Here is a 46327-nt window from a genome sequence, read left to right as displayed (position 1 = left end):
TACGGATATGGGTTGATTTACATTCTGGGCATTGCATAAATTATTCCTCCTATTCATACTCTAACTCAGCAACGCCGTAAATTGTTAGTTGAATGACGATCCGTCAGAACCAGGAAAAATTAGAGGAGCCAGGATTAGGGGATGCGTAAGTCCTGTATCATTTACACTTCAGTGTATTCTTTGCCTTTTTGAGACTCTAACCAACGTTGATAAGCTTCCTTGTCGCCTCCAAAGGAATCGACAGAAACTTGACGTTCTGGCATGGGTTTGAGGGGAGCATCAATAGGGGAATATTGGCAATAGCAGATTACTACCATATCAAATTCACCGATCGGAATATCGGGAGTATAAGTCTCAACCCGCGCCACTTCCCACTCACCTGTGCGGTAATGAGTGCTGTAACCGTGCCGAGTTGGATCGTGTTCTGCTTCCACACGAACAAATTCTGGGGGGCGATAGCCAACTTCAGGAATTGGGCCATCAGAAGAGTCAAAGTGTTCTGCCAAAATGCGAGTCAATGATTGAGTGTGTTGAAACTTGCGTTTTTCCCAACCAGGTTGGCGCTTGTCTGCTCTAAAGACAATCCATTTACGCATCTTCATCCTCCTTGCTTTCTAGTTCTTTGTACCAGTCGGGAAACTCTGTTTTTCCTTGAAAAACACAATCAACTTTTAGAATAGGGCCGTCAATTTTCTCAATCTCAATCAGCTTCCAACCATACTTTTCTTCCATCTCTTCACAACAATCTGGATCTGCCGCTCCATGTCGAGACTTGTCTTCGTCTGGATCGTAACGCAACCAGTTTGGATTATTTGGCATAATTGTATTGCTCCCTGTGTTGGGTTGACAACATTGGAGAAGTCGTCTGGACTCGGTATTTGCGGTACTGCGTCCGGGCGCGTCTTTGTCAAATTATAGAATAATTCAGGGCTTACGCACTCCGACGCCTAGAAACCGGGTTTTTTACCGAATCTGCCGATCGCAGTGAAGTATTCTCGTAAAAAAACCCGGTTTCTGACCACCCGTGCGTCCTGGACTGAACCCGACAATTGATTGAATTTGCTTGACAAATATCATTTAATATGGTTTCTAGGTTTCAGCGAAAATTTTAAATGGCGAAGGGCGATCGTTTTGCGATCGAACTTGGGCATTCTAGAGATTAGGTGCTTTGTGAGTGCCTGGAAAACAGCGACGCCAAGAGTTAGCAATGGAAAGTACACAGAAAAAATCTAGTGATAGTCGGGTTCGTAAGGGCGATCGAATTAAGCAGATTTTTGCGTTAGTATCAATGGTTTCGTTTGGTGGTTCTGCGATTTTTGGTATTTTTAGTCTGTTCAGCAGCGGTTTGAGTAGCCAGCATCAACAAAAACCGACGCCTGTGGCTGTTTCTCAGGAATCTTTGCTGGCGGCGCAGGAACGGGGGTATGAGACGGTTTTGCAGCGGGAACCGCAGAATCAGACTGCTCTGGAGGGGTTGGCAAATGTGCGGTTGCAGATGAATAATAAGGTGGGGGCGATCGAGCCTTTGGAGAAGTTGGTGAAGTTGAATCCAGATCGGGCTGATTATAAGGTATTGTTGGGGCAGGCGAAGGGGAAGAAGTAGCGGAAAGGGCGATTCCCACAAAAAGTTAACACTTAGAAAATTCTGAGTAAAAGAGAAATAAATGGTTATAAGTCAACATATACTTTTGTATTCAGATGATCCAGGAATAGGGGGAAGTGCACGATACGATCACTCAATTCTATGTGGTTTAGCAACGTCAGGATACCAAGTCTCTTATGTAAACTCCGAGACATCCAGCCCAATGATAACTTGCCAAAAAAAGCTGGGGATTCAACATTGGTGGCTGGATTTCAATACAGTTAATGAGTTTGGACGTACCTTGACCAATCCATCCGATGCTCAAAGAATTATATCTAGTGCTAAACCAGATCTAATTGTCTTTAGTGATGCCTGTCCCCTCTCTAATTTTGCAGCTAAGCAGGTAGCTATTCAACTTAGAATTCCCTACATTACTGTTGTAGGTTTTGCAGCTCCCTATCTAGCCGAGCGATTTACTGACTACTTAGAAGAATTGGCACATCATTATGAGCAAGCTAAATTTGTTTTGGCAATCGCCCGCGAAACTTTGAATTTACTGCATGAACTATTTAGGCTTCCTAAAGATAAGGGAGAAGTTATTTACTGGGGACGACCTAGTGAGTATTTTGAAACTCCCAAGGCAGCAACTCGACAACGCCTACGCCAAGAATTTGATATTCCTTTAAATGCTGTGGTTTGTTTTACGGCTGCTCGCTTAGATCCCAGGAAAGGATTTGAATATCAGATAGAAGCCATTAAACAGCTTCATCAAAGCTCAGTATGGTCTAACCTTTACTTTGTTTGGGCTGGTTTTGGAGATTTAGAAACTCCATTCAGGGAGACAGTAAAGCAACTAGGAGTAGACACGCAAGTTAAAATATTAGGACAGCGATGGGATATTTCAGACTGGATGGATGCGGCTGATATTTTTATTTTGCCTTCCGTATTAGAATCATTAGGGCTAGCTATTATAGAGGCGATGGCAAAAGGGCTGCCCGTAATAGCTTCAGCAGTTGGTGGAATTCCCGAAGTTTTGGGCGATACTGGCAAACTACTTCCCGATCCAAAAATAGATTCGCAGGGCACAGTTAGAGATTTAGTTAAAACAGTTAGTGCTTGGTGCGCGAATTCAAAATTACGTCGGTCAATAGGTCAGTCGTGCAAAAAGCGAGCAGAAAAGATGTTTAGGGAAGAACAAATGGTCACAAATACTATTGAAGTAATAGAACGTGCTTTATTACCATTCAGAGATTATGTTTCACCAGGTCTATCAATAATTCTGCCGGATAAATGCTTTCCAAACATGATCGTAGCAGACCCAAAAACTTGTCCTTGGCCCTACCAGCGTCAGGGTATTCCTCACAACTGGTATGTGGACAGGCGCTTTCCAGATGTAGGATTTCAGAATAGAGATGAAGCCCATATTCTTTACAATACAGCTTTGAAATTTAAGGGAAAAAGAGCTCTAGAAATAGGGTGCTTTATGGGTTGGTCAACTTGTCATTTAGCACTGGGAGGAGTTGAGCTAGATGTTATCGATCCTTTGTTGGGAAGAGCAGATTTTTATGAAAGTGTAAGCAATTCGCTTCAATGCGCTGGCGTACTGAACTCAGTTAATCTAATAGCTGGCTTTAGTCCACAGAAAGTAGAAGAATTAACAACTCAATTACAACGTCGTTGGTCATTAATTTTTATTGATGGAGAACACGCTGCTCCCGGTCCCCTCCAAGATGCTATTGTTGCTAATAAAGTTGCAGAAGCAGACGCTATAGTTTTATTTCACGATTTACCATCTCCTGATGTCGCCCAAGGCTTAGATTACCTAAGACAAAATGGATGGAATACAAGGGTTTATCAAACAATGCAAATCATGGGTGTGGCTTGGCGAGGGAATGTAGAGCCTGTTAAACATCTGCCAGATCCCAAAGTTAAATGGCTCTTGCCAGAGCACATAAAACATTATTCTGTCAGCGGTATATCGCCTCAGTTTCTTACTGATCTATCTAGCTATGTTGAGCAATACCAGAAAGATTCCTCCGAACAATCTGTATTAACGGCTCTGTGTCAAACCAGAAAAAATATCGCTGAACTGTGGCTTAATACAGCAGATGTTCTGCTTGAAAGTGTCTACTTGAGCGACATCGGTAAAGGTCATCAACTAATACTAGGTAGTGGAATTTGCAATCAACCTCTAACCACAAGTGAACAGACTTATGTGGGCGAGCTAGTAAGCATAATTTCTTCTAAAGGATTTGACAATCCAAAAGCTATCCAGTGTGTACTAGCTGGAATGCTTTATGTCAATGCTTATCATTTATCCCTCCCACAGGATCTCCCTCGCATCCCTCATTGGCTCCTCAACGACTATCTGAAATTTATACTTAACTGTCAACCCTATTTTCAAGAAATTGGCGAGGCAGATAGTTACTGCAAATATATGCAGGAAATAGTAAATTACTTACACCGATCTATTTTTACGAATCCAAATTCGGATTTTTGGCGTAATGTATGTAGTCAATTTTTACAAATCACATCCTTCATACCTCTTTATTTTAATGAAGTTAATCTTAAAGACCTTTATATTAAACGTTCGGAAATTACAGCATTTGCTCTCAAAGAAGAAGGACAGGAAGTGGACTGGGAATTTGCTGAGCGCTCTTTAACCAGAAAAAAAATTCGGCTGGGTATCCTGGCTTCACATTTCACGCCAGCAGCAGAAACCTTTGCCTCACTGCCTGTGTATGAGTATATCAGTCGAGATTTTGAAGTTATTTTGTATTCCTTAATGAGCAATGGGCATCCCCTAGAGGAATATTGTCAAAGCTGCGCTAATTCGTTTAAGCTGCTGCCGAAAAATTTAAATGAACAGGTCAAATTAATTCGGGAAGACGACCTAGACATATTGTTTATTGCCACAAATGTGACAGCAGTCACTAACCAAATATATTTACTAGCGCTGCACCGAATGGCAAGAATTCAAGTAACCAGTGTTGCCTCAGTAGTAACCACAGGAATACGGAATATAGATTATTATATTTCTGGTAAATTGACCGAATCGTTTGAAGATGCAGAACAGCACTACCAGGAGGAATTATTAAAACTTGATGGTTCTGCACATTGCTTTAGTTATGGAAATGAGCAAAATCTAGCTAGTACAAAAGTAAATCGGGAAAGCCTCGGTATAGCAGAAGACGCAGTAGTTTTTATCTCAGGAGCTAACCTGTTTAAAATTATTCCAGAGTTGCGTAATACTTGGGCCAAAATAGTAGCTGCTGTCCCGAACTCAGTGTTAGTTCTTTATCCGTTTGGGCCAAACTGGTCCAATTATTATCCCAAGCAAGTCTTTATAGAGAGTCTAAATGCAGCCTTTTTACAGCACGGTGCAGATCCAGATAGTTTGCTGATATTAGACCCTACACCTGTACCAAACCGATATGATATCAAAGAATACCTGAAGCTGGCAGATATATATCTTGATTCCCATCCCTTTTCAGGAACAACATCTCTGATTGACCCCTTGGAAGTTGGTCTACCTATAGTAGCAAGACAAGGAGCTTGCTTCCGCTCTGTAATGGGTGCAGCACTTCTACAACAACTAGGCATACCAGATTTAGTTGCCGAAAGTGAAGAGTCTTACCTCCAATTAGCTATCGGCCTCGGAACTCACCCTGAATTTCGGCACCAAAAGAGTGCTCAGGTTAAGCAAAAAATGCAGGGAAATCCGGGATTTCTAGACAGCCGCTCTTACTCCGCTGAAATCGGCAGGCTGTTCCAAGAAATTTTCAGAAAATACCAGTCAAATGCTCTGGCGAAAAGACTCAATTTGAGAGAGATAAATCTGATTATTTTTCCAGATTGGAGTCAGCCAGAAGAATTACTCTTGCCAGGTTTAGCGAGTGCGATCGCAGCGGTCGCAGTTCATCCAGATAAGAGCAAGATAACTCTACTTGTAGACAACAGCAATATTTCTGATGAAGATGCTAATCTAGCTTTATCTAGTGTTGCCATGAATCTTCTTATGGAAGAAGATTTAGACGTTTCTGAGGGTCCTGAAATTGCACTCAGTGGAGAGTTTAGCAAAATCCAGTGGGAAGCTCTAATGCCTCGCCTTCACGCTAGAATCGTCTTGGAAAATGAGAACACAGAGGCGATCGCTCAAGCTAAGGCAGAAAATCTTGCCCTATGGCAAATAGACAGTTTGTAGGCAATGACCATCTGAGAAACTTAGAGAACGAACTCAATACCTACGTTTTTGAAAAATATGGATTATCAAAGATTTTTCGAGCAACTCCCTAGCTTGTATGAAAACTGGGAACAAGGTTTAGCCTTTCCCAAGTCTGATCGGTTTCAGAAAATCCTGAACCAAGTTACAGGTATGACAACAGCAAATGTTATGCAGTTGGTCAATTTTGCTGTGGAATGCCTGGAACCTAATGAGGTTTACTGTGAAGTAGGATGCTTCCAAGGCGCAAGTTTAATTGCAGCCCTTCTGGATCATCCAGAACAGATGGCTTATGCAGTGGATAACTTCTCGGAATTTGATACTTTCGGGGATAGTTTTGAAAAATTGACTGAAAATTTATCAAGTTTCAATTTGTCAGAGCAAGTTTTTCTATGTCCGCAAGAGTTTGAAGAGTTTTTCTCCGAACTGGGTGGACTTGAGACTGAAGATAAAATTGGTTTTTATTTTTATGATGGAGCGCACGATTACCGATCGCATTTAATGGGATTACTTTTGGTAAGACCCTTCTTGGCTGAGCGAGCGCTCATTCTTGTCAGCAATAGCAATTGGTCAGCCCCGCAACAAGCTAACTGGGATTTCTTAGCTGCTCATCCTGAATGCCAGTTACTTTTAGATAAGGCGGACGGCTCTGATAACTATAAAATTTGGAAGGGCGTGCAACTTTTTGTTTGGGATAAGACTAGAAAGCATCAAGAGGAGGGAGAAACTTTCGGAGCGAGACGAAATCAAGCAGTCATTGCATCCTTAGATAAGCTGCAAGAAGAAGAGCGTCAAAAAATTATAGCTACTCTACATAACGAAGCCGTAGAATTGCACTGCTCTGGTGCAATAACACCGGCAAATAAGGGTAAAATTGTCAATCCACAGGATGAAGAATTATTTTTATCTTGGTCGAGCGACAATCTAGAAAAAGCTGAAAAAAAATATCAAGAAGTTTTGCGATGGGAACCAGACAATGCAGATGCTTGGCTCCATTTGGGTACCCTCTATTACATGAAAGAGCAATATCAAGATGCAATATTGTTGCTGCTCAAGTCTATAGAAATTGACCCGCTCAAAGCTATCAGGCATTATAATTTAGGTGTGGTGCTAGAAGCTGTTGGCGATCGCGTGCAAGCTATTCGAGCTTATCAAGAGGCGATCCAGCTACATCCTGAGAATATCCAAGCTTATAACAATTTAGGTAATATCCTTGCGGAAGCGGGTGAAATCGAGCAAGCTGAATCAGTTTATCGTCAGGCGATCAGAGCTAATCCAGAACATTTTGGTGGCTATCTGAATTTGGGTAACATTCTGATGTTGCGACAGCAAATTGATGAGGCGATCGCAGCCTATGAAACAGCCCTTAGACTCAAACCACGCTATCCGGACATTCTCAATAATCTAGGTCTAGCATTTGAAGCTAAAAATGATAAAGCTCAAGCCTATTCCTACTTAGGGTATGCTTCTTATCGACAGAATAAACCTGAAATAGCGATTAGTTACTTTAACAAATTTCTCGAAATTCAAACTGGAGATATAGATTGTTATATTGCCTTGGCTGACTGTTATAAATTAACGAATCAATATGATAAAGCTTTGAAAGTTTATGAAGATAGCACCAGTTTATACCCAAAGGAAGAGAACCTTTACTTTTCATGGATATTAACCTTGCAAAAGGCTGGGCGGACACAGGAAGCGATTGCAGTGGCTAGGAATGCTTCAAAACTTCTGCCAAATGCTTTACAACTAAATCGAGAAGCAGAACTCCTACTGCCGGTTATTTATGATTCCCCAGAAGAAATTAAGTTTTATCGGCAGCGATTCGTTCAGGGGTTGCATAATTTTAGTCAGCAAATCTCCTTGGAAAATGCTGAAAAGAAAAAGAATTCTTTAAAGGGGATCAGTTGCTATCAAAACTTTCTACTTCAATACCAAGGTAGTAACGACTTAGAGTTACAAAAACAGTATGGACAGTTAGTTTATAGAATCATGGCTGCTAACTATCCCCGCTGGGTCTTGCCTCGCCCAATGCCTATTCTCAACCCAAAAGAGAAAATTCGCATTGGTTATGTTTCTCATGGTATGCGGGGCAATGGGGTAGGCAAACTTTTGCTTGGCTGGCTTCGCAACTGCGATCGCCAGCAATTTGAGGTGTATTGCTACCATATCAACCCTGAAGAGGATGCCCTAACTGAAAAATTTCGAGTTTATAGCGATGTTTTTCATGAGATTACAGGCGATCTAGAAGGCGTTTGTAAACAAATTGTCTCAGACCAATTGCACATCCTGGTTTTTGTAGAAATTGGGATGCACCCGCAGATGATACAAATGGCAGGATTGCGACTTGCCCCCATCCAATGTACGAGCTGGTTACATCCTGTTACGTCGGGTATGCCAACGATAGATTACTTCCTATCTAGTGAGGCAATGGAACCAGAGAATGCTGCGGAGCATTACTCTGAACAACTAATCCGCTTGCCTAAGTTAGGAATGTCTTGTACTAAACCAATCATTCCTACACTGACAAAAAAAAGAGCGGATTTTCTACTGCGCGATGACGGAGTAGTGTATCTATCCTGTCAATCTCTGTCTAAGTATCTCCCGCAGTATGATTATATCTACCCAGAAATTGCTCAAAAAGTACCTCAATCTCAGTTCGTCTTCGTAGCTCACGAAAGCCCCCTGATTACTGAGAAATTACAGCAACGTCTTAAACAAGCTTTTGCTAAGTATGGCTTGAAAAATGAAGACTACTGCATCATTTTACCCAGGCAAATTATCATTAATTACTGGCAACTTAATCTGCTTGCGGATATTTTCCTAGACACCTTTAATTGGTCGGGAGGCATTACTACCCTAGAAGCGATCGCTTGTAATTTGCCCATCGTCACCTGTCCAGGCGAATTGATGCGCGGCCGTCAATCCTATGGGATGCTAAAAATACTAGGTCTAACAGATACGATTGCCCAAGATGAGGCAGAGTATATTGACATCGCTATAAAATTGGGATTAGATGCGGAATGGCGACATACTCTCTCCCAGCAGATGAGCGATCGCCATGCTAATCTCTACGAAGACGTAACCTGTGTCAAAGCGCTTGAGCAGTTCTACCGACAGGTTGTGGCAGACAAGCTAACCACTGATGCAAAAACACCGCCACTATTGTCAACAGCTAAGAAAAAAGTTCTCCATGTTGGCTGCGGGCCTTATTCCATATCAGGCTTGCATGACACTTTCCAAACTGATGAATGGCAGGAAGTGCGGCTTGATATTGACCCAAATGTAAAGCCAGATATTATTAGCTCTATTACAGATATGAGTCCGGTGTCCAGCCAGTCGGTTGATGCAATCTGGTCATCCCATAATATTGAGCATATCTATCCACACGAAGTGCCGATCGCCTTAGCTGAATTTTACCGCGTACTGAAGCCCGGTGGATTTGTTTTAATCACCTTGCCAGATATCCAGACAGTAGCAGAGTATGTAGCCCAAGGGAACTTAGAGGAGCCTATCTACCTTTCTCCTGCTGGCCCAATTGCTGCAATTGATATTCTCTATGGTTTGGGTACAGATCTCGCCAAAGGTAAATACTACATGGCACATCGCACGGGTTTCACACAGGAAAGTCTCGCTCAGAAAATGCGGCAAGTTGGTTTCCATCCCGTTGAAGTCCACAGTGAAAACCTCAATCTTTGGGCAACAGCTTATAAGCCTATTGAATGACAAAATATCATTCTGTACTGTTCTTTGATTAAAAAAGATAAGTGGCTTTCTGCTAATAATTTGCTTTAGCAGATCGCTTCCAAGTGTGTTCGTATAATTCTCGCGCGGCTGGGTGCAACAAATCGCAATCTAAAACCCCTTTCAACACTTGCATCAACAGCTCAGAATCTACCTCAGCCGATTCCTTTGACTTCAAAATCTCGATGACACCGAGAGAATATAGCTCTTCTCCTTCATACCTTCCAAGCAAGATAGACAGCTCAATCAAGCGCAATAGGTTGTTAATATTTGTAGGACAAATCTCCCGCAGATGCTGCCGGATTATCCATGTCACTGGATAGTCGCCCAGAGCCTGTCGCCGCTTCGCTTCCACTTCTAGTACCTGCACCAGCTCTGCTGTCCACAAATCAACTTGCTCCCCATCCCCTTCCGTCATCCCTAACAGCCAAGTCGTCTGAGCTTCTGCCTCTTGTCCCTGCAACAGCAATGTCAACCCCAAATGCCAGTGCAGGGACTTATTCTCCGGCTGCGCGTGAATCGCCTGCTCATAGAAGTTTGCAGCCTGACTGTAATCTCCTTGAATCAAACATTCATACGCTTGCTGCTGCAAAGTGGTAGGTTCACTCAAAGCAGTCTTTTGTAAAAACTTGAGTTCTGTTAAATTTTCTATATGTGTAATTAATTCTTTTCGATAACGTTTGAGGGATATTTTCAGTTCTTCTTCTTGCTCTTGGTTGGCACAGTAGCGATTACTGGTTCTCCACCAACCCGATTCCTTGACAAAAGCTATATCTACTTGCCATAATGCTCCATCTAATGGGCGATAGCTAAGGTCAACAATATCATAGATTACAAATCCATGTGATTTCATAAAACTAACGATCTCATGAATTTTTCCAAACAGAGCTGCTTCTACAATCAAATAATCTGTAGCCTCAAGAGTTTGAATAGCCCCTTCTAGCACGTCGAGTTCCCTGCCATCAACATCTATTTTGATTAAGTAAGGGTATTCTAATCGGTGTTCTCTACAGATTTCATCTAGGGTAATAGCTTGTACAGTCCTTAATTCTAATTCTTCAGAATCACTCCCCTCAGAAGAGTCAGAAATTGAAGAGTGTACTAAGTTGAGATTAATTTCGAGCCTAACAAGCCCAGATTTTTTGCTGGCAGCAGCCATGATGTACTCTGCACGCTCAAGAGTTTTACATAGTTGTGCGAGATAAGGTTCGTTCTCTTGGATGGGTTCAATCAGAAAATGGCTTGATTTAGGAAAAACTTCATAAAGTGCAAATGTTCCTAATGCAGCACCCACATCAATAACTGTTTTAGGTTCAAAGCCCAGTTGCTTTACATTGAATAATGACCAAGTCATTGAATCTCTCGGAATAATTATATCGTCGGTCATACCTACTTGAAGCCTCACTATTATTAGAAGTAAAGAATTGAACGGTTAATTACAAGAATCTAAGTATTTTTGCCACATTTGCTCATAAGCTTTCTCCATTTCCCGCGCAAACAGATTCCCATTCCACAGAGGTGCTGTTTGCCGTGACTGTCGTAATTTCCAAGCTATTTGCTGTCGCAGAGAAGAGTCTTTTCCTAAACGAATTCCCCATTCCACATATTCTTCATCTGTCCAAGCAATTCCCTCACTCACACCTGCATTCACCATCATCGTGTAGCTATTGCGACTAGAGAACTGTTGTCCTACGCGGGTTACTATAGGAATGCCCATCCACAGGGTTTCCATTGTGGTTGTAGCTCCGTTATAAGGATAAGTATCGAGTACCACATCAGCAATAGCTAGGTTGGCTCGGTGAATTTCCTCTGAAGATACCAAGGGAAGAAATCGCAAACGCTCCCCAGCCACACCCTCAGATTCTGCAATCTTAATAAAAAAGTTTTGGAGGGCTTCTTGATCCGCTAATCCTTTAACAATGAAGTAGCTATTGGGTACTGCTTGCATAATTTGCATTTGCAGCCGTACCGTATTCGGATTGTATTTATATCCTCTCTGAGCGCTCAGATATATAATAGCATCACTAGGAATATTCAAATTATCCCGACGCAGCGTTGGCACACCTACCTCAAAACCATCTACTGCTATGTAAGTTTGAGGTAAACGCCAGATCTTTTCCGTGTAGTAATCCTGAGCGGATTCTGGTAAAACGTAAGGATCGGCAATGTAGTAATCAATTGCTGGTACTCCTGACGCATCCCAACCAAGCCAGGTGACTTGTACGGGTGCTGGTTTCATTGCCATAATCTCAGAAACATTATTCAGAGTCAGACTATCGAGATCGATCAAAATATCAATCTCATCTTTGTTAATCAGTTCTGCTGTCCCACTACTATCTAAGGGCAATTTATACGCCTTGTCAGATTGACTAATATACCATTCTTGCAAAGGGTCATTTGTCTGTTCCGAACTTAATAAATAAGTATTGATTTCAAAAAACTCGCGGTTATGATACTGAAATAACCACCGGGCTAAATGTCCGACAGAATGCTTGCGGAGACAATAGGAAATATATCCAATCTTTAAGCGTTTCGTAGAACTTTTATTATATTTCGGATTAGAAAAACGTTTTTGGCGATATCGCTCTACTTGATCTTTCGCATAGTTTTCTATATTTTTTTGACAAATTTGACCAATTTGGCTCCTAATTATTCCATTCTCTTCAGGCCGATCCTGAAAGTACGGAAAGAAAAAACAAGAACTAAATAAGCGGATTGTCGCAGTTGAAGTGAGGGAGGAAGGTTGTTCTTCGTGTAAAGCAGCAAGTAGAGATTTATGAGTCTCCATGACCGAACAAAACTCATCCCAATAACCACCCGCGCTCATTAAACCACGCATAATCAGATGATTAGCATAAACTTTATCCGCTAACTTATCTATGACTGAATAACATAACTTGGCAGTTTCAATCCCTTTAGAATATTCACAAATATCTTGATAAAGACAAGAGAGAGTTCGTAATAATTCTGGATTCTTTGGTTCTAAACATAATCCTAGTTCAGTAAAACGTGTCGCTAGAACAAATTGCTTGGCTGAGTAAGCCGTATTGTAGACAAACTCGATCAAATTATCTAAAAAAGGAATGATTTCTTTAATATAAGGGAGACAGGCTTCTGTTAAATTAAAAGAGGATGGGTGAAGAGGAGCCTGTTCTAAAACATTTTTCCAAACTTGCAGTAATAACTCAGAATCGGTGGTGGTTCCAGCTTCTGATTTGAGCAGCTCAATTACACCTAGCTCATTCAATTCATCTCCTGTATATCTGCCCAGTAAGGTGGATAACCCAATTAAATGCAACAGATTGTTAATATAATTAGGGTTAACTTCCCTGATATGCTGCCGGATTACCCAAGCTGATGAATAATCTGCTAGCTCTAATCGCCGTCGCTCAGCTTCAGCTTGTAGCACCTGTACCAAATCCTCTGTCCATTGTTCGATTTCTTCCGAACTACCCTCAGCCATTGCTAACAGCCAAGTTGTTTGAGCTTCTGTTTCTTGTCCCTGCAACAGCAATATCAATCCTAAGTGCCAGTAGTAGGACTTGACACTAGGTTCTACATTAATCCCTGCTTCATAGAGTTTTGCAGCTTGAAGATAATCACCATATCGGAAATATTCAGCAGCTTGCTCCTGCCAATCTGATGCCATAACCGACAAATTCTGATCAACCATAGGGTAAGCCTACATAAAAAAAATCTCTGAGAAATCAACCAGAGTATTACTAAATAAACCAAAGCGGATAGTACGCACGCGACTACCCGCTTCTTGCTTTTTCCTAAGAACTCAGTCGTAACATTTGCACTCAGGAATTATTTGGTAACTAGTGTCATGGCAGTATTACAGTTGACCGTGGCGCCATCAGCAACACCTACTGAAGCCGTACCCGCTGAGACACTTTCGCAAAGAACAGATTGAGTACCTTTTGCTTCTCCCGACGGAACTAAACCTACAGTTCCAGAATATCCCTTAAGAGCAGCAAGTGGGGTTGCAAGAACATGAGCTCCCTCAGCTACGGTAGAGAGTGTGTATGTGTAGTTAGTGGTGGAAGTTTTCAGACCAAGACCCAACGAAGTCATTTTATCGGTAAAAGTGCTAGTTTCTGCATAGACTGCTTGTTGAGCTTTGTTAATTGAACTAGCGTACTGCTTGGCTTCTGACTGCTTCGCTTTGTTTGCTTGGCTGAGGAAGGAAGGCAAAGCGATCGCCGACAAAATACCGATAATGATGATAACAACCAGCAGTTCAATCAGGGTGAAACCTTGATCCTGTCTTCTTTTGTTGAGCTGTTGCAGGAACTTGGCTTTAAATTCAGTCTTCATAAGTCTTTTCTCCGTGAGGGGTGGGATGCTTGATTTCTAACTCTTATATGTAACTTACCCAGTTATCCGCACTTTAATATCACCCCAAACTATTTTTTTTTTCAACTACTGGCTCTAATGCTCCAAAAGCACATACAGAAAGACTTCCAGCCTAATCAACAGTTCCTTGACTTCCTCAAAGGCAGTCTCATCACTAACAGACTCTAGGTTAACACCGATCGGCGAGCGGATTTGGAGCCACTGTTCTACTAGGGACACCACAGACTGTGGCCCATCCCAAAGAGGTAGCAAACAAGCAGCCATTGTACTCTCGATCGCCACCGGCGCTAGAGTTGGCACAATAATATAACGGCTAATCTCAAACGGCGTCTGGCTGTCAATGCAATTACTCAAGTCTTCCCTAATCTGGGAAGTCCTCAGTTGAGGGTGCAGGTGTACCCGTGCTTCCCGCCATTGAGCTTCCGTCCATTCCGCAACTGGCACAAAAGCCTGAGTTCTCGCGGGATTGCCGCACCAGAAATCAAACAAACGGTGCAGGGGATGTAACAAGTCAAATAAATGCAGCCGCTCTTCCAGAGAAGCTTCTGGCAGACTCATCGCCAAAAACGGAGGCAAATCATCTGGATCTTTGAACAAATCCATCAACTCCCAGCGGCGCCAGGCCACCATACTGATAAACTCTAAATCAGCACCTCTCAACATAGCAAACACTTCAGGAATGGTACAACCTTTATCACCCACGAATAAATAGTTAACCATAATCCATCCCTCATCCTGTGCGAAATCGGCATTCCACCCTGCCGCCTTGATCCCTATTTCATCTCTCAAGGCTTCCATTGTTTCCCGGACTATTTCTATCTCCAATTCTCCTGGACATCCATTCATTAATCCCATTGCTTTAAAAGCAGCTTGAGCGCGAAATACTTCGGCTCTACCATTTGAGCTGTGAAGGTTTGTGCGGATGATGCCATCGGTCGCCATAACTGATTTCATCGCTTGCAATCCAGCAACAGGGTCGGGCAAGAGATACAGAACGTCGTCAGCATTGATATAGTCAAACTGTAACCCTAAACTTGGTAACTCTTCTATCTTCAAAGCATAAAACTCTGCATTAGCAACCCCATGATACTGTAAACGTTGCTCAGCTAGTTTCACCGATTGTTCTGATAAATCGATGCCTACTATTTTCGCTCCCGGATTGGCTATAGCTAAAACCAAGGATTTATAACCGGTGCCGCATCCCGCATCTAGGATAACTTTACCTTCGGTATTGATAATTTTTCTATTTCTGAAGTAGTAAGCAGTTACAAGATTATGAAGGTAGAGCAATTCACTCTTGTCTTTTGGAGATTCTTCCAGCGGGGTTCTGGGATAAGGAGTATTGTCAAATTGCTGGCGAATGTTTTCTATTAACTCTAAATTTTGGTGATCCATGTTCAATTACACTCAACGCTGGCAAATTACCTTAGTATCTCAGAAAATCGCCGATCGCCCGCCGGGCCGCAACACATACTTGCCATAATAGTCTGAAACCCCCGCCCTAACCAGAAATTCCCCTCCTAAACTCCCTCATCGCTTCCACACTCGAAGCCATCAGCAAGCAGCGACACAGCAAGTTAATATCTAGATCTGGCAAAACCACACTTGAATAAATTTTTTCATAACCCTCAGAACCCAAGCGATACATAGCCAATACACCATCCTCCCAAAACCAGACTTCAGCAACTCCCAATACTCGATAGCGCTGCAATTTTTTGACATTACCGCTAGTGAAGATAACTTCGATACATAAATCTGGGGGAGAATTTGGGGTTATGCGTCGGACAATAAAGTAAGATTCATCAGCTTGTGCAGACACTACCCCTTCCTTTTCTTGGGTAAAACTTCCCGTAGGTGAAAACTCAATTTCATTTTCGGCGCAGTAGATAGACAGCAGCGTACAAATTGTCCGACTAAAAAATTCGTGTTCTGGGGAAACTGCCAATATTTCTACCTCTCCTTTGTAATAAAACAACCTCGTCCCTGGGGAGTCAGAAAACCCCTGTTCAATTAGCTTGAACTGTTCCCAGCTAATCCCGGACTGAATGAACCGTTGGTCTACTGGCTGTAAGAGTGTCTGTGTCATCATGCGAACCTCAATCAAGTTCTGGGTTTCAAACAACATTCATAAAGCATTAAATACTGTTAACGTTATTTCTGTGATAAGTTTAGATTGCCTTTTTTGCCCAAGGTGCGATCGCTCGATAAGCTGTTCTGCATTTAAATTATTATATGTCAAAAAACAATCCCACTCTTGTTGGGTGGCTTTGAGCAACGCCCGAATATACAATTTAAGTTCGCGACGACAGCTTACCAGACTTTCAAGTCGGCATAATGTCGTCGAGTCTCAGTTGTAAATTGGGAAACAGGTAAGAAGAAATAGTATCTCCCAAGCGATATTGTTGCTGCTGGTATGCACCATTAACTAACTGGCAGACTGTGAAAGTCGGTTGCTTTGGGTTGCCGATAAATTGCCAACCACCTAAGCCCCGAAAGTCCACAATCCAATATTCTGGGATATTCAAGAAAGCGTATTCTTCCACTTTTCTGGCATAATCATCTTGCCAATTAGTGCTGACCACTTCAGCAACAAGCTTCATTGTACTACCGTTACAAATAACTGGTTCTTTTTGCCAAAGGGGTTCTTGACCGAGTTCTGATTTATCTAAAACAACTACGTCAGGACGCAGCGCTGTAGCTTCAGCATAGAGTGGTTTGATTAGACAATTTTTAGGCACCAACCAGTTGAAGTTATCCCGAAAGATTTCGACATAAATTTTACCCGCAATACTCCCGGCAACAGCTTCGTGAGGGCCCGTAGGTGACCTGTCTCTGAGTTCTCCGTCAATTAGTTCATAGCGTGTATTATCCCCATATTGGGCGATAAACTCCTCAAAGCTAAGTAATTTGGCTGTGGTGTAGGTCATAGATCGTGTTTTAACGGGATGTAATTTAATTGTAAGTTTAGTTAAAACTGAGATATTGCACCATTCTCAATTAGCCGTAGGGGCGGGTTCGCCAACAGCCTTAAATCTTGCAAATAGGTTCTATAAACCCGCCCGACCCCACGAAAAATCCTCTTATTGATATTGCTGCAAGATGTCAGTTAAAATCGACTATCTGGCAAAAAAACAAAGGTTTGGTACTTTGCTCTCAATCCTGCCCCTCTGCTAATCTTCTATTACTTCCGGGCTTAGCACAAACTTGCGATAATAGTCTCAATGCCTAATTATACAACCAACTACCACCTCCATGAACACCAACATCAGCCCCATCCTCAAAGTATTCACCCTATCCGCCGCCCTTTCCCTCGCCATCAAGTATGCAGGGCCTAGCTTATCCATACCCTCTACGGACATCAACGCCCTAATCGCCGTCTTTACCCCCAGTATCATCTTAGCTGCTATCCTCGGCTGGCGATCGCGCCAACACACTTAAATCCAGTTAAGCATAGGAAAATAACTGCGATCGCCCTAACCAGAAATTCCCCTCCTAAACTCCCTCATCGCTTCCACACTCGAAGCCATCAGCAAGCAGCGACACAGTAAATTAATATCTAAATCTGGCAAAACAACACTTGAAGAAATTTTTTCATAACCCTCAGAACCCAAGCGATACATAGCCAATACACCATCCTCCCAAAACCAGACTTCAGCAACTCCCAATACTCGATAGCGCTGCAATTTTTTGACAGTACCGCTAGTGAAGATAACCTCTACAGATAAGTCGGGAGGAGTTCCAGTTGACCTACCAATAAGATATGATTCGTCAGCTTGTGCTGAAGCTTCGCCTTCTATTTCTAGAGTCCGGCTTCCTGTAGGTTTAAATTCAATATTTTTGATGTCAAAGTAAAGAGCCAAAAGAATAGTGAGGGTGCGACTAATCGCTTCGTGGTCTTCCGAAACTGCCAAGATTTCTACCTCTCCTCTGTAATAAAACAACCTGATGCCAGGGGACTCAGAAAACCCCTGTTCAATTAGCTTGAACTGTTGCCAGCTAATCCCGGAGTGAATGAACCGTTGGTCTAGTGGCTGTAAAAGTGTCTGTGTCATCATGCGAACCTCAATCAAGTTCTGGGTTTAAAACAACATTCATCGCCTCTTTCCTGTTAAAAACTCTAAGGCGCGATCGCAGCCGCAACACAATACTTGCGATAATAATCTCAATGCCTAATTATACAACCAACTACCACGTCCATGAACACCAACATCAGCCCCATCCTCAAAGTATTCACCCTATCCGCCGCCCTTTCCCTGGCCATCAAGTACGCAGGGCCTAGCTTATCCATCCCTTCTACCGACCTCAACGCCCTAATCGCCGTCTTTACGCCCAGTATCATCCTAGCTGCTATCCTCGGCTGGCGATCGCGCCAACAGCAGCAGTAGAGACGCCATCAAAAAGTGCGCTCTACACTAGGTCTAAAGACTGTGTTTTTACCAAAATCTTAATTCCCCGTACAGCTATCAAACACAACCCAACTTAAGGCACTCACCATGATTCAAATTATACCTGAATTAGTAACATTCGATGAATTCATTGACTGGTATCCTGAAAATTCAGAACACCACTACGAACTACACAATGGAGAAATTGTTGAAATGCCAAAACCAACAGGTAAACATTCTAAAGTGGCAGGTTTTACCGCACTGAAAGTCGGAATTGAAATTGAGCGTCTCAATTTGCCCTACTTCATCCCCAAAGAATCCGTCATCAAACCGATGCGCGAGGAATCGGGATATGAACCAGATATCATTGTACTTAACGAACAAACCATTGCAAACGAGCCGCGATGGGAAAAATCATCAATTATCACAATGGGTTCATCAGTCCCCCTAATCGTCGAGGTAACTAGCACTAATTGGGGTGATGATTATGCCCTAAAGCTTGAGGCATATGAGTCAATGGGTATTCAGGAATATTGGATTATAGACTATCTAGGATTGGGCGGCAGACGGTTTATTGGCAACCCCAAACAACCCACTTTTTCGGTTTACCAACTAATTGACGGGGAATACCAAGTCAAACTGTTCAGAGGATGCGAGGGTATTGAGTCCCCAACTTTCCCAGAATTGAAGCTGACAGCGCAGCAGGTGTTCGCCAAAGGGAATTGAGGAGGCTGCTTATGCTAATGTCCGAGTAGGGGTATCTGATTAAAGATGCGATCGCGCGCATCTGCTGTATCTTGATATAAAGGCGATTCATCGCTTCAGGGGTGCAGAGCAATTAGCAACCAGTAATGCCCCATACCCTATTCCTCAATCTAAAATCTAAAATCTAATATCTAAAATCTAATGAAGCTAGGACAGTGGATGGGCTTATTAGCCCTCATCACATCTTGTTACATCCTGTGGCAAATCAGGCAGGCCCTACTGCTGCTGTTTGCCGCCGTCGTCTTAGCCACCGCCTTAAACAGGCTAGCACGGTATTTACAAAAATTCGGACTCAAAAGATCGATCGCCGTACTCTTATCAGTTAGCTTCCTAATCCTCGTATTCGTAGGCTTATTCCTGATAATTGTACCGCCCTTTACCCAACAGTTTCAACAACTTACCCAAAGAGCACCTCAAGGAATAGAAAGATTAAATCAGTGGATAGATCAATTTGAGGCTCGCTTTTCAGGACAAATAGGTCAGCGACTGCCGAATCTTGATATTAACGATATTATCCAACAACTGCAACCCCTATTTAACCAACTCGTCGGCGGTGCAGGAGCCTTTGTCGGTAACACATTAGGCGTTATTCTCAGCTTTTTGCTCGTCATAGTTTTGACATTGATGACATTAGCAGAACCTCTCTCTTACCGCAAAGCATTCATCCAACTATTTCCCTCTTTCTATCGGCGACGAGTCGATGGCATCTTAGATGAATGCGAAATAGCTCTCGGTCGATGGGTAATCGGTGCTTTAATTAGCATGAGTGTTATCACTTTTCTGAGTTTAATTGGTTTGTCAATATTGCAGGTTCCCCTAGCTCTAGCTCACGCTGTATTAGCCGGCTTGCTGAACCTAATACCCAATATCGGGCCTGGTTTGAGCGTCATTGCCCCAATGACGATCGCACTTTTAGACTCTCCCTTAAAATCCGGTTTTGTGCTGATTCTTTACTTTCTAATTCAACAATTTGAAAGCAACCTCCTCACCCCCTACGTCATGGCACAGCAAGTATCACTGCTGCCAGCAGTAACATTAATAGCTCAAGTATTCTTCGCCACATTCTTTGGATTTTTAGGCTTATTGCTAGCTCTCCCCCTCACCGTTGTAGCTCAAGTTTGGATTAGGGAAGCCCTAATTAAAGATATTCTAAACCAGTGGAGTGCCAGCCCTAAAACCTTAGCAGCAATCGATTCTGCTATCCATGAAGAATATGAATCTATAGAAGTCGCCGAAAGCCGATCCGAAAAGTCGCCAGAACACAAACCCGACATCCCAGATCGTGTAGAAAAGGACGCTCCTGAAAATCAATAGTTAAGGTTTGTAAGGACTTCAGTTCTTATTCATTCCCAGTTATAGGCCAGAAGTATTCACTACAAGTTTAGGAAAATTATGGTATGAATGCCCTTAAATAACTATCTTCAAGCCTCGCATTTTATACCGCATCTCTGCCGGCGCTAAAAATCTGTTTAACCGTCAAATTAAACTGCCCCAATGTGGGTGACACAACCCTATCACTCCCCCGAAACAGACCAAGAATTTCTTGAGGGTACAAGCCCCCGGATTTATCCGTGGAATCAATCCAAAATCTAAAATCGAAAATCCTCAAACCCCCGCATTTATCCGTGGGGTCGCCTCTAAAATCTAAAATCTAAAATCTAAAATCGATTGACTGACTTGATACTCACCGTCAACCAACTGGTAAACTGAAAAAGTAGGTTGTTTAGGATTGCCAATATAGCGTCGCCCGCCAAGTCCCAAATAGTCCGCAATCCAGTATTCAGAAATGCCCAAAGCTTCGTAATTCACCAATTTGTAGCCATAATCATCCCGCCAATTGGTACTGACAACTTCGACAATTAGCCGGACAGAACTACCCATTGTAATGATAGATTCCTTTTTCCATCTCGGTTCGCTGTCCGTCCCTTGCCTGTCTAAAACGATCGCATCCGGTTCGTAACCAGATAGCTCATTATCAGCCTGGACAACGCATTCTTTGGGAACGAAGTAGGGCAACCCTAGCCTCTCGATTTCAATCCCTAGCTTCAGGCACAGGAAGCCGGCTACTTCTGAAGGTTCTCCGGTTGCTTTAGGCATCTCAACAATAGTTCCATTGTGCAGTTCGTAACGGTTTACCTAATTTTCAGGATACCAGTCAATAAATTCATCGAAGGTGACAGGTTTTAATATCGCTTGAGTCATGGCGATCGCCCTTTATTTGATTTATGATATTGTTATTGTATCCGTTAGAATTTACATCTTGCCTCATTATCAAGAACAGGCAAGATGCCTGTTCCACAAAGAGTGAATTTTCTTGTGGAACAGGCATCTTGCCTGTTCATAAAAGGCTTATTGAGAATGGTGCAACATCTCAGTTATAATATATTGCTTTTATCTCAAACAACCAGCTCGATCGACAATCCATCAATCTAAAATCCATCCAAAATCAAAACCACTCCAAAATCAATCAATTCAAAATCTAAAATCCAAAATCTAAAATCTAAAATATATGAGATCGATCGACGAAATCAACGATAAAATCAGCCAGGGCAAAGCCACAGTCTGGACGATCGAAGAACTCAAAACAAGAGTTCAAGAAACCAGCATTACCCAAGCAGCCAAAGAAGTCGATGTGATTACCACCGGCACCTTCGAGCCGATGGAATCCTCCGGTGCAATCATCAACCTCGGCCATACCGACCCCCCGATAAAAATCCGCCAGTGCTGGCTAGACGGCGTTTTAGCCTACTCCGGCTTCGGGGCAGTAGACCTGTACCTGGGAGCCACCCAAGTAGCCGAAGACGGCGAAGAATCCCGCGAACGGGGCGGCGGCCACGTCATCGAAGACTTAATAGCCGGCAAACCCGTGCAGTTGCGGGCTCTGGGGCAAGTAACAGACTGCTACCCCCGCGCCTCCTTTGAAACCACGATTACCCGCGATACAATCAACCAGTTTTATTTATTCAATCCCCGCAACGCATATCAAAACTTTATTGTTGGCGTCAACGGGGGCGATCGCCCGCTGTTCACCTACCTCGGCCCCCTGCAACCAAACCTCGGCAACGCCGTCTACTCGAACCTTGGAGCCATGTCTCCCCTGCTCAACGACCCCGACCTCGAAATCATCGGCATCGGCACCCGCATCTTCCTAGGAGGCGCTCAGGGTTACATCACATGGGAAGGAACCCAGCACTTCCCGCTGCAAAAACGCCAGCCCAACCGCACCCCCATCGGCCCCGCTGCCACCCTCGCACTCATCGGCGACGCCAAACAGATGAACTCGAAATGGGTACGCGGCTGCTACTTCAAAAACTACGGCCCATCCCTGATGCTGGGAGTCGGCATCCCCTTTCCCGTCTTAAACGAAACAGTCGTCGCCCACTGTGCAGTATCAGACAAAAAAATAGTAGCGCCGGTGGTAGATTTCTCTATCCCCCGGCGCGTTCGTCCAACCTTCGGTTTAGTTAGTTACGCTCAATTAAAGACTGGCCGCATCCTGATAGAGGGCAAACCTGTGCGGGCCGCCCCCCTTGCGAGTATGTTTCTGTCCCGGCAAGTAGCATTGGAATTGAAGCAGCAAATTGAAGCGGGTCAATTTACCCTCACGGCCCCAGTTGCTCCCCTACCCACCGACAGAGTATTTCTCCCCCAAGATTTGTGGGGCGCTCAAGTGAGGCTTGAATAGACAGTTCCTAGACTAAAGTCACGGATTATAAATTGAATGAACCACGAGAGGATATTCAAAGATGATCGACGAAAACCAGTCTAAGTTCACTGATGAGGAAGTTGCGGCTGCTGAGAAACAGATTTTTGAACACACAAAGAGAATTGAGTTCTATCTGACGGAATATTCCATTGAGCTTCTGGCCCAAAAGATGCAGAAAGGAGATTTTGAGATTCCGGCCTACCAGCGCGAGTTCACATGGGAACCAGAGCGCAAATCCCGGTTCATTGAGTCAGTATTGATGGGACTTCCGATCCCTTTCCTCTTCTTTTGGGAAAGCCCGTCAACAGGTAAGCTTGAAATTGTTGATGGTTCACAGCGCCTTAGAACAATTCAGGAGTTCGTTCTTGGTGACTTTCCCCTAGGTGACTTGGAAGAACTATCGCTACTGACCGGATTTCGATTCAAAGATCTCCCCGAATCTCGGCAACTAAAAATCAAGAACCGTTCCATTAGGGGGATCGTGCTCAATGAACACGCCGATGAGCAAGCACGATTTGATCTTTTTGATCGAATTAACACAGGAAGCAAGGTCGCGAACAAGGCTGAGGTGCGTCGAGGTGCGTTAGGAGGTGCTTTCCTGGATCTTGTGATTTCACTCGCCAAAGAGCCCACCTTTGTCAAACTTGCGCCGCTATCCAAGAAACTGTTATTGGAGCGCGAGAGAGAAGAGCTCGTTACACGATTCTTCGCCTACGGTGATGGGCTAGAAGCATATAAAGACAGAGTGTCGCCATTTCTTTTCACCTACACGAAGAAGATGAACGATCGCTTTAAACAGAACCCAGCAGAAATTGAGTCCTACCGGCAACGCTTCATGGACATGATAGACTTTGTATCGCGCAACTTCCCGTCGGGCTTCAGCAAAACACCTAAAGGTAAGGCGACACCCCGATCGCGTTTTGAAGCTATAGCCATTGGAAGCTATCTAGCACTTCAGCAACGGCCTGAGATAGCTAACCAATCGCTCAAAGTTGAAGAATGGTTGAACAGCAAGGACTTTACAAAAGTGACTGGCGCCGACGGTGCGAACGCAATAGGCAGACTCAGGGCTCGTATACATTTCGTTCGCGATCGTTTACTTGGAGATTGAGGATGGAGGATTTGAGCCAAGCTTTTGAAGAGCGTTTACAGGAAATTGAAACTTACCTTGACCTGCTTGAGTCTATACAGGAACAAGTGCAGGGAGGACCTCCACAAATCGGGGAAGCTACGATCACTCCGCAACAGCAGAAAATCCTCTATTCGAGTGTTTACTTACAGCTCTACAATCTTGTCGAGTCAACTATTACTCGGTGCGTAGATGCCGTATCTAAGGCAGTGGTTAATAACAGATCGCTGCCCAATGAGTTGTCCATTGAGTTGCGCCGCGAGTGGGTGCGATGCACCGCACGTACCCATAATGATCTCAACTACGAGAATCGCCTGGAATCTGCATTGAACCTCTGCGAACACCTAGTGCAAGCACTTCCCATATCAACTTTTGAAGTTGAAAAAGGTGGAGGTGGAAATTGGGATGATGAGGAGATTTACAAACTTAGTAAACGTCTAGGATTGTCCTTAAATATAAGTCGTCAGGCTAATCGTGCTGTCAAACAACCATTTCGGGATGACCAAGGCGCACTTTCCCTGATCAAAAGTTTTCGGAACAAACTAGCACACGGTAATCTATCATTTGCAGAGAGTGGCAATAATATTACTGTTAGCCAGCTTCGTGACCTCACTGAACGAACAGCATTGTATCTGAGAGAGGTTGTAAATTGCTTCAAGTTATCGATCGATGCACATGAGTTCCTAATGCCGGAGAACCGACCTACATGAGCCAAGGCATGAATCCAGATGAGACTATGGTCGGCGCTCACAATGGCAAAGAGCCTCAGATCGATCGCAGAAGTACAGCCATTAGCTGCATCGATCTGTTTTGCGGTTTGGGCGGTCTTACGCATGGACTGATCCGAGGAGGTATTCAGGTTGTTGCGGGCATCGACATCGATCCACAATGTCGCTTCCCATACCAGAGCAACAACGACGCCCTTTTCGTCCAGCAGGATGTCAGCTCGCTATCTGGTTCCCAACTTGCAGATATTTTTGGCAATAGGACATTGCGTTTGCTGGCAGGCTGCGCGCCCTGCCAACCATTCTCGACTTACAGCCGTAAGGGGCGCCAGGAACGCCAGGACACTAAGTGGGTTCTCGTATCCGACTTCGGTCGGTTGGTACGGGAGACTCAACCCGACTTCGTAACGATGGAGAATGTGCCACAGCTTTTAGAGCATGAAGTTTTCAAGGATTTTTTGAAGAACCTCGAAGGCTATGCGACCAGTTGCAGTATTGTAGATTGTGTTCAATATGGAGTTCCACAGACTCGTAAACGGCTTGTGCTGCTAGCGTCCCGATTCGGGCCAGTAGAATTAGTACCTCCAATCTTTTCTAGACGATCGTGCACAACTGTGCGTGAGGCGATTTCCCATCTACCCGCCTTAGCAGCCGGATGCTCCGATCCAAATGACGCACTTCATACCGCATCCTCACTAAGTGACCTGAACCTCCGCCGAATCAGAGCCTCAAAACCCGGAGGCACATGGCATGACTGGGATGATTCACTGCTGGCACCATGTCATCGTAAGAAATCCGGACAAACTTATGCTAGCGTGTATGGTCGTATGAAGTGGGACGCCCCGGCTCCAACGATCACAACTCAATGCTTCGGCTACGGAAATGGTCGGTTCGGACATCCGGAACAGGATCGTGCAATTTCTCTGAGAGAGGCCGCTATCCTTCAGACTTTTCCCGAAAACTACCGCTTCCTAGCTCCTGGCGAGCGTGTCTGTTTCAGCAAACTGGGTCGTTTAATCGGAAACGCTGTTCCTGTTCAAATTGGCGAGGTGGTAGCGCAGAGCCTACTCGCTCATGTACAGAAGTACAATAAGCAGCTCAACTAAAAATGCAAGATTAAAAGTTTTTTAACCTTTAATCTTGCATTTTTACTTTCACTATTTTTTATTGCTCGATCGGCTTAGGCTTCTTAACCGGCTTAGGAAGAGGTTCCTTGGGGACAGGCGGTGGTGCTGCTGCTGCGGATTTGATGGTAGGACGCCCTACAGGAGCACCGTCACCGCTGGGTCTAGGAGTAAACGGACGCTTCCCTCCTTTTTTGAAGCCACCGGGTGGCTTGCTGCCAGGGGGGAATTTCCGCTTTTTAATCGGCAGGGCACCAATATTATTAGCCTGCTCAATCATCAGACTCTCAGCTTTCAATTTGACGTGGAAATCCCAAAAAAACCCGATCGCCTTTGTAGCTAAATCTCCCTTGAGTTTCAACTTAAAAAACTTCATCTTGTCGTCATTCTTGCGGGGAGCTTGCTTGATTTTGACGATGACATACTTTTCTTCGTCTTGGGATTGATAAATCACCTCACCTCTAATCGAAAAATAGCCATCTTCAACATCAGGTTCCGAGGGAGGCAAAGATGCGGTCGATGCTTCGCCGCTAGCCTCAATCTCCGCTGCTTCCTGACTTTCCTCATCAGAGGAAGGTTCGGGAGGTTTCTTGAGCGTTTCCGGCTCCCAAACCCCCATAATCTGGGCGTGCAAGTTGCCGTCTTCTTGCCTGGTGCGGGGATAGACCACCCACAGGTGTTCTTGTTCCAGCTCCAGGTGATTTTTGACTAAACTCATAACTCTACCCAGCAAAACTGCGTCGATGGCAGTTCCGTCGGCAGCTATCAGCATACCCCGGGTGAATTGCTCTTCTGATGGCGTGTAGCGGCCCCGCACCAAACCAACAGCTCGGTACTGTCTGGGTTCGCTGGGGGGGGGAATGGGATGTTGGCGCATGACTGAGGGTATGTCCTCAGCGGCCTGACTTTCATTAGCGGCAGGCTCGGCGTTTGTGGGCGGTGCGACTGCTAGGGCTGGAGTATCGCTGACAGGTGTCGAAGACGCTGCTGGCGCCGGGGGGGCAGGAGCATTGCTGGGCTGGTCTTGTGGCTTTGTTTTGTCCTTGTCGAGGGCAGAACTGTAGCGTGGTCGTTGCAGCTTATCCTTGGACGCTGGGGCGTCGGTTGGCGTTGCCGGTTGATTTTGGTCAACAGGTGCAGCCAACGCCGAAGGCACCGAACTTTCGTCTGGTGTCTCAGGAATGGAATCTGGATCATTAGGCGGATTGACGGCCTGTTCGCTCGGCTGAGCCTTGCGATTTGAAGTAGATTTGGACGATTTGGAAGACCGGTTGGGAGAGGGGTTCATAAAAACTCCTTGCAGCGGAGACACATCCCTTAAGGGAAATTAGGAATAAACTGAAGAAACTGCTTTAAAAACTACTAGCACCTGACAGGCGGGCTTGCGCCCGGAGGTCAGGTTGTGACCCGTCAACGCCAACTTTCAACGCTACGAGTGCCGATCGGTTCGCTGGCTGCTAAAATCCTTGCGAGCAAGGACTTTGGGAGTTGCTGACCGCTCGATCGCCGATCGCGCTGAGCTGGAGTTGCTGGCTAATAGCATTTAGGATATTCAGCTTGCCTATTTTACTTAATCCAATTACCTAACGGCCTGATCCGCCATATTTTTGGTAATTTTTAGCTAGACCAGACTAAATTGGACAGACACCGCAGTCCTTGGGGCTGCGGGTCTGAGTGTCCAAAATTGTTTAGCTAGCATGGAGTTGTGGGTCTGTTACCGGAAAACGAGAGGAAAGCCCCCGACTTCAGGCGTGGGGATGAATTCGGCAGCGGATGCGGCCGCCTACAGTCTTAGAAAAATCCTGGTTGATTTCTAAAAGCATGATATGATTATATCATGCTAACAGTAACTCACGAGTACAAACTACGTCCGACCAAATCTCAAGTTCAAATATTTGAGATTTGGTTGTCTGTTTGTCGTCAGGTTTATAACTATGCCTTGCGAGAACGGAAAGATTGGGTGAATTCTCGTAAGTCTTCTGTTAATGCTTGTTCGATAATTGGTGAGTATATTATCTCACCGGATACTCCGAGACCAACCTATGCTAGTCAGTGCAAAGGTTTGGCAGAAGCTAAGAAGCATTGTCCCGAATTAAAGACCCCTCATTCGCAAGTATTGCAGCAAACTTTAAAGGTTTTAGAGTCGGCATTTGTGGCAATGTGGGAGAGAGGGCATGGGTTTCCTCGCTTCAAAAAACGGATGCGATCGTTTGTTTTCCCGGCTGTTAAGGATGCAGCAGTGGAGAATGGAAAGGTTAACCTGCCGTCTATTGGGTGGGTAAGGATGAAAATGTCTAGACCCACACCAGAGGGTTTTATACTCAAGCAAATTAGAGTAGTTAAAAGGGCATCAGGATATTTTGTCATGCTGACCTACCAGTTAGCAGTCAACCTGCCCGCTCGCCCACCGTCAGGACATCCATTAGGGGTAGATATTGGGCTTGACAAATACCTCGCAACTTCAGATGGAGAATTAGTCAACAGACCGAGATTTTTTCAGGCACTTCACCGCGAGTTGAAATCACTGCAACGAAGATTAAAGCATCAAAGAAAAGGGTCTAATAATTGGCTTAATCTCCAGAAAAAGATTGCTAGAATTCATCAAAAAATCAGTGATACCAGAAAGGATTGGCACTATAAATTAGCTCATCGGTTATGTGACCAAGCAGGAATGATATTCGTTGAGGATATCAATTTTAAGGCTTGGGCAAAGGGGATGTTCGGTCAACATACTCTCGATGCAGCCTATGGTCAATTCTTCTCGATTCTGTCTCATGTGTGTTGGAAGCGCGGGGTGTATTTTGCTCGTGTTGATAAAAACTATACGAGTCAAATTTGCCCCCAATGTGGAACCCATACTGGTAAGAAAACCTTGGATGTCAGAATCCATAGTTGTCAGTCCTGCGGGTACACCACTCATCGCGATACAGCAGCAGCACAAGTAATTAGAGACAGAGGTATCCTTGCGGTCGGGCAGCCCGTGAGTAAAACTGCTTCTGGAGGCGTTCTATCGGGGATCGATAGTAATATCGGTCTAGAGTCGAGCCTGTGAGAGAAGAATCCCCCGCATTGTATGCGTGGGGAGTGTCAACATATTAGCTGCAAGTAAAAGGCTGCTTTGTCCGTTCGGACTTTGAAGTTAAAAACATTTACGGTTGCACCGATCGAGCTAAATGGCAGATGCCCCCCGGCGATGCGTTAATTCTTAGAAAATAGTAGATTTAAGCTGGGATAGTTGAATTATGGAAAAAGCAAACAAGCGTCGTGGGTTGATTACTGTCGTGGTGGTGCTGTCGCTCATCGCTTTTTTGGGATTTTCCCTTGTGCCAATTTTAGACAGTATTCTCAAGGCCAGCCAAGCGCAAAGTCGATCGACTCCAACACCTACTCAGACGGCGCCGTCTGGGGATAAGCAATCAGAGTTGCTGCAAGCTCAGGCGAGGGGGTACGAATTGGTTTTGCAGCGGGAACCTGACAACGTAACGGCTTTGCGGGGATTGTTGCAGGTGCGACTGGAGTTGATCGGACAAGGAGTGGGCGACATTAAGGATGCGATCGCTCCTTTGGAAAAGTTGGCTGCCCTGAATCCTGAGACTACTGAATACGGGATTTTGCTGGCTCAGGCTAAGGAACGCACGGGCGATCGCGAAGGGGCTGCTCAAGCTTACAGGTCAATTTTAGCGTCTAAGCCTGGGGAAATTAAGGCTTTGCAGGGGTTGGTGAATTTGCTGCTGGTGCAGCAGCGGCCCGAAGCTGCGATCGGACTGCTGCAAGATACGTTGAAGGCTGCTCCGGCTGCAAATCTGGCGAAACCGGAAAGTGTGGATGTAACTTCAGTGCAGTTGATTTTGGGACAGGTTTATGCTGTGCAGAAGCGCTACGAGGAGGCGATCGCAATTTACGACGAATCTGCTAAGGCTAATCCCAAAGATTTTCGCCCCACTTTAGGAAAGGCGATCGTGCTGAAGGAACAGGGCAAAACAGATGAAGCAAAAACGCTGTTCGATCGAGCTACTGAGTTAGCTCCTCCTAACTATAAAGACCAAATTAATCAGTTAGCTAGTGGCACTCCTTCGCCTTCTCCGGCGGCTGCGGCGACTCCCAAGCCGGCTGCTTCTCCTAGTCCTGAAGGTGCGCTACCGAAACCTTAAGGAAAGTTTTGAGTTTTGAGTTTTGAGTTTTGAGTTAAAAAGTTTAAAATTCACTCATGCGGCTACGCAGTGAGAGTCACGAACCAATCTTAAAACTCAAAACTCCTCAGCAATTACCAATTACCAATGAGGCAAGACTTCGGAGCGAAATATGACTGCTTTAAGCGAGGGGTTTCCGTTTGGAAAAATGATAATTATGCAAATAAGATCGTCCAATCCGACTATTAAAAGCACTCGGTCCATAAGGTGTTGGCAGAGAGTTGAACTGCTGTTGTAAAACTTCGTCCTCTGCTGTGTATTGACATTTTCCTTCTAGCCGCTCCAGCATTTCCAGTACCAAGTCATTAATCTCATCTGGTGTATTATCCACCACTTTAATGCCCCATGAGTATAGGAGTTGGCTGTTGAGGTTGAAAAAGAATCGAGGCGCTAGTGCTTCTTCAAAAGTGAGATAGCGATTTTCAACTTCAGACCAAGCAAGTTTGGGGATGAATAGATCCTGATTCGACGGTGAACGTGCTGAAATGGGCCACATATTTGTGAGAGCGCAGGGGAGTCCAAATAGGCAAGGAATACAGTTTAAACCTGAGTTAGTTCCGAGGAAAAATCGGCAAGAAGCACCCAGAAAAACATCCATCCAATCACTTTTTGCATCAGTGTGAGCGTAGTCAATTACCTGTTTCATGGGTGGCAAGGGTCTCATACTTGGATCGCCCATGCGGATGACCCAACCACCGCGTGCTACAATCGATTTTATCGCTAATAAATAAGTATTAATATCAGCACTGCGGTGGGTAATTATTCCTTCTCCTCGAAAGCCATCTTCTCGGACATGGAGACAAACAAACCAGGCATTTTTAGGTACGCCAACGTCTTGCAAACAGTTCCATCCCCGCTCATAATCTGATGGTGATAACGTCAGAAGTGGCTGTTTTTGCTCTGCTTCCCACTGTTTCTGAACTGCTGAAAAGGCATAACCGACATCTACCATCTGTTCTTTGGCAATTTTTACATGGTAAAGGCTATACTCCAAGCACCGCATAATCTTTGCTAATGGCAGCAGGCACTCAATCAGGGATGGGTCGGTGATAATGTGAAGATAGCGTCCCCAGTAGTTAAGTAAACAGGGATTAATGACTTGTTCGGGAGGCGCTAAAAGAATCGTGTGGTAGGGAGGTCGCCAGCCAAGAATACCCATCTTAATATAAATATCAATATTGATAGCCAGGTGACCGATAGCTCCTAACCAGGGCCAATTTGTGAAATATTCCGGCGTGATAAACCGAATTCCTAAATTACCGAGGGGATGCTTTTCAAGTTGGGAGTTATATATTTCGATCGCACGTTCAGTAGAGCTAATTGATTCGTGTAATTTACCGACATCGTAAAATTTCCAGCTCATCTTCATGTGAGCTTCTGTTAGTTTGAGGTAAGCTTCTGTCCAATTTTCTTTTATGACGAGCGCTCTTTTGTAAATTTCAATGGCTGCTTCTAATTTGCCTTGCTGTATTAGTAAATTTCCGAGGTTAAAAAGTGCCTCTTCCTCTAAAGAGGGTGTGTTTTGTTTTTGCTTAGCCTCATCTATTTCCGCTTGCTCTATCAGTAAGTTGACGAGGTTGATATGTGCTTCTTCTAAGTCAAAATTGAGGGCGATAGCTTTTTTATAGCTTTCAATTGCCTCTATTCCCCTGTTTTGCTGTGTTAAGAGCTTCCCCGATAGGCAGTGAAGTTCAGCACTTTCTGGAGTCTGGTTAATGGCTTTGCGGGTTTTGGCGATCGCAAATTTAAGCTGCCGTTGTTTGGTCAGGGTTTCTGCTAAATTGCCGTAGTCATCGTTAACTGATGGATTGAGCTTAATAGCCTGACTGTAAAAATTTTCGGCTTCATCCCACCGCTGCTGTTTGACCAAGCACTCCGCAGCTTGACAGTAGAAGGTGGCGGCTTCGGGGCGACGACCCTGTTTGCAGAGGACTTCGCCTAAATTGGTGTAAAATCTATAAAAATCAGGGGAAAGCTCAATGGCACGACGGTAGGAGGCGATCGCATCTTCCCACCGGCAGAGTTTTGCTAAGGCTTCCCCTAAATTGTAATAACACCAAACCGAATTAGGGTTGAGTTGAATAGCGCGATCGTAACAAGTAACTGCTTCCTCCCAGCGATCGAGTTTAGCTAATGTTTCCCCTAAGTTGTGGTGAGACAAATAAAAGTTGGGGTTTTGCTCAATCGCTTGGTGGTAAGACGCGATCGCCTCTTCTAATTTCCCTTCCTGTTTAAGTTGGTTGGCTGCCTGAAAATAGCTTGCTGTCATCAATTACCGGATTATTAACTTCTGTTTCTGGCAATGAGCCTTTCATCAATCCATCTAGAATACAATGACAGATGCACAGATGAGTAATTTCTGCAAATCCATAGGCCATTGTCGGGACAAAAAAGTTAATGTCTCCTAGCTGACGCAGGGGATTATCTGGCTTAAAAGCTGAAAGGGTGATGACATAGCACCCCATTTGAGCTGCTTGACTGGCCCCTGCTAGGATGTTACCGGACTGTCCAGAACTGCTAATCGCAAATACGATATCTCCTGATTGGGCAAAGGTGGCAATGGGTTTACTGAAAACTTGTTCGTAGCCGAAATCGTTGCTGATGCAAGTGAGGAGAACACCGTCATTGAAGGCGATCGCGGGAAAACCTCCATTTCGCCAGTAGTCGAGCGCCTGGTGACTTGCTACGGCTGCACTGCCGCCATTGCCAATAAAAATTACTTTTTTTTGCTGTTGGCTTTGTTGAGATACTAAAGCTGCGGCTCGACTAATTGCTTCGGCAAAGGAAAGAGGCTGAGATTTTTTGTCAGTCGCTTCAAAGCTTTCGCTTAAATTTCCAAGTTGGCGGAAGTAATCGGTGGCAAAGGGAATCTGTGACGGAAAGGTTTGCATTTAATTTTTCAGTTTTGGTTTTAGTTAAGGAGCCATGCCCCATGTTAAATTTTTAGTGCGGAACTCCTGCCAAGCTGCGGTTAGTTCATCAGAGGCGATCGCCTCGACAACTTCTGGCAGCATCCGAGGAATTTTAGGCACTAACAGCACTTGAGTCAATTCCTCAAATGTAAATAGTTGGAAGGCTTGCCCCTCGGTTAAGGTTAATTCGCTAGTTGGTACTGTCAACGGAATACCAAAAATATAGGTTGTACAAGGTCGATCGGGTGCTTCCCATGTCAGCAGGTATTTGGGTTCGGGCGGTATCCAGCAAAGTTCTTCTTCGATTTCTCGCTTCATAGCTTGGGCTGGAGTTTCCCCTTCATCAACAGTACCGCCGAATAGTCCCCAATGATTGGGGGCTATAATCTCAGGTATATTGTCTCGCAGTTGCAGTAACAGGCGAGATCCTTGGTAAAGGAATGCTTTTGCAACTTGAATATTAACTTGAGCAGGGGTGTTTTGAACCATAAGTTTAGGTTTTTCCCAAATACTCAAACCATGCTTTTGTGGCTTCCTGAATGGAATCAGGCGTCCAGACAGGTGCTTCTTGCCACAGGCTGATGTTTGCCAACATCTGAGACACTCCTTCGGGGAAAGGAACTTTTGGCTGCCATCCCAAGAGAGTTTTAGCCTTGGTGATGTCTCCCCAAGTGCAGTCTGGCTCTCCGGGACGTTTTGGGATGTGGACGATGGGGCCGCCCAATAGTTCCACGAGGGTGAGGACACTTTGAGGATTCCCGGAGCCAATGTTGATAATTTCACCCGTTACATCCGATGCTGCGGCGGTGACAAAGGCTTCTACGACATCGCTGACGAAGGTGAAGTCTCTGGTTTGAGTGCCGTCTCCGACAAGGGTGAAGGGTTTACCTGCTAATTTTTGAGCTAAAAAGACGCCGAAGACGGCACCGTAGGCTCCTGTTGTTCTGGAACGCGGCCCATAGACGTTAAACAGCCGCAGGGAGATAGCGGGGAGTTTATATACTTTCGCCCAGTGCATGACTATTTGCTCGCCTAAATATTTGGTCAAGCCGTATGGATGTTCGGGAGAGCAGGGATACGTTTCAGGTGTGGGATATTGGTCTGGGATACCGTAGCAGGTGGAAGAGGCGGTGTAGATGAAGCGTTGGATTTGAGCGTGGCGGCAAGCATCGAGCAGGGCGAATGTTCCGTGAACGTTGGAGTGGTAGTATTGGCTGGGGTTTTGAATGGATGGGACGAGATCGGCCAGACCTGCTAGGTGAAATACCCAGTCAATTCCTTCTAGGGTTGAGGAAGTGATGCTGGCTACGTCTTGCTCAATAAAGTTAAAGGTTTTGTAGGTTTTGGCTTGTTCTAGGTTAGCCAAGCGACCGACTATTAGACTGTCGAGACCGGTGACGGTGTAGCCGAGGGACAGGAGGCGATCGCACAGATGGCTGCCGATGAAGCCGGCGGCACCGGTTACTAAGCAGTGTTTAGAGGTGGTCAATGGCTATCTCCTTTCAAGTAAGGTTGACTCAGAATAAAATTGCTACAGTGACAGGTAGAATATTCCTTCTGCATTTTTGTGCTGATATTCTTACCCGTAGCATGAGTAAAAGGCATCACAATGTCAAGTCCTGGTGGGATATCTTGAGGCTTGACAATGGAAATATTGCCAATGTTATTTCCCACCCTTTGGCTGTCTTCATCAATGAAAAAACTAGGGGGATTTGACAATTGGCTAGATATCCAAATTCCTGATATTCCCGTACCAAAAATAGCATATTTTCGATTTTTGGTTGCTAGTTCAAACTCCTCTACTGTTTTTTTAAGCCAGTAAAAGTAACCCTCAGGTATAAAACTTAAATCTGGCAATTTTTTTCTTGGTATGGCGCGAGCATCGCGCTTCAGTAGTAGGGTTAGGCAATTGTGTACCCAATCATAGCCATCCAGTTCTATTTGATAGCCTGTTTCTTTACAAAGCTGGCTCAGACTATAATTGGTAAAATGCGACCAATGATCGATCACAGCGAAATCAAAGGGAGTTCGATGAATATCTGGAACTTGGATGAGTAAAAAACCCTCTTCTGTCAGATAATGCTTTAACTTGCTGAGAAATTGAGCGGGTTCTGGGATATGCTCCAAAGAATGCCATAATACAATTAGGTTAAATTTGCCTTTAGGAACATTCTCAAGACTTTCAGCATAAAACTCAACCACCCCAGGAATTGCTAAAATCTCTGCTTTCGATTTATCTCCCAAGTCAAACGCATATAATTTCCATTGCTGCAAAAGTTGACTAGCTGACCTCAAAATAGCGCCATTTCCTGTACCGATATCCAGAAGATTACCCGATTCTGGCAACAAGGAAAGACATTGCTCTATTGCATGATAACTTCGTGGCCGGGGTGGGTTATCTTTGGGGAAAACCAGTTGCTCTTTTCCGGTTGAAACTTTGTAGGTTTCATAATTTTGATAAAGAGAATTGATGAATGAAAGCTCTATCAGGGTATGGGATTTTTGTAGGTGGTGACAGTTTTGACAGTAATAGATTTTGGCGGGTAAAGAACACAAATCTGGTTCGGATGTTACCGAAGCTGGCTTAAGGCCAATATTTCCCAGTTGGCTCAGCGAATCATACCCACACAGGTTGCAATTCATACATTTGGTTCTACTTCGGTTGCTATTGTTTAATTATGTAAGCCCCAGGAACATTGTTCCATTCAAATTTCTTGAGTTCGACTTTTTGATTCTTGAAATATTCCTCAACAGCTTTGCTTTCACCTGACCATTCTAAGATACCATATTCATCAAAAATGATGACTCCCCCCGGAACCACTAGGGGGTAAAGATAATCTAAGCCTATCTTGGTTGGTTCGTAGAGATCTATGTCAAAGTGCAGCAATGAAATACGAAGACCCGGATTTTTGGTTACAAATTCTGGAATTGTTTCAGTAACATTGCCAACAATCAGCTCTACTCGTTTTTTCCATCCCACAAAGCGATCGCCATCAAAAATATCCAGAACATCCAGTAATTCATTGTAGTATTGTTCGGGACTAAATCCTCCTTCAACTTTTTGGGACTGATCGTAGTTAGGGCCATCTTCAGGTCGCAGACCTGTAAATCCTTTAAAATTGTCAAATCCCCAGACTTTTTTAGTTCGATCGCCGATATTTCTAGCTTCCAAAAAGTTGGCGAAGGTCATCAAGCTTTGACCTCTAAAAACTCCGAGTTCTACGATATCACCCGGTAAGTCTATGGTGCGACGAAAGAGTTCGTAGTGAGCCAAATATTTTTTAATAACTGTACGGCGGGCGTAAATTGGAAAGCAATTAATAATTTCCACTGGTGAAATTTTGTGCTTTTCAAACAAGGCGGCTAATTTATTTTCAATCTCTTTATCTTTGCTGTATTTTTTCGTACCATCGAATTTTTCCTCTGTTTCGCTCATTGCATTAACCTCAGCATTGCTTAGTTGTTGTAGATTTCTTTTGTCCAGGGGTCATAGTAAGGCTTAGGACTGACTGTTGTCTGACTAAAAGCCCTCATATCTATACTAAATCGAATGGTATCTTTTGAAATATTTGTTTCAGAGGCATGAACAATGGTAGGGGTAAAAAATAGAATATCGCCTAACTCCATCTGTGGTGAACTTTTACTATAGATGGACTCATCGAACAAGGCTCTACTTTCCCAAGCTCCACTAGCACCGTGAGGCAATTGACCCAAATGTTGAGTGCCTTCATAAAAAGCCACGCCACCAACTTCTTCTGTAATGGGGGTTAAAGGAACCCAGACCGTAATAAATTTTTCGATATGAGAGCTGTAGGCACTGTCTTGATGGGGGGGAACAATTGTTTGATCGGCGTTGGGTACTTTAAACCGAACCATCGGTGGGTAATGTAAAAAATATTTTTCTTCTCCCAAAGCAGTTGCTACTTTTTCTCGTAAGCTTGAGATGCTCATAAACTGCCGAATTTCTGATGAAAGCCTAGTTTCTAAATCAAATTCTCCTCTCAAGAAGTGACGTAAATTTTTGGGCAGTCCCTTGGACTCATACTCGGCAATTTTGTTACTGTGTTTGCGATAGTTCTCGACTGAAGTTACATCCTCTCCACCCGACCATTCTCGGAATTGCTCATGCAAACAGTCAAGTCTGACCACTAAGTAATCGTGGAGTTGATTGACAAGGGTTGGGTCGATAGCTTGGTGACTAACTAGAAATCCTTTTTCAACTAAAGAAGTAAACTCAGAGGGAAAATTCATCTGCTTCACTCTAAAATGGGGTTTACTGATTGGGCATGATTGTAAAGATTTGCTACATCAGTTACAACTGAACTACTTAGCCTTTCATAGTAGCCAGGTTTAAGTGACGGGTTCAGGGGTGCGAGGGCATTCACAACCCGAATGTCAGAACTCCAACGAGAAATCCGACCTGTATTTTCTACACTACCATGCACTGTCGCTAGACTAAATATTAGTGCTTCGCCCAGTACCAGGGGAACAGGCTTCATATTTACTGTAAAGGATGGATCTATTATTTTGGGAGCATAAAGGAATCCCAACTGGTGTTTAACAGAGCCTTTGAGGATTTCTGGATTTTCTATCTGTGTTATGGGAAAATCCGATTCAGAGCGAACGTGGGAACCTGATAAAACTGATAAGGAACTCTCCGCAGCAAGGTCAACGTAGGGAACTAAAACTGACAGTTCAAATGGAGAGCAACCGTAATAGGTATCGCGGTGGTAGCCAATGTTATCTTGTGGTTTTCTAGGACGGGTAATTCGCAGATGAGGTTTGCTTTGAATACTAATATCTTGTCCCAAAAAAGCTTGAAAAAAATCAAGCTGAGCTGATATTATTTTGGTTGACCACTGCTGGTTCCAGAACAATTGGGTAAGCTGGAATTGTAAATCGGTATGTGTTGAATCATCTTCTATAAATTGGTGGTATTCTTCTAATGTAATTTTTTCGTTACCAGTAAGCCGTTGCAACTCGGCTAGTAATGCCGTTCTTGCTGCATGAATAGGCTCTGGATTCGGAAGTTTCACTACCATCCAGCCATGTTCGTAGAAGTGACGCTTCAGTTCGTCGAAACTCTTAAGCTCACTGTTAGTTTGTTGCATTACCAGGAACCTCCATCAACGGGTAGCACTGCACCTGCAAAGAAGGAAGCAGACTCAGAACATAAGAATACAACGAAATGACTGATTTCGTTAAGGTGAGCAAATCGTTTAATGGCCATACGCTGTTCGAGATAGTTGGCTACCATTTCTGGCTTTTCCTGAGACATTTTATCCCAATGACTGCCTTCATGGCGGATTGCTCCTGGCATCACGGATGTGATTACCACCCCATCTGACGCTACTGTACATCCTAAGTTCCGGGTGTAAGCATTTAAAGTGGCTTTGACGGCACAATAGGCAACGGCCCCTCGACTTAGATTAGCAGCTATTGAGGAAATATGTACAACCCTTCCCCACTGTCGCTGCTGCATCGGTGGGATGAGGTGGCGGTTTAACTCAGCAGCTATTTCAAAGTTGAGTCGCCAAACTGACCGCCACTCCGCTATGGTACAGAAGGGGTCTCTCACGGCTAGAGTTCCCCCTAGATTGTGGATGAGAATGTCTATGGATTTGCCTTGTGACAGTATCTCCTCCGCCATCTGGGTAGGGGCGTTCTCTGGTACAAGGTCTTTGCGGATTCCCCAATGGCCTTTAGTTTCACCCCCCATCTCCTCAACTAAGGAAATAATATCAGCTTTGGTGCGGGCAACAACTCCAACTTGTGCGCCTTCTTGAGCGAGGGTGAGGGCGATTTCCCGACCTAAACCTCGACTTGCGCCAACTACTAAAACTGATTTCCCTTTAAGTCCTAATTCCATTTTATTTATAAATTTTTAATTTCATTTTTGACGCACTTGATTTTTCTCCTCTTCACCAAGGGCTTGTAGACAAAAGTTGTTGAGTTGGAGATTTTCAGATTTTTGATAATAACCTCTCATTGGTGTATTCGGTAAAGTTAATACTGCTTGTATCATTTCCTCAAAATTCTCTATTTCGCTTCTATCTTGAAGCACCATTTCTTCTAAGGCTGCGTGTAATTCGCCTCCAGCCCCTAAAATCCGGTCATAGATTCCCAATCGTGACTCGGTTCTCTGCGGTAACGTAAACAGACTAAATAGGATTATCCCTTCTAGTTGTGGCAATTCTGCCAAAACATCGGACAACATCATAAAACACCCAGACATTGCGTATTCAGTTGCACTGAGTTTATAGGCTAATTTATGTCGCGTGGCGTAGTCGCGAACTACCAAGTTTTGAACGCGGTGGGGGTAACTTACGCCTCGCACTGGACGGCTGGTAATGTAACCGCGATAACCTGATTTTTTACTCATGGAAACCTCCTGGCATTGTAAATTTCATCCCAATTTTTGAAGTGGGACGCACGACAATTGGTGCAAAATATTCGCCCAAACGTTTATCTGAGTAAGGGGTAAATAAACCTTTAAATCTAATATTTATAGACCATCTGGTTGTAGATTCTTGGTTTAGTCGATTACCGTGCATAATCGTGGGAGTAAACAAAACGACGTTGCCATAAGGAACTTCTAACCATTCAATTTCTGGCTCAATTGCTTGATAAAGGCTCTCTGTTCCTGTTTCTGCAAATTCATGAACTTTTTCGCGCCATTTAGAATCAGCATCAGGCGGTAAAATAAACATACTTTTTGTCCGATAGCAATCTACTAAGGGAATCCACAATACTACTTCAAAGGGGGAGCATTCGGAGCCCCAGCTATCAGAATGTAGGGGTAATAAAGAACTGTCATCACCGGGAAGTTGAATGCTGAAACCGATATTGCGCTGCATTACCAGTTCATTGCCGACGATGGTTTCTACTAGGCAACGAGCACAGGAGAAATAGGCTTCTCGAAACCAAGGTTCTGCCATTAAACCTGAGATGATATGAAGACGAAAAGAGTTGAGTTTTTCCAAGGGTACTAGAGAGGCAATTTTATCTAAAAATTCTCCCGCCTCTGTCGGAGTGGGGACTCCTAAAAAATTCCTGGCTAAATCTACTGTTTTGTTTCTGATTTTATCTAGGGCAGATCGATTTTCGGAGGGTTTGATTATATAGCCATTTTGAATAAAAGCAGCACTTAAGTCTGTCTCCGATTTTTGCATAAAGTTCATAGTTTCATCTCCCTCTAGCTACTCTTTATAAATAATTGTTAATTAATAATACAAAATCTACTCAGCGATAAACCAATAATAATCGCCTTTGTAGCCCACTTCGTCAAATAGTTTAACCCAATCATTGACGTGCATATAGGTTAATGCAGTTAAGTTCCAGTTGAGCATTCTTTGTTTTTCTTTATCATTGTGCCACGCATCCACAATGATAAAGGCGTGTTGGCGGGTGACTCGCTGAATTTCTTTCAAGGCGTGCTTACAGTCTTCGAGGAGTAAGTTATGAACGGTGTTGATGGAGATAACTAAGTCAAAGGAGCGATCGGGGTAGGGGAGTTCTTTGGCGTTGCCAACTTGGAGGTAGGGTTTGACTTCTTCTTTGGCGTTAGCGATCGCGTATTCCGAGATATCGATGCCGGTGATGGTGATGTTGGGCATAAGCTGTTTGAAGTCGTACAGCATGAACCCTTTACCACAGCCGACATCGAGGATGCTGGCGTTATCTGGCAAGTTGTAGTAGTCGCGGAAGCGCTTAACGGTGTCTTGCCAGAAGCGAGGGTGGTAGTTGTAGCCGCCGTATCCGTACAGGCGATCGCCGTCGAAGAATTCTTTGCCAAATTGACGGGCGATCGCCCGGTGTTCTTCAGTAATGAGTTTGGCGCGATCGTCTATGGGACGTTGACTACGGGGGTAGAGGTCTAAGATGTTGATTTCTGTCATTGACCTAATGTCCTACTTTGTAATTGATTATTTTTCACTTCTGTGATGTTGTCACTTGACGGTCAATTTTACCAGCTAAATCTGCTACTTCCACTATCTTAACCACGATTTATTTATTCTGAACTCTAGTACCAAGGCACTAGGGGATGCCTAGCATTCAAGCCAGCAAAAATAGGTGTTGTATCTTGATTCAGTGAAGGAGAAATAGTCAATTGAATTATGATTCGCTCACCTTTTTCGGGAGCTATTCCTCGATGTATTAGCTCGGAATTTTTGAAAAGCAGCCAGGTTCCTGGTGGTCCTTCTACTAATACATTTGAACCATTTTGTAGCTTTAATTCTGTAGTTCCTATTTCTAAACCAGCTCCCGTAAGATAAATTAAAATCTTGAGAGCGCTCAATGCAAAAGCATCATTATGCCAAGCATTGGCTCCACCTTCAATCACCCCAGGCGTTGTTTTCTGAACAATAACGTTAACAATGCGCCAAGGGGTTCCCAAACAATCTGTAATAGGCTTAACAAGTCCTTGGAGCAAGGGCATTAAATAATTAAGTTGTTCAGAGCCTAGATTTAGAAAGGTGTGACATCTAATTGCTTGTACTATTTCAGGAGGCAACTTACTAGGTAAATACCCCGGCTGACAATCATCAATATTAAATTCTTTGGCATCTGCTTGCTTCAGTGATTTTAAGAAATTGTCTACTTCATTCTTAGGAAGTAACCCTTGCTTAAACCCAAGCCTAGCAAAATCAGGATCGACTTCTATGCAACCTCTGGCAATTGAAACTGTTCTGACGTGTGCTGCATAGACATCCCAAAAATTATGATAGTGAGTTTCTGTTATTTGAGGTTGGACTTCTATTGCCTGTTGATAGCTGCGAATAGCATCCTCAAATTTACCTTGTTTAGCCAGTTGGCTAGCTAAATTTAAGTAAACTTCTGCACCCAATAATTTCGCTGACAATTGTGAGCCTTTTTCCGACTCTAGCGACTCCTTTAACCAAACAGATTTGAGTGTTTTTGTATTATGATTCTCAGAGAGATTCTCTCCTGACTTACCTTTACCATAGATTTTTTTCAAAATTGAATTGTCGGCTTCTGACCACTCAGGGTTGAGTTGAATTAACTGAGAGTATATAGTATTAGCTTTCTGAAAATTACCCTCTCCATAAAAGAAGTAAGCTAAAGAATATACGGCCTTAGCATGATCCTGTCTCATTTATATCTCCTTAAGTATCTTCATTCTAGCCAATTGATTCACCATTTCGCTTTTAGGTTAGTTGATGCCGATTTCTCCCCTTTAATTTCTACTTATTTTACTGGTAGCTGCTGGCATAAGCCAAGCATATTTTCGTAAGAACGTCTTTCCTATCCTGCTAAGAGAGCCTTCAAAGCCTTTTGCCTGATTTGACAATGCGATGAACTGCTTTTGCAAGCGTTCCTCCTCTTGCGTGTATTGTAGCTTACCATCTAACCGATTCAGCATTTCCACTACTAGGTCTTTGATTTCTTCTGCTGTATTGTCTACGATGTTGATACCCCATGACGCAAAGATGTCTGACCGCTCACAGTGACCAACAGGATGAGCCAATGCTTCCCCGAAGGTCAGAAAACGATCCTCGCTTAAAGACCATAGTAGTTTAGGTATGAAAATATCCTTACTCGAAAGCGGTCTAGTTTCCATAGGTACAAAATTGGCTAAGGCACAAGGAATACCAAAAACATAAGATAGATGGAATAAGCCAGACGTTGTACCCAGGAAAAAACGACACTGTGCACATAAAAATACATCCATCCAGTCACTGCGGATATCACTATTTGCATAGTCAACTACTTGCTCCATTGGAGGGATTGCTGTCATGGAATAGTTACCCATACGAATGACCCACCCGCCCTGCTCTACAATTGTCTGGACTGCCAACCAGTATGTATTGATGTCAGCATTGCGATGGGAAGCTAGACCATTTTTAGCTTCGCTCAGATACCCCGGTTCTCGCACATGAAGACACACAAACCAAGCATCCCTAGGTATGCCGAGGGACTGCAAGCAAGTCCAACCTCTCTCGCAGTCATTGTCAGACAGCGTGAGAAGTGGTGAGCGCGACTCTGCCTCCCATCTTTTTTGCACTGTTTCCATAAACTCGTGTACCCACACTGTTTTTCCGCTAGATAAAGTCTGGGACATCAAAGGTTCTTTCAAGTACCGCACGAGGGGGGAAACAGAATCGACTACGACCGGATCAGAAATGATGGTAATATGCGAACGCCAGTAATTGAAGGCATGAGGATTCGCCATCGTCTCTGGAGGTGCTAGCAGGATGGGTTGGCGCGGTGTCAGCAAGCCTAGAACAATCGCTTTCACATAGCAATCGATCAAAGCAAAATGACCAATTCTTCTAGGCCAAAGATGCGTTAAAAATCGATTTTCCAGATATTCTAGCTGATAAAAATTAGCCCAGTATCGCTGCAACTCTCTGGCTTGATGACAGAAGTAAATCGCATCTGAGTATCTGCCTTTGGGCCAAAGGTGGAACATTATTGAGTCAGCTATTTCTGCCCAGTCACAGTCAGACTTGATATCAAGGGCTCTCTGCCAGCAAGCGAAAGCTTGCTCAAAATCGTCTAGGTGCGTGAAGGCATTTCCCTGGTAAAAGTGTGCTTCAACCCAGTAGGGTCGGAGGGCAATCGCCTGTTGGTAGCTTTCTATGGCTTCCCTTGGTCTTAGTAGTTTTATCAGAACGTTTCCTAAATGGAAATGGAGATCTACCCAGTCGGGTTGAAGAGCAATCGCACGTCGGTAAGTTTCTATCGCTTCATCCTGTTTTTCTTGAGCAAAAAGAGCGTTGGCTAAGTGATAATGAGCTAGAGCCCATTCAGGTTCTATAGCGATCGCTTTACTGTAACTTCCTACGGCTTCAGTTGTTTTTCCTTGAGCTAAAAAAGCGTTGCCGAGATGAAGGTGAGCTAGTCCCCAGTCAGGTTTAATAACTATAGCTTTCTGGTAACTATCAACTGCCTCTGCTAATTTATTCTGATGTACCAGTGCATCTCCTAAGTTTAAATGCGCCCTTTCCCAGTTAGGTTTAACGACTATAGCTTTCTGGTAACTATCAACTGCTTCGGCTAATTTTCCCTGCTGTGAAAATGCCATTGCTTGGTTGTAATAGGTTTCTGGAAAGCTGGGAAAAAAAAGGGCGGCTTGCTTGTAACTATCTATTGCTTCATCTAACTTACCTTGGTGTGCCTGTACTTTACCTAACTGATTGAAAGCCTCCCCCAAAGTTTGGTACGGTTGGCAACCTTTTGGGTTTAGTTCAATTGCGCTGCGATACGCTGCAATCGCCTCTTGCAGACAGCATGAGATGAGTGATGAGATTAACAGAGAAGTATGTTCTGGTGATTCTCGAAATCCGGTGAGAATTTGTTGACGGGTCACGCCATTATAAAGACATTCGAGGTGGTAATTTTTACCTTGGGGGTCGGCATCTCGTTTTAGATAAGTGTGGTAAACTTTATCTATAAATTCTTCGTTGTTTAGGTTATTAGTTGCTTGTATAAAGTCTGCATCGTTGACATGGCAAGGCTCATTTGAATAGTCGTCGATCTGCTCTGTTTTAAGTAAAATTTCTCCTAATCGGCTATATGACTGTAAAGCTCCTGTGTTTATCTGCAACGCAAGCTGATAAAAAGCTTTACCCAAGCGGTTGTAAAATCCATGAAAATTTTGCTTCAGTTTAATGGCAATGCGGTAGGTGGCGATTGCCTCCTCTAGTTGACCTAGTTTTACCAAATTTTCGCCAATATTGTGGTGAGACCAAGCTGAATTGGGGTTGAGTTTTATGGCACGATTATAATAATTGATAGCCTCATCTAGGCGACCCAGTTGGGCAAAGATATCCCCCATGTTGTGATAAGACCAATAAAAAGTTGGGTTCTGCTCAATAGCACTTTTATAGGATTCAATGGATTCCTCTAATTTACCTTCCTGTTTGAGTTTGTTGCCTGCTTGAAAAAAGTTTAATGTCATTGTTGTTATCCTTTGTTTTTATCCTTTAAATCATTTTTAATACTTACAACCAACTCACTTACTCAATCCTTTTACAAATCATATTATTCAGCAATTGATGGCTCCCCATATCATATTTTACTACATTAACTTGGAGTATAGATAAATAAGAATCTTATTGATACTAAATTGTTAAATAATAACAACTTTACTTGAAAAGTATCCAATTTTTTTTTTTCAAGAGAACCATCCAAATCTATCTAACAATCGATTAGGAATCATACTAGATGCTTTTTCTGCTTGTTCCTGTGTGAAAACATCCCGCCATTCATCTACATTCCCTGTACGATAATGCGTACCTACCTTAAATGTGGGAGGTGGTGGCATAGTAAATCGCCATCTTTCTATTTCATAAAAATCCAAAATAGTATTAAAGAGTTCCTGTGAATTTTCTACTAAATCTTCCTGCCTGGTAAATAATATTTTAGGATAAAATAATGGATTTTCTTCTGCATCAAGCCAACTTTCTATCCACTTGATGGCTCCAGGTAGAGCCCAATTATCTATCTGCCAGCTTATTTGCTCTGTCAGCGACATACAAAAATAGTTTTTGGGAAGTTGTGAGCAATTAAATATGTGTACAGGACTCCTGTTATATCTGTAGAGATTATTGTGATGAACTTGAGAAAGAGTCACTTGCCGGGGATCTCTAACATTAACAATTAATCTATCAACAATTAAACTTATTGTCAACAAATTATATGGTTCTGCATACAAATGCGCTGATACTAAATTAGAAGTTGAGTTTTTATATGGTTCTTCAGTCAATAATTGTAAGTAGGTAGTATTTCCCTCAAAAATTGTTAAATATCTCGGCTTATCTGCATTGTCGCAATTATTGACCAGGTTTTGTAAAGCATTAAAAATGTATGTGCTTGCGGATTTTGCCAGGGTAATAAAACACATTCTTCCAAGGTTTCCTTGAGAGCGATCTTCGACAAATTTTATTTTATTTGACCGATAATAGCTGCGAAAAGCCTCATTTTGCTTGCCTTGTAGCATAAGTGCGTTTCCCAGCTTAAAGTGAAGTTCCACAGACTTAGGGTGAATTTCAACTGATTTTTGGTACCAATCTACCAAATTGTCTATTTGCCCTTGTGTCGCCAAAGCTTCCCCTCGCTGAGAGTATGCTTCTATTAAATCAGGTTGAAGTTCAATGGCGCGTTCATAGCTTTGACAAGCTTCATCATTTTTTTTAATTTGTAATAGCATGTTTCCCAACTGTAGATGTAAGTCCGCTGAATCAGGTTTCATGATAATAGCGTGTTGATAGAAAGCTATTGCCTCATCCAATTTTCCCTGTTGCTTAATGGTTTCTGCCCTAGTCAAGAAATTCTTTAGCAATTGTGGTTTGAGAGCTATAGCTGTTTGATAGCTTTCTAAAGCTTCGCTATATTTTTCTAGTTGCCAAAAAGCATTGCCGAGGTGGAAGTGAGCTTCGGCCCAGTCTGGTTTCAAAACTGTGGTGGTTTGATAGCTTTCTAAAGCTTCGCTATATTTTTCTAGTTGCCAAAAAGCA

The 46327-nt window shown here is 43.7% G+C and carries 39 protein-coding genes and 1 pseudogene; 14 read left to right on the top strand and 26 right to left on the bottom strand.

From position 1 onward, the window contains the following. Positions 1-161: 161 nt before the first annotated feature. A complete protein-coding gene (locus QUB35_RS26230) occupies positions 162-596 on the bottom strand; it encodes a hypothetical protein (protein WP_333144591.1) in 435 nt (144 codons plus the stop codon). Further along, a complete protein-coding gene (locus QUB35_RS26225) occupies positions 589-819 on the bottom strand; it encodes a hypothetical protein (RefSeq protein ID WP_333129647.1) in 231 nt (76 codons plus the stop codon). Before QUB35_RS26225 ends, QUB35_RS26230 begins: the two co-directional genes overlap by 8 nt. A gap of 388 nt (positions 820-1207) precedes the next feature. Between QUB35_RS26225 and QUB35_RS26220 the strand changes: the two genes are divergently transcribed. The 3 genes from QUB35_RS26220 to QUB35_RS26210 all read left to right on the top strand — a co-directional run bounded on the left by QUB35_RS26220 (position 1208) and on the right by QUB35_RS26210 (position 9530). Beyond that, entirely contained in the window at positions 1208-1603 is a 396-nt protein-coding gene (locus QUB35_RS26220; RefSeq protein WP_333144590.1) for a tetratricopeptide repeat protein, read from the top strand. A 61-nt stretch (positions 1604-1664) separates the two neighbouring features. Continuing rightward, positions 1665-5786, top strand: coding sequence for a glycosyltransferase (locus QUB35_RS26215; protein ID WP_333144589.1), 4122 nt, complete (start codon positions 1665-1667; stop codon positions 5784-5786). Between the two features lie 57 nt (positions 5787-5843). Further along, entirely contained in the window at positions 5844-9530 is a 3687-nt protein-coding gene (locus QUB35_RS26210) for a tetratricopeptide repeat protein (RefSeq protein ID WP_333144588.1), read from the top strand. A gap of 52 nt (positions 9531-9582) precedes the next feature. On the opposite strand, the gene QUB35_RS26205 is transcribed toward QUB35_RS26210, so the two are convergent. From QUB35_RS26205 to QUB35_RS26180, 6 genes are all read right to left on the bottom strand, one after another. Further along, entirely contained in the window at positions 9583-10902 is a 1320-nt protein-coding gene (locus tag QUB35_RS26205; RefSeq protein ID WP_333144587.1) for an FkbM family methyltransferase, read from the bottom strand. Positions 10903-10980: 78 nt separating this feature from the next. After that, positions 10981-13197 (bottom strand): O-linked N-acetylglucosamine transferase family protein, encoded by a 2217-nt coding sequence (locus tag QUB35_RS26200; RefSeq protein WP_333144586.1) that lies wholly within the window; start codon positions 13195-13197, stop codon positions 10981-10983. Between the two features lie 161 nt (positions 13198-13358). Continuing rightward, on the bottom strand, positions 13359-13868 hold the full coding sequence (locus tag QUB35_RS26195; protein ID WP_333144585.1) for a type IV pilin-like G/H family protein: 510 nt from the start codon (positions 13866-13868) through the stop codon (positions 13359-13361). A 114-nt stretch (positions 13869-13982) separates the two neighbouring features. Continuing rightward, positions 13983-15302 carry a class I SAM-dependent methyltransferase gene (locus QUB35_RS26190; protein ID WP_333144584.1) on the bottom strand — a complete coding sequence of 440 codons (1320 nt, stop codon included), beginning with the start codon at positions 15300-15302 and terminating at the stop codon, positions 13983-13985. A gap of 106 nt (positions 15303-15408) precedes the next feature. Then, on the bottom strand, positions 15409-15993 hold the full coding sequence (locus QUB35_RS26185) for a Uma2 family endonuclease (RefSeq protein ID WP_333144583.1): 585 nt from the start codon (positions 15991-15993) through the stop codon (positions 15409-15411). 235 nt (positions 15994-16228) lie between these two features. Then, complete coding sequence (locus QUB35_RS26180; RefSeq protein WP_333144582.1) at positions 16229-16834, bottom strand: Uma2 family endonuclease; 606 nt, start codon at positions 16832-16834, stop codon at positions 16229-16231. A 325-nt stretch (positions 16835-17159) separates the two neighbouring features. On the opposite strand from QUB35_RS26180, the gene QUB35_RS26175 reads away from it, so the two are divergent. Next, the gene (locus QUB35_RS26175; RefSeq protein ID WP_333144581.1) at positions 17160-17345 is read left to right on the top strand and encodes a hypothetical protein; all 186 of its coding nucleotides are present in this window, start codon (positions 17160-17162) and stop codon (positions 17343-17345) included. A 35-nt stretch (positions 17346-17380) separates the two neighbouring features. Here the strand turns inward: QUB35_RS26175 and QUB35_RS26170 are convergent, their stop codons facing one another. Then, complete coding sequence (locus tag QUB35_RS26170) at positions 17381-17959, bottom strand: Uma2 family endonuclease (protein WP_333144580.1); 579 nt, start codon at positions 17957-17959, stop codon at positions 17381-17383. A gap of 144 nt (positions 17960-18103) precedes the next feature. Here QUB35_RS26170 and QUB35_RS26165 point away from each other — a divergent pair, with 144 nt between their 5' ends. The 3 genes from QUB35_RS26165 (at position 18104) to QUB35_RS26155 (ending at position 20371) form a co-directional block, all read left to right on the top strand. Then, the gene (locus QUB35_RS26165) at positions 18104-18292 is read left to right on the top strand and encodes a hypothetical protein (RefSeq protein ID WP_332984302.1); all 189 of its coding nucleotides are present in this window, start codon (positions 18104-18106) and stop codon (positions 18290-18292) included. 108 nt (positions 18293-18400) lie between these two features. Then, positions 18401-19018 carry a Uma2 family endonuclease gene (locus QUB35_RS26160; RefSeq protein ID WP_333144579.1) on the top strand — a complete coding sequence of 206 codons (618 nt, stop codon included), beginning with the start codon at positions 18401-18403 and terminating at the stop codon, positions 19016-19018. 180 nt (positions 19019-19198) lie between these two features. Next, a complete protein-coding gene (locus QUB35_RS26155) occupies positions 19199-20371 on the top strand; it encodes an AI-2E family transporter (protein WP_333144578.1) in 1173 nt (390 codons plus the stop codon). Positions 20372-20725: 354 nt separating this feature from the next. Here the strand turns inward: QUB35_RS26155 and QUB35_RS26150 are convergent. After that, positions 20726-21259 (bottom strand): annotated as a pseudogene (locus QUB35_RS26150) (Uma2 family endonuclease); the annotation flags it as partial. An 84-nt stretch (positions 21260-21343) separates the two neighbouring features. Between QUB35_RS26150 and QUB35_RS26145 the strand changes: the two are divergent. The 5 genes from QUB35_RS26145 to QUB35_RS26125 all read left to right on the top strand — a co-directional run bounded on the left by QUB35_RS26145 (position 21344) and on the right by QUB35_RS26125 (position 25723). Further along, on the top strand, positions 21344-21490 hold the full coding sequence (locus QUB35_RS26145) for a hypothetical protein (RefSeq protein WP_333144577.1): 147 nt from the start codon (positions 21344-21346) through the stop codon (positions 21488-21490). A gap of 76 nt (positions 21491-21566) precedes the next feature. Continuing rightward, positions 21567-22742 carry a homocysteine biosynthesis protein gene (locus QUB35_RS26140; RefSeq protein WP_333036886.1) on the top strand — a complete coding sequence of 392 codons (1176 nt, stop codon included), beginning with the start codon at positions 21567-21569 and terminating at the stop codon, positions 22740-22742. A 61-nt stretch (positions 22743-22803) separates the two neighbouring features. Further along, positions 22804-23874 carry a DUF262 domain-containing protein gene (locus QUB35_RS26135; RefSeq protein ID WP_333144576.1) on the top strand — a complete coding sequence of 357 codons (1071 nt, stop codon included), beginning with the start codon at positions 22804-22806 and terminating at the stop codon, positions 23872-23874. A gap of 2 nt (positions 23875-23876) precedes the next feature. After that, entirely contained in the window at positions 23877-24602 is a 726-nt protein-coding gene (locus QUB35_RS26130) for an MAE_28990/MAE_18760 family HEPN-like nuclease (RefSeq protein ID WP_333144575.1), read from the top strand. A gap of 8 nt (positions 24603-24610) precedes the next feature. After that, positions 24611-25723, top strand: a complete 1113-nt coding sequence (locus QUB35_RS26125; RefSeq protein ID WP_333144574.1) for a DNA cytosine methyltransferase — start codon at positions 24611-24613, stop codon at positions 25721-25723. Between the two features lie 58 nt (positions 25724-25781). On the opposite strand, the gene QUB35_RS26120 is transcribed toward QUB35_RS26125, so the two are convergent. Next, on the bottom strand, positions 25782-27029 hold the full coding sequence (locus QUB35_RS26120) for a hypothetical protein (RefSeq protein ID WP_333144573.1): 1248 nt from the start codon (positions 27027-27029) through the stop codon (positions 25782-25784). 549 nt (positions 27030-27578) lie between these two features. Between QUB35_RS26120 and QUB35_RS26115 the strand changes: the two genes are divergently transcribed. Together QUB35_RS26115 and QUB35_RS26110 are read left to right on the top strand one after the other, a co-directional pair. Beyond that, a complete protein-coding gene (locus QUB35_RS26115) occupies positions 27579-28793 on the top strand; it encodes a transposase (RefSeq protein ID WP_333144572.1) in 1215 nt (404 codons plus the stop codon). A gap of 190 nt (positions 28794-28983) precedes the next feature. Beyond that, complete coding sequence (locus QUB35_RS26110; RefSeq protein WP_333144571.1) at positions 28984-29892, top strand: tetratricopeptide repeat protein; 909 nt, start codon at positions 28984-28986, stop codon at positions 29890-29892. Between the two features lie 160 nt (positions 29893-30052). On the opposite strand, the gene QUB35_RS26105 is transcribed toward QUB35_RS26110, so the two are convergent. The 15 genes from QUB35_RS26105 to QUB35_RS26035 form a co-directional block, all read right to left on the bottom strand. Continuing rightward, positions 30053-32200, bottom strand: coding sequence for a TIGR04372 family glycosyltransferase (locus tag QUB35_RS26105; RefSeq protein ID WP_333144570.1), 2148 nt, complete (start codon positions 32198-32200; stop codon positions 30053-30055). Next, on the bottom strand, positions 32163-32822 hold the full coding sequence (locus tag QUB35_RS26100) for an SIS domain-containing protein (protein WP_333144569.1): 660 nt from the start codon (positions 32820-32822) through the stop codon (positions 32163-32165). Before QUB35_RS26100 ends, QUB35_RS26105 begins: the two co-directional genes overlap by 38 nt. 24 nt (positions 32823-32846) lie before the next feature. Then, the gene (locus QUB35_RS26095; RefSeq protein ID WP_333144568.1) at positions 32847-33332 is read right to left on the bottom strand and encodes an NUDIX domain-containing protein; all 486 of its coding nucleotides are present in this window, start codon (positions 33330-33332) and stop codon (positions 32847-32849) included. A 4-nt stretch (positions 33333-33336) separates the two neighbouring features. After that, on the bottom strand, positions 33337-34332 hold the full coding sequence (locus QUB35_RS26090; protein WP_333144567.1) for an SDR family oxidoreductase: 996 nt from the start codon (positions 34330-34332) through the stop codon (positions 33337-33339). Further along, the gene (locus tag QUB35_RS26085) at positions 34329-35486 is read right to left on the bottom strand and encodes a class I SAM-dependent methyltransferase (protein ID WP_333144566.1); all 1158 of its coding nucleotides are present in this window, start codon (positions 35484-35486) and stop codon (positions 34329-34331) included. Before QUB35_RS26085 ends, QUB35_RS26090 begins: the two co-directional genes overlap by 4 nt. Positions 35487-35508: 22 nt before the next feature. Continuing rightward, positions 35509-36279 (bottom strand): TylF/MycF/NovP-related O-methyltransferase, encoded by a 771-nt coding sequence (locus tag QUB35_RS26080; protein ID WP_333144565.1) that lies wholly within the window; start codon positions 36277-36279, stop codon positions 35509-35511. Between the two features lie 20 nt (positions 36280-36299). Beyond that, a complete protein-coding gene (locus tag QUB35_RS26075; protein WP_333144564.1) occupies positions 36300-37094 on the bottom strand; it encodes a phytanoyl-CoA dioxygenase family protein in 795 nt (264 codons plus the stop codon). A 5-nt stretch (positions 37095-37099) separates the two neighbouring features. Beyond that, complete coding sequence (locus tag QUB35_RS26070; protein ID WP_333144563.1) at positions 37100-37954, bottom strand: hypothetical protein; 855 nt, start codon at positions 37952-37954, stop codon at positions 37100-37102. Further along, the gene (locus QUB35_RS26065) at positions 37954-38712 is read right to left on the bottom strand and encodes an SDR family oxidoreductase (protein WP_333144562.1); all 759 of its coding nucleotides are present in this window, start codon (positions 38710-38712) and stop codon (positions 37954-37956) included. Before QUB35_RS26065 ends, QUB35_RS26070 begins: the two co-directional genes overlap by 1 nt. 21 nt (positions 38713-38733) lie before the next feature. Continuing rightward, positions 38734-39225 (bottom strand): LIC12192 family sporadic carbohydrate cluster protein, encoded by a 492-nt coding sequence (locus QUB35_RS26060; protein WP_333144561.1) that lies wholly within the window; start codon positions 39223-39225, stop codon positions 38734-38736. Continuing rightward, positions 39218-40024 carry a sporadic carbohydrate cluster 2OG-Fe(II) oxygenase gene (locus QUB35_RS26055; RefSeq protein WP_333144560.1) on the bottom strand — a complete coding sequence of 269 codons (807 nt, stop codon included), beginning with the start codon at positions 40022-40024 and terminating at the stop codon, positions 39218-39220. The genes QUB35_RS26060 and QUB35_RS26055 overlap by 8 nt, the downstream gene beginning before the upstream one ends. A gap of 57 nt (positions 40025-40081) precedes the next feature. After that, on the bottom strand, positions 40082-40741 hold the full coding sequence (locus QUB35_RS26050; RefSeq protein ID WP_333144559.1) for a class I SAM-dependent methyltransferase: 660 nt from the start codon (positions 40739-40741) through the stop codon (positions 40082-40084). Positions 40742-40866: 125 nt separating this feature from the next. Continuing rightward, positions 40867-41961: a tetratricopeptide repeat protein gene (locus tag QUB35_RS26045; RefSeq protein WP_333144558.1), complete on the bottom strand. Its 1095-nt coding sequence runs from the start codon at positions 41959-41961 to the stop codon at positions 40867-40869. Between the two features lie 81 nt (positions 41962-42042). Then, positions 42043-44769, bottom strand: coding sequence for a tetratricopeptide repeat protein (locus QUB35_RS26040; protein WP_333144557.1), 2727 nt, complete (start codon positions 44767-44769; stop codon positions 42043-42045). A 216-nt stretch (positions 44770-44985) separates the two neighbouring features. Beyond that, positions 44986-46327, bottom strand: a 1342-nt coding sequence (locus tag QUB35_RS26035; RefSeq protein WP_333144556.1) for a tetratricopeptide repeat protein, incomplete at its 5' end; no start/stop codon positions are given.

The sequence above is a fragment of the Microcoleus sp. B13-B6 genome, assembly GCF_036705405.1.
Taxonomy (GTDB): Bacteria; Cyanobacteriota; Cyanobacteriia; order Cyanobacteriales; family Microcoleaceae; genus Microcoleus.
This window is presented reverse-complemented; position numbering and strand designations above follow the sequence as displayed.

What these genes read in the sequence shown, in the direction of transcription:
- QUB35_RS26070 (WP_333144563.1), bottom strand. Translation starts at nt 37,954, where the DNA reads ATGCAACAAACTAACAGTGAGCTTAAGAGTTTCGACGAACTGAAGCGT.
- QUB35_RS26065 (WP_333144562.1), bottom strand. Translation starts at nt 38,712, where the DNA reads ATGGAATTAGGACTTAAAGGGAAATCAGTTTTAGTAGTTGGCGCAAGT.
- QUB35_RS26095 (WP_333144568.1), bottom strand. Translation starts at nt 33,332, where the DNA reads ATGGTTCAAAACACCCCTGCTCAAGTTAATATTCAAGTTGCAAAAGCA.
- QUB35_RS26115 (WP_333144572.1), top strand. Translation starts at nt 27,579, where the DNA reads ATGCTAACAGTAACTCACGAGTACAAACTACGTCCGACCAAATCTCAA.
- QUB35_RS26195 (WP_333144585.1), bottom strand. Translation starts at nt 13,868, where the DNA reads ATGAAGACTGAATTTAAAGCCAAGTTCCTGCAACAGCTCAACAAAAGA.
- QUB35_RS26085 (WP_333144566.1), bottom strand. Translation starts at nt 35,486, where the DNA reads ATGAATTGCAACCTGTGTGGGTATGATTCGCTGAGCCAACTGGGAAAT.
- QUB35_RS26045 (WP_333144558.1), bottom strand. Translation starts at nt 41,961, where the DNA reads ATGAGACAGGATCATGCTAAGGCCGTATATTCTTTAGCTTACTTCTTT.
- QUB35_RS26200 (WP_333144586.1), bottom strand. Translation starts at nt 13,197, where the DNA reads ATGGCATCAGATTGGCAGGAGCAAGCTGCTGAATATTTCCGATATGGT.
- QUB35_RS26040 (WP_333144557.1), bottom strand. Translation starts at nt 44,769, where the DNA reads ATGACATTAAACTTTTTTCAAGCAGGCAACAAACTCAAACAGGAAGGT.
- QUB35_RS26220 (WP_333144590.1), top strand. Translation starts at nt 1,208, where the DNA reads ATGGAAAGTACACAGAAAAAATCTAGTGATAGTCGGGTTCGTAAGGGC.
- QUB35_RS26075 (WP_333144564.1), bottom strand. Translation starts at nt 37,094, where the DNA reads ATGAATTTTCCCTCTGAGTTTACTTCTTTAGTTGAAAAAGGATTTCTA.
- QUB35_RS26210 (WP_333144588.1), top strand. Translation starts at nt 5,844, where the DNA reads ATGGATTATCAAAGATTTTTCGAGCAACTCCCTAGCTTGTATGAAAAC.
- QUB35_RS26170 (WP_333144580.1), bottom strand. Translation starts at nt 17,959, where the DNA reads ATGACACAGACACTTTTACAGCCACTAGACCAACGGTTCATTCACTCC.
- QUB35_RS26225 (WP_333129647.1), bottom strand. Translation starts at nt 819, where the DNA reads ATGCCAAATAATCCAAACTGGTTGCGTTACGATCCAGACGAAGACAAG.
- QUB35_RS26230 (WP_333144591.1), bottom strand. Translation starts at nt 596, where the DNA reads ATGCGTAAATGGATTGTCTTTAGAGCAGACAAGCGCCAACCTGGTTGG.
- QUB35_RS26130 (WP_333144575.1), top strand. Translation starts at nt 23,877, where the DNA reads ATGGAGGATTTGAGCCAAGCTTTTGAAGAGCGTTTACAGGAAATTGAA.
- QUB35_RS26215 (WP_333144589.1), top strand. Translation starts at nt 1,665, where the DNA reads ATGGTTATAAGTCAACATATACTTTTGTATTCAGATGATCCAGGAATA.
- QUB35_RS26190 (WP_333144584.1), bottom strand. Translation starts at nt 15,302, where the DNA reads ATGGATCACCAAAATTTAGAGTTAATAGAAAACATTCGCCAGCAATTT.
- QUB35_RS26160 (WP_333144579.1), top strand. Translation starts at nt 18,401, where the DNA reads ATGATTCAAATTATACCTGAATTAGTAACATTCGATGAATTCATTGAC.
- QUB35_RS26105 (WP_333144570.1), bottom strand. Translation starts at nt 32,200, where the DNA reads ATGACAGCAAGCTATTTTCAGGCAGCCAACCAACTTAAACAGGAAGGG.
- QUB35_RS26110 (WP_333144571.1), top strand. Translation starts at nt 28,984, where the DNA reads ATGGAAAAAGCAAACAAGCGTCGTGGGTTGATTACTGTCGTGGTGGTG.
- QUB35_RS26140 (WP_333036886.1), top strand. Translation starts at nt 21,567, where the DNA reads ATGAGATCGATCGACGAAATCAACGATAAAATCAGCCAGGGCAAAGCC.
- QUB35_RS26145 (WP_333144577.1), top strand. Translation starts at nt 21,344, where the DNA reads ATGCCTGTTCCACAAAGAGTGAATTTTCTTGTGGAACAGGCATCTTGC.
- QUB35_RS26180 (WP_333144582.1), bottom strand. Translation starts at nt 16,834, where the DNA reads ATGACCTACACCACAGCCAAATTACTTAGCTTTGAGGAGTTTATCGCC.
- QUB35_RS26080 (WP_333144565.1), bottom strand. Translation starts at nt 36,279, where the DNA reads ATGAGCGAAACAGAGGAAAAATTCGATGGTACGAAAAAATACAGCAAA.
- QUB35_RS26135 (WP_333144576.1), top strand. Translation starts at nt 22,804, where the DNA reads ATGATCGACGAAAACCAGTCTAAGTTCACTGATGAGGAAGTTGCGGCT.
- QUB35_RS26120 (WP_333144573.1), bottom strand. Translation starts at nt 27,029, where the DNA reads ATGAACCCCTCTCCCAACCGGTCTTCCAAATCGTCCAAATCTACTTCA.
- QUB35_RS26050 (WP_333144559.1), bottom strand. Translation starts at nt 40,741, where the DNA reads ATGACAGAAATCAACATCTTAGACCTCTACCCCCGTAGTCAACGTCCC.
- QUB35_RS26165 (WP_332984302.1), top strand. Translation starts at nt 18,104, where the DNA reads ATGAACACCAACATCAGCCCCATCCTCAAAGTATTCACCCTATCCGCC.
- QUB35_RS26185 (WP_333144583.1), bottom strand. Translation starts at nt 15,993, where the DNA reads ATGACACAGACACTCTTACAGCCAGTAGACCAACGGTTCATTCAGTCC.
- QUB35_RS26155 (WP_333144578.1), top strand. Translation starts at nt 19,199, where the DNA reads ATGAAGCTAGGACAGTGGATGGGCTTATTAGCCCTCATCACATCTTGT.
- QUB35_RS26055 (WP_333144560.1), bottom strand. Translation starts at nt 40,024, where the DNA reads ATGAACTTTATGCAAAAATCGGAGACAGACTTAAGTGCTGCTTTTATT.
- QUB35_RS26205 (WP_333144587.1), bottom strand. Translation starts at nt 10,902, where the DNA reads ATGACTTGGTCATTATTCAATGTAAAGCAACTGGGCTTTGAACCTAAA.
- QUB35_RS26175 (WP_333144581.1), top strand. Translation starts at nt 17,160, where the DNA reads ATGAACACCAACATCAGCCCCATCCTCAAAGTATTCACCCTATCCGCC.
- QUB35_RS26060 (WP_333144561.1), bottom strand. Translation starts at nt 39,225, where the DNA reads ATGAGTAAAAAATCAGGTTATCGCGGTTACATTACCAGCCGTCCAGTG.
- QUB35_RS26125 (WP_333144574.1), top strand. Translation starts at nt 24,611, where the DNA reads ATGAATCCAGATGAGACTATGGTCGGCGCTCACAATGGCAAAGAGCCT.
- QUB35_RS26100 (WP_333144569.1), bottom strand. Translation starts at nt 32,822, where the DNA reads ATGCAAACCTTTCCGTCACAGATTCCCTTTGCCACCGATTACTTCCGC.